General features: G+C 75.1%; 31 protein-coding genes and 1 pseudogene (2 of these 32 running past the window's edge). 14 read left to right on the top strand and 18 right to left on the bottom strand.

The genetic code is table 11. The features are described from left to right. Together AC067J_RS29325 and AC067J_RS29330 are read left to right on the top strand one after the other, a co-directional pair. Positions 1-207 carry the 3' end of a histidine phosphatase family protein gene (locus AC067J_RS29325; RefSeq protein WP_478304205.1) on the top strand. Its footprint begins 396 nt before the window's first position, so 207 of the gene's 603 nt are visible here — the last part of the coding sequence; its start codon lies off the left edge, out of view; its stop codon occupies positions 205-207. Positions 208-484: 277 nt separating this feature from the next. Further along, positions 485-1,591 carry a M20 family metallopeptidase gene (locus AC067J_RS29330; RefSeq protein WP_478304207.1) on the top strand — a complete coding sequence of 369 codons (1,107 nt, stop codon included), beginning with the start codon at positions 485-487 and terminating at the stop codon, positions 1,589-1,591. 167 nt (positions 1,592-1,758) lie between these two features. Here AC067J_RS29330 and AC067J_RS29335 read toward each other — a convergent pair whose 3' ends face one another. The 4 genes from AC067J_RS29335 to AC067J_RS29350 are packed head-to-tail and all read right to left on the bottom strand — an operon-like array spanning position 1,759 to position 5,991. Beyond that, positions 1,759-2,802 (bottom strand): hydroxyacid dehydrogenase, encoded by a 1,044-nt coding sequence (locus tag AC067J_RS29335; RefSeq protein WP_478304209.1) that lies wholly within the window; start codon positions 2,800-2,802, stop codon positions 1,759-1,761. 56 nt (positions 2,803-2,858) lie between these two features. Then, a complete protein-coding gene (locus AC067J_RS29340) occupies positions 2,859-3,707 on the bottom strand; it encodes a carbohydrate ABC transporter permease (RefSeq protein ID WP_478304212.1) in 849 nt (282 codons plus the stop codon). After that, positions 3,704-4,642: a carbohydrate ABC transporter permease gene (locus AC067J_RS29345; RefSeq protein WP_478304338.1), complete on the bottom strand. Its 939-nt coding sequence runs from the start codon at positions 4,640-4,642 to the stop codon at positions 3,704-3,706. The genes AC067J_RS29340 and AC067J_RS29345 overlap by 4 nt, the downstream gene beginning before the upstream one ends. Before the next feature lie 2 nt (positions 4,643-4,644). Next, entirely contained in the window at positions 4,645-5,991 is a 1,347-nt protein-coding gene (locus AC067J_RS29350; protein ID WP_478304213.1) for an ABC transporter substrate-binding protein, read from the bottom strand. 354 nt (positions 5,992-6,345) lie between these two features. Here AC067J_RS29350 and AC067J_RS29355 point away from each other — a divergent pair, with 354 nt between their 5' ends. Beyond that, entirely contained in the window at positions 6,346-8,472 is a 2,127-nt protein-coding gene (locus AC067J_RS29355) for a DUF2264 domain-containing protein (protein ID WP_478304215.1), read from the top strand. A 9-nt stretch (positions 8,473-8,481) separates the two neighbouring features. Then, positions 8,482-9,264 carry a sugar phosphate isomerase/epimerase family protein gene (locus AC067J_RS29360; protein ID WP_478304217.1) on the top strand — a complete coding sequence of 261 codons (783 nt, stop codon included), beginning with the start codon at positions 8,482-8,484 and terminating at the stop codon, positions 9,262-9,264. 102 nt (positions 9,265-9,366) lie between these two features. Here AC067J_RS29360 and AC067J_RS29365 read toward each other — a convergent pair whose 3' ends face one another. Both AC067J_RS29365 and AC067J_RS29370 read right to left on the bottom strand, forming a co-directional pair. After that, a complete protein-coding gene (locus tag AC067J_RS29365) occupies positions 9,367-9,810 on the bottom strand; it encodes a hypothetical protein (RefSeq protein ID WP_478304219.1) in 444 nt (147 codons plus the stop codon). 231 nt (positions 9,811-10,041) lie between these two features. Beyond that, the gene (locus AC067J_RS29370; RefSeq protein ID WP_478304220.1) at positions 10,042-11,121 is read right to left on the bottom strand and encodes a substrate-binding domain-containing protein; all 1,080 of its coding nucleotides are present in this window, start codon (positions 11,119-11,121) and stop codon (positions 10,042-10,044) included. A gap of 271 nt (positions 11,122-11,392) precedes the next feature. Between AC067J_RS29370 and AC067J_RS29375 the strand changes: the two genes are divergently transcribed. The 4 genes from AC067J_RS29375 (at position 11,393) to AC067J_RS29390 (ending at position 18,023) form a co-directional block, all read left to right on the top strand. Beyond that, the gene (locus tag AC067J_RS29375; protein WP_478304222.1) at positions 11,393-13,267 is read left to right on the top strand and encodes a glycoside hydrolase family 35 protein; all 1,875 of its coding nucleotides are present in this window, start codon (positions 11,393-11,395) and stop codon (positions 13,265-13,267) included. Between the two features lie 163 nt (positions 13,268-13,430). Continuing rightward, a complete protein-coding gene (locus tag AC067J_RS29380) occupies positions 13,431-14,498 on the top strand; it encodes a LacI family DNA-binding transcriptional regulator (protein ID WP_478304224.1) in 1,068 nt (355 codons plus the stop codon). A 221-nt stretch (positions 14,499-14,719) separates the two neighbouring features. Beyond that, a complete protein-coding gene (locus tag AC067J_RS29385; protein ID WP_478304226.1) occupies positions 14,720-16,729 on the top strand; it encodes a carbohydrate binding domain-containing protein in 2,010 nt (669 codons plus the stop codon). A gap of 628 nt (positions 16,730-17,357) precedes the next feature. Next, positions 17,358-18,023 carry a GntR family transcriptional regulator gene (locus AC067J_RS29390; protein ID WP_478304227.1) on the top strand — a complete coding sequence of 222 codons (666 nt, stop codon included), beginning with the start codon at positions 17,358-17,360 and terminating at the stop codon, positions 18,021-18,023. A gap of 55 nt (positions 18,024-18,078) precedes the next feature. Here AC067J_RS29390 and AC067J_RS29395 read toward each other — a convergent pair whose 3' ends face one another. From AC067J_RS29395 to AC067J_RS29405, 3 genes and pseudogenes are all read right to left on the bottom strand, one after another. Continuing rightward, on the bottom strand, positions 18,079-18,309 hold the full coding sequence (locus AC067J_RS29395; RefSeq protein WP_478304228.1) for a hypothetical protein: 231 nt from the start codon (positions 18,307-18,309) through the stop codon (positions 18,079-18,081). Between the two features lie 771 nt (positions 18,310-19,080). Next, positions 19,081-19,572: pseudogene (locus AC067J_RS29400) on the bottom strand (sugar-binding domain-containing protein); the annotation flags it as partial. Between the two features lie 467 nt (positions 19,573-20,039). After that, positions 20,040-20,924, bottom strand: coding sequence for a PLL family lectin (locus AC067J_RS29405; RefSeq protein WP_478304229.1), 885 nt, complete (start codon positions 20,922-20,924; stop codon positions 20,040-20,042). A 663-nt stretch (positions 20,925-21,587) separates the two neighbouring features. On the opposite strand from AC067J_RS29405, the gene AC067J_RS29410 reads away from it, so the two are divergent. From AC067J_RS29410 to AC067J_RS29435, 6 genes are all read left to right on the top strand, one after another. Then, positions 21,588-22,688, top strand: a complete 1,101-nt coding sequence (locus tag AC067J_RS29410) for a serine aminopeptidase domain-containing protein (protein ID WP_478304230.1) — start codon at positions 21,588-21,590, stop codon at positions 22,686-22,688. A 176-nt stretch (positions 22,689-22,864) separates the two neighbouring features. Beyond that, positions 22,865-23,083, top strand: a complete 219-nt coding sequence (locus AC067J_RS29415; RefSeq protein WP_478304231.1) for a hypothetical protein — start codon at positions 22,865-22,867, stop codon at positions 23,081-23,083. Positions 23,084-23,327: 244 nt separating this feature from the next. After that, positions 23,328-23,930, top strand: a complete 603-nt coding sequence (locus AC067J_RS29420; RefSeq protein ID WP_478304233.1) for a hypothetical protein — start codon at positions 23,328-23,330, stop codon at positions 23,928-23,930. A 78-nt stretch (positions 23,931-24,008) separates the two neighbouring features. After that, positions 24,009-24,467 carry a hydrolase gene (locus tag AC067J_RS29425; RefSeq protein ID WP_478304235.1) on the top strand — a complete coding sequence of 153 codons (459 nt, stop codon included), beginning with the start codon at positions 24,009-24,011 and terminating at the stop codon, positions 24,465-24,467. Between the two features lie 610 nt (positions 24,468-25,077). Beyond that, positions 25,078-25,896 carry an SCO2400 family protein gene (locus AC067J_RS29430; protein WP_478304237.1) on the top strand — a complete coding sequence of 273 codons (819 nt, stop codon included), beginning with the start codon at positions 25,078-25,080 and terminating at the stop codon, positions 25,894-25,896. Positions 25,897-26,299: 403 nt separating this feature from the next. Further along, on the top strand, positions 26,300-27,226 hold the full coding sequence (locus AC067J_RS29435) for a hypothetical protein (RefSeq protein WP_478304239.1): 927 nt from the start codon (positions 26,300-26,302) through the stop codon (positions 27,224-27,226). 141 nt (positions 27,227-27,367) lie between these two features. Here the strand turns inward: AC067J_RS29435 and AC067J_RS29440 are convergent, their stop codons facing one another. From AC067J_RS29440 to AC067J_RS29480, 9 genes are all read right to left on the bottom strand, one after another. Continuing rightward, positions 27,368-27,637, bottom strand: a complete 270-nt coding sequence (locus AC067J_RS29440) for a type B 50S ribosomal protein L31 (RefSeq protein WP_478304241.1) — start codon at positions 27,635-27,637, stop codon at positions 27,368-27,370. 35 nt (positions 27,638-27,672) lie between these two features. Further along, a complete protein-coding gene (gene rpmG, locus AC067J_RS29445; protein ID WP_478304242.1) occupies positions 27,673-27,837 on the bottom strand; it encodes a 50S ribosomal protein L33 in 165 nt (54 codons plus the stop codon). 161 nt (positions 27,838-27,998) lie between these two features. Further along, a complete protein-coding gene (locus AC067J_RS29450; RefSeq protein WP_478304244.1) occupies positions 27,999-28,187 on the bottom strand; it encodes an MbtH family protein in 189 nt (62 codons plus the stop codon). Between the two features lie 35 nt (positions 28,188-28,222). After that, on the bottom strand, positions 28,223-28,966 hold the full coding sequence (gene fabG / locus AC067J_RS29455) for a 3-oxoacyl-ACP reductase FabG (RefSeq protein WP_478304245.1): 744 nt from the start codon (positions 28,964-28,966) through the stop codon (positions 28,223-28,225). Between the two features lie 152 nt (positions 28,967-29,118). Next, positions 29,119-40,398, bottom strand: coding sequence for a non-ribosomal peptide synthetase (locus AC067J_RS29460; protein ID WP_478304246.1), 11,280 nt, complete (start codon positions 40,396-40,398; stop codon positions 29,119-29,121). After that, positions 40,395-46,559, bottom strand: a complete 6,165-nt coding sequence (locus tag AC067J_RS29465) for a type I polyketide synthase (RefSeq protein ID WP_478304248.1) — start codon at positions 46,557-46,559, stop codon at positions 40,395-40,397. The genes AC067J_RS29460 and AC067J_RS29465 overlap by 4 nt, the downstream gene beginning before the upstream one ends. A 4-nt stretch (positions 46,560-46,563) precedes the next feature. Then, positions 46,564-49,965 (bottom strand): amino acid adenylation domain-containing protein, encoded by a 3,402-nt coding sequence (locus AC067J_RS29470; RefSeq protein ID WP_478304250.1) that lies wholly within the window; start codon positions 49,963-49,965, stop codon positions 46,564-46,566. After that, on the bottom strand, positions 49,958-53,659 hold the full coding sequence (locus AC067J_RS29475; RefSeq protein WP_478304251.1) for a type I polyketide synthase: 3,702 nt from the start codon (positions 53,657-53,659) through the stop codon (positions 49,958-49,960). The genes AC067J_RS29470 and AC067J_RS29475 overlap by 8 nt, the downstream gene beginning before the upstream one ends. Next, on the bottom strand, positions 53,656-57,671 hold the 3' portion of the coding sequence (locus AC067J_RS29480) for a beta-ketoacyl synthase N-terminal-like domain-containing protein (RefSeq protein WP_478304253.1). 1,030 nt of this gene lie beyond the right edge of the window; only the last 4,016 of its 5,046 coding nucleotides appear in the window; its start codon lies off the right edge, out of view; the stop codon is at positions 53,656-53,658. The genes AC067J_RS29475 and AC067J_RS29480 overlap by 4 nt, the downstream gene beginning before the upstream one ends.

Consider the following 57,671-nt stretch of genomic DNA (forward strand, 5'->3'; position numbering starts at 1 on the left):
GAACGCCTGGCCGACGGCTCGGGCCGGGTGGTGGCGGTGGTGGATCCGGCGGTCGTCCGGGCCGCGGTGGTGAGCGCGCTCGCCCTCCCGCCGGAGGTGTTCTGGCGGCTCGACGTCCGGCCGCTGTCGGTGACCGAACTGTCCGGCCGGGCCGGCCGGTGGAACCTCCGGCTCGGAGGGAACTCGCTTCCCCTTCTTGGAGAGTGACGATTCGTCAGTCGGAGGCGGCGGCGGATCGGCGGCGCGCAGATGGTGTGCGGCAGCATCCGGACGGCCAACGCGCGGCTCGCGGTGCTGGACCAGGTGCCGGCCTTCGGCTGACGGCCGGGCGCGCGGCCTCCGGCGGACCCGGTGCGTTCGCGGACCGTCCCCTTCGGTGGCGTGGGCGGTGAAGGGGACGGCAAAAGGCGACGGGAAACGGGACGGCGAAGGCGGGCGACGGGGGCGGTGAGGTCCGCTGCGGGGGGATCGCTACCTTGGCAGCATGATCACAATGATGGACGGGGCCGGCTCCGTGAGTGTCGACGCGATGATCGAGGACCTCAGGACGCTCGTCGAGGTCGAGTCCCCGTCGCGTGACGTCGACGCCCTGACGGCGTCGGCCGAGGCTGTCGCCGGCGTCATCGAGGGGCGCCTCGGAGGGCGGGCCGTCCTCGTGGGGAGCGGAGCCGGGCCGCACGTCCACTGGTCCGGCGGTGGCGACCCCAAGGTACTGATCCTCGGGCACCACGACACGGTGTTCCCGCTCGGCACGCTGGAACGCCGGCCGTTCACGGTCGCGAACGGGCGTGTCACCGGCCCCGGGGTCTTCGACATGCTGGGCGGGCTCGTCCAGGCCGTCCACGGCGTGGCCCTGCTCGGCGACCGGTCGGGCGTCGAGATCCTGGTGACCTCCGACGAGGAGGTCGGCTCCGGTTCCTCGCGGGCCCTCATCGAGGAGCGGGCCCGGGCCTGCGGCGCCGTCCTGGTCTGCGAGGGCGCGGCCGACGACGGGTCGCTCAAGACGGCCCGCAAGGGCTGCGGCACCTTCGAGGTCACCGTCACGGGCCGGGCGTCGCACGCGGGCCTGGAACCCGAGGCCGGGATCAACGCCCTGGTCGAGGCCGCGCACCAGGTGCTGGAGATCGCGGCGCTCGGCCGCCCGGACCTCGGTACGACCGTCACCCCGACCGTCGCCTCGGCGGGCACCCTGGACAACGTCGTGCCCGCCGAGGCGACCGTCGTCGTCGACGTCCGGGTCGAGACGGCCGGGGAGAAGGAGCGCGTCGAGTCCGCGTTCGCGGCCCTGACCCCGCGGCTCGACGGGGCGGTGATATCGGTCCGGGGCTCAGTCGGCCGGCCCCCGATGCCGCAATCGGCCTCCGCGCGGCTCTTCGCGCTGGCGGAGCGGCTGCTCCCCGGCATCGGGGGCCGGGCGGTCGGCGGCGGGAGCGACGGCAACTTCACGGGCGCCCTGGGCGTGCCGACCCTCGACGGCCTGGGCGCGGTGGGCGGCGGTGCCCACGCCGACCACGAGTACGTGCTGATCGACGCCATGGCCGAGCGGGCGACCCTCGTCGCGGGACTGGTGGAGGCGATCCGGGACCTGTAGGGGCCTCCCGCGGACCGCGGAGGAGGGGGCGGAGCGGCTGCTCCCCGGCATCGGGGGCCGGGCCGCGGCGACCGTCGAGCCGGCCCCTCGACCGTCGGCCGGGCGGACCCTCGTCCGGCCGGACGTCAGCCGAGGAGTCCCCGGCGCGCGGCCGGGAGGCGCCGGTGTCACGCGGTGCGGTGGACGTCCTCGGCGAGGACGGGGTGGGCGAACGGCCGCCCGGCGGTGTAGTGGGCCAGTTCGTCGGCGGCGGCCGCGGCCATGCGGTGCAGCTCGCGGCCGAGCGAGCCGGCGACGTGCGGGGTGAGCACCACGTTGGGCAGGTCGTAGAGCGGGGAGTCGGCGGGCAGGACCTCGGGGACGGTGACGTCCAGGACGGCGTCGAGCCGCCCCGCGACGAGCTCGCGGACCAGGGCGTCCTGGTCGACGAGGGAGCCGCGGGAGGTGTTGACGAGGGTGGCGCCGTCGCGCATCAGGGCGAGCCGGCGGGCGTCGATCAGGTGGTGGGTGTCCGGGAGTTCGGGGGCGTGGACGCTGACCACGTCGGAGGCGGCGCACAGCTCGTCGAGGCCGACCGGGCGGGCGCCGAGGCGGGCGGCCTCGGCGGCGTCCACGTACGGGTCGTGGAGCAGCAGGTCGAGGTCGTGCGGGCGCAGCAGTTCGAGGACCCGGCGGCCGATCCGGGAGGCGCCGACGATGCCGACGGTGCGCCGGTAGTTGCCGGCGCCGGAGTAGCTGCTCTGCCAGTCGTGCGGGGCGCGGCGGTCCCGGTAGTCCTCGCGGATCCGCAGCAGCTGCTTGTTGGCGAGCAGGACGGCGGCGACGGTGTACTCGGCGACGGGCAGGGCGTTGGCCCAGGCCGCGGAGGTGACGTGGATGCCGCGCCGCCAGCAGGCGTCGGTGATGTGGTGCTTGACCGAGCCGGCCGCGTGGATGACGGCGCGCAGCCGGGGGGCGGCGGCCAGGGCGGTCTCGTCGAGCGGGGGGCAGCCCCAGCCGGAGACGATGACCTCGGTGTCGGCGAGGGCGGCGACGGCCTCGGGGGTGGTGAAGTCGTCGAGGACCAGCGCGGGGTCGAGGTCGGCGAGTGCGGTGAGCCGGGCCATGGTGCGGTCGTCGAAGAGCCGGGCGGTGAGGTCGCGGTCCATGGCGAGGACGGCGCGGGGGCGCCGGGGCGCGCCCGCCTGGTCCGACGGTCGGGGGTCGGGCATGGGGGTCTCCCTGGCGGTGGCGGGGCGGGTGGTGCTCAGGTGAGGGCGGGTGCTGCTCACTTGACGCTCCCCGCGGTGAGACCGGCCTTCCAGTGCCGCTGGAGCAGGACGAAGGCGAGGACGAGCGGGACGACGGCGAGGAGCGCGCCCGTGACGACCAGCGGGTAGTACTCGGGGAAGGCCTTGGTCTGGGCGTTCCAGCTGAAGAGTCCGAGGCTGACCGGGAAGAGCCGGTTGTCGGAGAGCATCACCAGGGGCAGGAAGAAGTTGTTCCAGATGGCGGTGAACTGGAACAGCACGATGGTGACGAAGCCGGGCATGACCATGCGCAGGCCGATCGACCGGAAGGCGCGCAGTTCGCCGGCCCCGTCCATCCGGGCGGCCTCCAGGACCTCGCCGGGGACGTAGCCGGCGCAGAACACCCGGGCGAGGTAGACGCCGAAGGGGTTGACGAGGGAGGGGAGGAAGACGGCCCAGAAGGTGTTGACGATGCCGAGCTCGGAGGCGAGCAGGTACATCGGCAGGGCGAGGGCGGTGGTGGGCACCAGGACGCCGAGCAGGACCAGGCCGAACAGCTTCTCCTTGCCGGGGAAGGAGTAGACGTGGAAGGCGTAGCCGGCGGCGACGCAGACCAGGGCGCAGAGCACGGAGCCGATCCCGGCGTAGAGCAGGGAGTTGAGGTACCAGCGGAAGTAGATGCCGTCGCCGGTGGTGGCGAGGTCGCTCAGGTTCCGGCCGAGGTTGAAGCTGTCGGCGGTGAGGGCGTTCCCGCCGAGCAGGTCGGCGGTGTTCTTGGCGGCGGCGGTGAGCAGCCAGCCGAGCGGGAGCAGGGTGTAGGCGGTGGCCAGGACGAGGGTGCCGTTGACGGCGGCCTTCGAGAGGGTCCAGGGGCGGCGGGTGTTCACGGGCGGGCCTCCCGGGTGCGCTCGGAGCGGGACCGCGTCACGCGGGTGACGGCGAAGGAGAGTCCGGCGGCGGCGAGGGCGAGCAGGACGGACGAGGCGGCCGCGAGGCCGTAGTCGTTGCGCTCGAAGGCGGCGGTGTAGGCGTACATGTTGGGGGTCCAGGTGGAGGTGACGCCCGGGGCGGTGTTGTGGAGGATCATCGGTTCGGTGAAGAGCTGGAGCGAGCCGATGACGGTGAACAGGCCGACCATGGCGAGGGAGGGCCGGATCAGGGGGATCTTGATGCTCAGGGCGGTGCGCAGGGGGCCGGCGCCGTCGACGACGGCGGCCTCCAGGACCTCGCGCGGGATGGCCTGGAGCGCGGCGTAGAAGATGACCATGTTGTAGCCGCTCCACTGCCACAGGGCCATGTTGACCACGGCGGGCAGCGGGTGGCCGAGCGGGTCGGGCTGGGTGCCGACGGCCTCCAGGACGTCGAGCACGGGGCTGATGCCGGGGGTGTAGAGGTACATCCAGATCAGTGCGGCGATGATGCCGGGCACGGCGTGCGGGATGAACAGGGCGAGCTGGAAGAACCGTTTGGCCCGGGTCAGGGCGGAGTCCAGCAGCAGGGCCAGGCCGAGCGCGAGGCCGGTCATCAGCGGGATGTACAGCAGGCAGTAGCGGGCGATGGTGAGGAAGCCGTCGCGGAACGCCTCGTCCTCCAGGGCCCGGGTGTAGTTGCCGAGTCCGGTGAAGACGGTCTCGGAGCCGCCGAAGCCGAGGCCGGAGCTGCGCTCGCTGAACAGGCTGAGCTTGACGGCGTAGCCGATCGGGACGAGCGTGCAGGCCGTGAAGAGCAGGAGGAACGGGGCGAGCAGGGCGGCCGGGGCCCCGTACCGCCCGCGCCGCCTGGGAGCGGCGGCGCGGGGGACCCCGGTGGGGGTGGTGCGGATCGTCACTGGGCGACCTTCAGTCCGCGGTTCTTGAACTCGGCGAGGGTGGCCTGCTGGGCGGCGGCCAGGGCGTCGTCGATGGTGCCGGTCCTGCCGGCGACCTTGCCGAAGGAGTCCTTGAGCGAGCCGTTGGTGACGCCCATGGCGGGGCCCCAGGTCCAGCCCGGCTTGATCGACTTGGCGGCGTCGGAGAAGACCGCGTAGAGGTCCTGGCCGCCGTAGAAGTCGGTGTTGAAGGCCTGCTTGGCGACGGGCACGAGGTCGGTGGCGGCGGGGTAGGCGGAGGAGGTGCCGGAGGCTATGCGGGCCTTGAAGCCGTCGGGGGTGGTGGTGGCCCAGGTGGCGAACTCGACGGCGGCCTTGGCCTTCTTGCTGTCCTTGGCGACGGCGAAGGTGGTGCCGCCGAGCATGCCGCTGGCGGGGGCGCCGTCCCAGCTGGGCATGGGGGCGACCGCCCACGTGCCGTTGACGTCGGGGGTGGTGCCGAGGTTGGACTTGAGGACTCCGCCGCCCCAGGTGGCGCCGAGGTAGCCGGCGGTCTCGCCCTTCTGGAGGGAGGCGGTCCACTGCTGGCTGAAGGAGGGCTGGACGCGTACGAGGTCCTCGTCGATCAGCTGCTGCCAGTACGCGGAGACCTTCTTGGTCTCGGCGCCGGCCAGGTCGGCCTTCCACGCGTCGTCGGCGGTGGTGAACCAGCGTGCGCCGTTCTGCCAGGCCATGGCCTGGACGGCGGTGGGGTCGTCGGGGAAGAAGGTGGCGATGCGGGCGTCGGGCTGGGCGGCCTTGAGCTTCTGGGCCGCGGTGCGGAACTCGTCCCAGGTCTTCGGCGGGGTGATGCCGGCCTTCGCGAAGAGGTCCTTGCGGTAGTAGAAGGCCTGCGGCGCGGCGTCCAGCGGCAGTGCCCAGGTCCGGCCGCCGAGCGAGGTGAGCTCGGTGGCCTGCGGCAGGTACTTGGCCTTCAGGTCGGCGCCGACGAGCTTGCTGATGTCCTGGACGGCGCCCTGGCTGACGAAGTCGGGGAGCTGGGGGTACTCGACGTTGAACACGTCCGGGGCGTTGCCGGCCTTGACGGCGTTGGAGAGCTTCGCGTAGCCGCCGGCGTTGCCGGCGGGGATCTCCTCGAAGGTGATCTGGATGTTCGGGTGGCTCGCGTTGAAGGCGGCCACGACCTCCTTGGTGCCCTTGGCCCAGCCCCAGAAGGTGAGGGTGACGGGCTTGCCGTCGTCGGCGCCGGTCGTCGCGCCGCCGTCGCTGCCGCAGGCGGCGAGGAGGGTCACGCCGAGCGCGGCGGCGGTGGCGGCGGCGGTGGCACGCAGGGCTCTGCGGCGGGTGGACGCGAGTGAGCGCATGGCACGGCTCCTATGGAGAGGTCACGGTCCCGGGGATGTCGGTCCTGGCACGGACTCGTGAGGGTGGGGGCGACTGCCGTCATCCTGGGCAACGTACGGATCGGAGTCAAGAAACTGGATCGAATGATCTGATCTGATCAGGATCGATGAAGCCTCCCGGGGGCCGATTGATGGGCCTTGAACTGGACGTTTGATGACCGGGAGGGGGATCCGGGGGCAGCATTACGATTTGATCAAGGAGTGCATTTGATCCGAAGGCCTTGACGGATGATCGGTCGATTCCTAGATTCCGCCAGGGACCCGCCCGTTCACGGGCCCCGCGTTCACGGGCCCCCGCCGACGAAGGACACACCCATGCCACTGCCTCCGGAGGACCGACACCTCAGCCCCCGCACCGGCTGGACCAGGGCCCACTGGGAGTCGGTGGCCGACGACCTGCTCACCGCCGTCCGCCCGTACGCGAGCCCCGGCCGGGCACTCATCGACCTCCCCGGCGCCCGCCCCAGCTGGTCGGGCCGCCGCTCCGACGGCCTGGAGGGCTACGCCCGCACCTTCCTGCCCGCCGCCCTGCGCATCGCCGGCGCGGGCGGCGCCGACCCCCACGGCCTGCTGGAGCAGTACGCCGCCGGCCTCGACGCCGGCACCCGCACCCCCACCACCGAACGCGACCTCGCCGACGGCGACCACGAGTCCTGGCCGGCCGTCACCGACCGCGGCCAGGCGATGGTCGAGGCCGCCTCGATCGCCTTCGCGCTGCGCCTCACCAGGCCGTGGCTCTGGGACCGCCTCGACGGCGCCGTCCGCGACCGGGCCGGACGCTGGCTGGCCGACGCCCTGCACCGCACCCCGAACGACAACAACTGGTGGCTGTTCCCGCTCGCCGTCGGAGGCTTCCTCGCCGAGGCCGGCATCGAGGAGAAGGACGCCGGCGCGGCCGTCCGGCGCGGCCTGGAGCGGATCGACCGCTTCTACCTCGGCGACGGCTGGTACACCGACGGCCGCCCCCGGGCCTTCGACCACTACAACGGCTGGGCGCTGCACCTCTACCCCGTCCTGCACGCCCACCTCGCCGACGACCGCCCGCTGCTGGCCGAGTACGGCTCCCGGCTCGCCGCCCACCTCGCCGACCACGCCCGGCTCTTCGGCGCCGACGGCGCCCCCGTCCACCAGGGCCGCTCCCTCACCTACCGGTTCGCCGCCACCGCCCCCCTGTGGGCCGGCGCCCTCACCGGCCACACCCCGCTCGCCCCCGGCACCACCCGCCGCCTCGCCTCCGGCGCCCTGCGCCACTTCCTCGACCGCGGCGCCGTCGACGGACGCGGACTGCTCACCCTCGGCTGGCACGGCCCCGAACCCCGGCTGGTCCAGCCGTACTCCGGCCCCGCCTCCCCCTACTGGGCGGGCAGCGGCTTCCTCGGCCTGCTGCTCCCGCCCGACCACCCGGTCTGGACGGAGCCCGAACAGCCGGCCCCGTGCGAGGTTCGCGACGCCGTGACCGCCCTGCCCCGCCCCGGCTGGCTGGTGCAGTCGACCGCCGCCGACGGCGTGGTCCGGCTGCACAACCACGGCAGCGACGACCAGCCCGCCGACCACGTCGGGCCCGACGACCCGCACTACGCCCGCCTCGCCCACTCCACCGCCACCGGCCCCACCCACGGCGGCCCCGCCGACAACCACCTCGCGCTGGTGGTCGACGGCGAGCCGACCCAGCGCGGCCGGATCCTCCCGCTCGGCACCGGCCCCGACTGGGCCGCCTCCCACTCCCACCCGCACGTCGACGGCCGCCCGCTGCCCGGGGCCGCCGTCACCTCGGTGACCCTGGTGCACGGCTCCGACGAGGTCCGCGTCCACCTGGTCACCGGCGTGGCGGCCGGCACCGCCGTCCGCCACGGTGGCTGGGCGGTCGCGGGCGAGCGCACCGAGTCCGCGGCCGCCGGCGCGGGCGCGGGCGCGGGCGCGGGTTCCGGTTCCGGTCCCGGTCCCGGTCCCGGTTCCGGTTCGGGCTCCGGCCCCGGGGCGGTTGCCCGTGCGGACGGGCGGCTCACCAGCGAACTCCGCTCCCTGTACGGCTTCACCCGGGCGGAGACGCTGACCGTGCCGGGCGGCACGGCGTTCGGCGCCGAGGCGCTGCTGCCCGTCCTGAGCGGCAGCCTCCCGGACGGTCCCGCCCTACTGGCGTGCGCGGCGAGGCTCGCCGGTGTCTCCGGCCTGCCGCCGCTGGACGCCGTGGGCCTGACGGTCGGGCCCCGGGAGACCGGGGAGGCCGGGGAGGCCTGGGACCTCCGGGTGACCTGGCAGGACGGCGGGGTCCGGCACGTGCGCATCGGTGCCGGGGCGGTGTCGGTCGGGCCGGAGCCCGAGGGCCCGGCGGGGGTGGATCCGGGCGGCGAGGGCACGGCGGCCGTGGGCCCGGGCTCAGTGGGCCCGGGTTCCGTGGGCTCGGGGTCCGCCGGTGTGGGCTCCGCCGGTGCGGGCGGCTGAGCGCGAGCCATGCCACTGGCCCTCTCCACCCTCGGACTTCCCGGCGCCCCCCTCGACCGGATGGCCGGTCTCGCCGCCGACCACGGCTGGCACGGTCTGGAACTGCGCTGCGCCTCCGACCAGCCGGTCCGCCTCCAGCTCGGCACCGCCGAACGGCGAGCCGCCGCCCGGCTGTTCACCCGGACCGGGATCGTGCCGCTCACCCTCGCCTCCTACCTCGGCATCGCCGCGCCTGGCCCCGACGGGCCGGTGGTGGCGGACCTGCTCGCCCATCTGCGGCTCACCGCCGACCTCGGCTGCCGGTACCTGAGGGTCTTCCCGCACGGCGGACCCGGTCCCGCCGCGGCGGCCGACGCCAGGGCCGTCCGCCGGCTCGGCGAGGTGGCCGGGCAGGCGGCGCTGCTCGGCGTGCGCGTCCTGGTGGAGACCCACGACTCGCACCGCTCGGCGGGCTCCCTCGCCCGCCTGCTCGGCAGGGCCGGCCACCCGGCGGCCGGGGCGCTGTGGGACCTGCTGCACACCTGGCTGGCGGGGGAGAGCCCCGAGCAGTCGCACCGGGCCCTCGGCCCGTACCTCGGCTACGTGCAGGTCAAGGACGTCGCCTCGGCCGAGGACCTGACCCCGCTGGCCCTCGGCGCGGGCGTCCTGCCGCTGGCCGAATGCCTGCGGCTGCTGCCCCGGGACAGCTGGGTCGCCTGGGAGTACGAGGCCCCGTGGCACCCGCGGGCCGCGCCGCTGGAACCGGGGCTGCGGGCCGGGGCCCGCCGGCTGGCGGCGCTGCGGGCAGGCTGAGGGCGGCCGGTTCCGGGCTCCGCTGTGGCAGGGCCGCCACCCGGGAGCGCCGTGAACGGCGTGAACGCCGTGGCGGCCGCGAACGCCGGGAGGGCCGGGGCGTCACCCGGCGACGGCGCCGACCGTTTCGGGGGAGCCGCCGACGCGCAGCGGCGGCAGGCTCGGGGTGGCGGCGGAGGCGCGGGCGCGCTCGTGGCGGGCCGGCAGTTCGACCACCCGGCAGCCGTGCCGTTCCAGCAGGCCGACCACGGCCCGCACCTCGGCCTCGTCCATGGAGAACACGAAGGGCCCGGGGACCAGCACGGTCCTGATCCAGCCCGCCGCGACGCCCCGCAGCAGCCCTTCCAGCGCCGGGAGCCCGTCGGACCGGCGCAGGCCGTTGTCCAGGAACAGCAGCGGGTCCGGCAGCCCGCGTTCCACGGCCAGGGCCTCCAGGGCCCGGTGGTGGCACTCCATCGCCGTCACGTCGAACGGGTAGCAGCGGAGATAGATCGCCACGTTTGCTGCCACGGGAATGGCCGTGGTGTCGTCGACGGTGCTGTACATGGGGTCACCTGCCGCAGATCGGATGGTGGGGGGATCGGCCTCCGCGCCCACCCTTCGCCGTGCCTCCAGGAGACCCGACCGATCGATGGGTATTCAATACGGGCCCCTACCCATCCTCACCGTCGGTCACCGCGACGGGTCTCCGCGGCACTGTCCGTCACCGACGGTGGTGGCCGCGAGGGTGTGACCGGCCCTCGCCGGTCACCACCGCCCAGGCCGCCGCGCGGCGCCTCAGCCTCCGCAGGACGTGCGGACCCGCAGGACGGGCAGCAGCGCCGTGCGGTGCACCGGCAGGTCGGGGTCGCCGGCGAGGCGCCGCAGCAGCAGGTCGAAGGCGACCCTGCCGACGGCGCGCTTGGGCGGGGCGACGGCGGTCAGCGGGGGAGCGGCCAGGGCGGCGAACACGTCGTCGTAGGCGATCAGGGCCACCTCCTCGGGCACCCGCAGGCCCCGCGCGCGCAGCAGCGGCGGCAGCCGGATCGCGTCCTGGTCGTTGTGGACGAGCACCGCCCGGGTGCCCCCCTCGACGGCCTCGGCGATCCGGCCCGCCAGCACGTCGGGATCGGTCGGCAGGCCCGCGGGCGACAGCGAGTCGAGTACGGGCAGGGCCCGGAGACCGAGCAGCCGGGTGCCCTCCTCGTACCCGGCCCGGACCTCCCGGGCCGTCCAGGAATCTCCCCGCGCGGCCAGCAGGACGCTCGTGTGGCCGAGGCGGGCGAAGTGCCGCAGGGCGCTGAGGACGCCGTGGCGGTGGTCGGAGCCGACGGCGTCGAGCCGCGAGCCGGGGCCGTCGGGGGCGGCGGAGCGGCGTTCGACCAGCACGGCGGGCACCGGCAGGGCGTCGAGCCACGCGCTGCTCCCGGCCTCCTGCCCGGGCAGCAGCCCGGGTGCGAGCAGCAGTCCCTCGGCCCCGGACTCCAGCAGCCGCTCGACCTGGACGCGGTCCTCGTCCGCACCGTACGGCGCGATGCCGAGGACCAGCCGGGCGCCCGCCGCGTCGGCGGCCTCGCGGGCCCCGGCGATCACCTCGTCGAAGTAGGACCCGACGGAGGGCACCAGCAGGCCGACGGGGCAGCCGGCCCCCGCGCTGTCGCCCGGCCCCGGACCGCGGTCGGCGTGCGGGCGGTCCAGCGAGACGAAGCCGTGCGAGCGGCTGAGCCGCCCCGCGTCGGCCAGTGCGGCGACGTCCCGGCGGACGGTGACGGCGGGGATGCCGAGCCGGTCCGCCAGGTCCGTCAGACGCACCTGGCCGCCGAGGTCGCCGACGGCCGTCACGATGAGCCGACGACGTTCCTCTCCCGAGATGGCCATCCTGTGCCCTCCGCTGCTTTCTCTCACTCGACTTGCTCGACTCACTCGACTCGCCCTACGTGGTCGAAGAGTATCGTTCGATCGAATTCTGATCAATCGACGCAGTCTTCATCGAATGATTGACTGTCCGATCGGCGGGCTCCTAGGGTACGAGGCGGTGATCGCCGACAGGCCACATCCGCCCGCCCCGGCGCGACGCCCGGCCCCGGCGCCACGCTCCGGCGGCGCCGGGCGCCCCCACCTCCCCACCCGCTCCCCCGCGGAGGCACCCATGGCCGACCCGGCCGCCCCCCTGCCCCTGACCACCGACGGCGACGCCTTCCTGCGCGAAGGACGCCCGCACCTCGTCGTCTCGGCCGCCGTCCACTACTTCCGCGTCCGCCCCGAACTGTGGGCCGACCGGCTCACCCGGCTCCGCGCCATGGGCGTCAACACCGTCGAGACCTACGTCGCCTGGAACTTCCACCAACCCACCCCCGGCGCCGCCGACTTCACCGGCGACCGCGACCTCGCCGGATTCGTCCGCACGGCCGGGGACCTCGGCCTCGACGTGATCGTCCGCCCCGGCCCGTACATCTGCGCCGAGTGGGAGTTCGGCGGCCTCCCGGCCTGGCTGCTCGCCGACCCGGCCGTCCGGCTGCGCCGCCTCAACGGGCCCTACATCGCCGCCGTCGACGCCTGGTTCGACGAGCTCGTCCCCGTCCTGCTGCCGCTGCTCGCCACCAACGGCGGACCCGTCGTCGCCGTCGCCGTGGAGAACGAGTACGGGAGCTACGGGAACGACACCGCCTACCTGGAGCACCTGCGGGCCGGCCTCGTCCGGCGCGGCGTCGACTGCCTGCTGTTCACCGCCGACGGCGCCGAGGACGGCTTCCAGCTCGGCGGCCGGCTGCCCGGGCTGCTCACCACCGGTACCTTCGGCTCCCGCCCCGAGGAGTCGCTGGCCTGCCTGCGCCGCCACCAGCCCGCGGGGCCCCTGGTCTGCATGGAGTACTGGACCGGCTGGTTCGACCACTGGGGCGCCCCGCACCACCTGCGCGACCCGGAGGAGTCCGCCGACGTCCTCGACCGGATGCTGTCCGCCGGCGCCTCCGTCAACATCTACATGGGCCACGGCGGCACCAACTTCGGCTGGTGGAACGGCGCCAACCACGACGGCACCGGATACCGGCCCGACACGACCAGCTACGACTACGACGCCCCGGTCGGCGAGGCCGGTGAGCTCACCGCGAAGTTCCACGCCTTCCGCCGCGTCATCGAACGCCACCTCGGCCCCAACGCGCACCCGCTGCCGCCCCTGCCCGACCGGCTCGCCCCGCGGAGCGTGCCCGTGGACGGGAGCGCCGGCCTGTTCGCCTCGCTCGACGGCCTCGCCGTCACCCGGCGGAGCCCCGAACCCGAACCGATGGAGGTGTTCGGCCAGAACACCGGCCTCATCCACTACCGGACCCGGCTGCGCGGCCCCCTCGCCCGCGGCGAACTGCGCATCGACGGCCTCGCCGACCGCGCCCAGGTCTTCCTCGACGGCGAGCCGGTCGGCGTCCTCGAACGTGACCGCCCGGACGAGGCCCTGGCGGTCACGGTCCCCCGGGACGGCGCGGTGCTCGACCTGCTCGTCGAGAACATGGGGCGGATCAACTACGGCCCCCTGCTCCACGACCGCAAGGGCATCACGGGCGGGGTCCGCGTCGACAACCAGTACCAGTTCGGCTGGGAGGTCCGGCCGCTGCCGCTCGACGACCTGACGGCCCTGCGGTTCGGCGCACCCGACGCGGCGGACGGCCCGTCCTTCCACCGGGCCCGGATCACGGTCGACGTGCCGGCCGACGGATTCCTGGCCCTGCCCGGCTTCACCAAGGGCATGGTCTGGCTCAACGGCTTCGCCCTCGGCCGCCACTGGGAGCGCGGCCCGCAGCGCACCCTCTACGCCCCCGCGCCGCTGTGGCGGCCCGGCGTCAACGAGGTGGTCGTCCTCGAACTCCACCGTCCGGGTACCCGGATCGAGCTCCGGGACCGCCCCGACCTCGGCCCGACCACCTCTGAGGCGGCGTCGGAACAGGCGCCGGAGCACGCGTCTGAGCACGCGTCGGAGCAGGTCTCCGGGGAGGCGTCAGGAGCGGTGCCGGGGGAGGCGTCGGAGGCGTGAGCCGGCCGTAGGAAGGCCGGGTCCGTGCGGTGCGCCCGGGACGCGCACCGCACGCGGGGGCCGACCGTCCGTTCGCCACCGGATCACATGCCGACCGAATGGTAGATTCCTGCTCCGCCCGGGCGGCCGTCCGCCCGAACCGACCACGGTGCAGGGGAATGACATGTCGATCTCGGCCGACGAACGCCGCGCCCGCATCCTCGAAGCCCTGCAGAGCCTCGGATCGGTCCGCGTGGCGGACCTCGCGGAGCGGCTGGCCATCCCCGCCGTCACCGTGCGCCGGGACGTCGCCGCGCTCGCCGAGGCCGGCCTCGTCCGCCGCTCCCACGGATCGGTGTCGACCGTCGCCGGGCGCCGCGACGGCCCCGCGTCCGGGGCGGCGTCCGGCGGGCCGTCCATCGGCCTGCTGGTGCCCGCCGTCGGCCAGTACTTCGACGAGGTCATCGCGGGGGCGCGGGCGGCCGCGGCCCGCGCCGGTGCCCACCTGATGCTCGGCATCTCCTCCTACGAGGCCAGCGCCGACCAGGTCCAGGCGGAACAACTGCTGAAGTCGGGCGCCGACGGGCTGCTGCTCGCCCCCAACTGGACGCCCGCCGACGGGCCCGGCGGCCGCGCCTGGGCCGAGGACCTCCCGGTGCCCGCCGTCCTGGTGGAGCGCCGCCCGTCCCCGGGGAGCCCGGCCGAGGAGCTCGACTCGGTCGCCTCCGACCACCGCCACGGGGTGCTCCTCGCCCTGCGGCACCTGGCCGGCCTCGGACACGCCACCGTCGCCCTGGTCGCCCGCCGGGACACCTGGACGGCGCACGAGATCCGCCGCGGCTACGCCGAGGGCTGCGCGCTGCTCGGGCTGTCGGAGGGGCCCGTGCTCGACATCGTGAACCCGGTGGCGGACGCCGAAGCGGTGGCCGACAGCCTGGCCGACGCCTGCGCCCGGGGCGTCCGGGCCGTCCTGGTCCACAACGACCAGGACGCGATCCAGCTGCTGTCGCTGCTGCGGGCCCGAGGTGTCCGGGTGCCCGAGCAGCTGGCCGTGGTCAGTTACGACGACGTGTTCGCGGCGCTGGGCGCCCCGTCGCTGACGGCGGTGGCTCCGCCGACGCGTGCGGTGGGCGCCGAAGCGGTGGCGCTCCTCCTGCGCAGGCTCGGCGGCGAGGACCCGATGCCGGTGCACCACGTGCTGCTCCTGCCGAAGCTGACGGTGCGCGAGTCCTGCGGCGCGGCCTCGGGCTGATGCGCCGACGGGCTGACGTGCCGGCGGGCTGGCGGGCTGGCGGGCTGAAGTGCGGGTGGGCCGGAGCGGTGTCCGGGTGGGTGTCCCATGCGACGGTCATGGTCCGATCATTCGATCGGAATGCGCAAATACTGAGCGGGATGGATTGACCTGATCAGACGGTCGTCCTAGGGTGCGGGCGGGCGCCCATCCCCCCTTCCTCCCCCACCTCGGGAGTCCCTGTGCTGAAACCCCCCACCCTCAGACGTGCCGTCCTCGCCGTGGCGAGCGTGACCGCACTCCTCGTCCCGGCGCTGGCCGCGGCCCCGGCCGCCGTCGCCGCCCCCGGCACCGCCCGGTACCTGGACTGCTCCGCCGCCTCGAACGGCGACGGCGGCCAGGACAGCCCCTGGAACACCCTGGCCGAGGCCAACTCCCACGTCTTCGGCCCCGGTGACCGACTGCTCCTCAAGCGCGGTGCCACCTGCACCGGCACCCTCAGGCCGCAGGGTTCCGGAACCGCCGCCGCGCCGATCACCCTCGCCGCCTACGGGACCGGCTCCACCCGCCCGGTCGTGGCCGGCAGCGCCTCCTCCACCGAGAAGGCCGCCGTCCACCTGTACAACGTCGAGCAGTGGGAGATCCGCGACCTGGAGATCACCTTCCGGGACACCGGCTCCGCCAAGCGCGAGCGCAACGGACTGCTCGTCGAGATCGCCGACCTGCCCGACGGCGTCGGCACCCACTACCTCGTCGACGACGTCTACGTCCACGACGTCAACGGCGACGCCACCAAGTGGTCCAACGGCATCCAGTTCCGCGTCTCCGGCACCACCACCCCCACCAACTTCGACGACGCCGTCGTCCAGAACTCCCGGATCAGCAGGGTCGACCGGGAGGGCCTGACCAACCGCTCCACCTGGATGTGCCGGCCCGAGTACGGGAGCAGCGACGGCTGCGGCGGAAAGAACGACTGGCGCGCCAGCACCCGGGTGGTGTTCCGCGGGAACACCGTCAACGACACCGGCGGCGACGGCATCGTCCTGCGCGCCTCGGCGGGCGGCCTCGTCGAGCGCAACCACGTGTACGACGTCGCCATGCGCCCGATGGGTGCCAACGTCGGTGTCTGGGCCATCAATTCGGACGACGCGCTGATCCAGTACAACGAGGTCCACCACGTCCGCCGGCTCCCCGACAACGGCGACGGCCACGCCTTCGACTCGGACTACGGGAACAAGCGGGCGGTGTTCCAGTTCAACCACAGCCACGACAACGAGGGCGGCTTCATGCTCTTCTGTGGCGGCTGCGGCTCGGGATCCCGGAGCAGCGGCACCGTCGTGCGCTACAACCTCAGCCACCACGACAAGGGCCGCTGGCTGACCGCCTCCGGGGAGCAGGGCGCCGACATGTACCAGAACACGGTGTTCCTGCCCGCGGGTTCCACCACCGGCATCGTCGAGGACGGCTACGGCACCACGAAGGTCCGGCTGGCCAACAACGTCTTCCACAACCTCGGCACCGGCGGCTACGGCGCCATGCCGGGCAAGACCTACCGGCCGGCGAACTTCACCTGGACCGGGAACACCTTCTACGGCAACCACCCGGCGAACGAACCGTCCGATCCGGAGAAGCAGACCGCGGACCCCCGGTTCGCCGACGTCGGCGGCGCCGACCCGGCCGACTACCAGCTCGCCCCGACCTCCCCGGTCCGCGGCACCGGGACCGCGATCCCCGGCCCCGGTCCCGGCACCCGGGACTACTTCGGCAACGCCGTCCCGCAGGTCTGCCGCCCGGACCGGGGCTTCCACCAGGCCTCGGCCTTCGACGACGGCACCTGCTCGCCCGTGAACGCGGTGCGCAACCCCGGCTTCGAGGACACCGCCCTCAACCCCTGGACCGGCTACGGCGGCGTCATCCTCGACACCGCCACCAAGCACAGCGGCAACCGGGCCGTGAAGGTCGGTCCCGCGCAGGCCGCCGCCGAGCAGGTCGTCCAGGTCAGACCGGGCACCACCTACACCCTCAGCGGCTGGGGCAAGGTCTCCGACAGCGGTACCGAACTCTCCCTCGGGGTCAAGCAGTTCGACGCGGCAGGCTCCTCCTCCCGCGCCGTGTTCACCGGCACGGCCTTCAGCAGCCGGTCCACGACCTTCACCACCGGACCGGACGCGACCACCGCCAGGATCTACTGCTACGCCCGCAGCGGCACCGGCTACGGCTGGTGCGACGACATCACCGTCCACGCGAGCTGACACCCCCTCGCACCCGGCGCCGGGCCGCCCCCACGACCCGGCGCCGGGCCCCACCCGTCCAGGCGAGGAGCCGGGGCGCTCCCGCGGGCGGCGCGTCTTGTCGACCTTGCTGTCGATGCTCCTCAGCGCCTGGTCCACGGGTGTCCGCCCGTCGACACGGGCCACGACGTCGGACTTCTGGGCCTCCCACCGGGCGGCGAAGCCGTAGCGGTCCTGGAGCAGCAGGTCCGGGGTGTTGCGCTCGAACCGGGTCATGATCGCGGCCCAGCTGGGGTCGGTGTGGTAGAAGGAGTCGACCACGACCTTGGTCTCGCGCGGGACCTTCGCGGTGTCGTACGGGAAGATCCCGTGGAACTCCATGAACTGGGCGCTGACCGCCGGCGACGAGAGCCAGCGCATGAACGCCCCGGCGGCCCCGGGGTCCGGGAGGCCGGAGCGGGCGACCAGGCTGTGGCCGCCGACGGCCGAGCAGCCGCTCTTCGGCCCGACGGGCATCGGGGCGACCGCCCACTTGCCCTTGGTCTTCTCGGTTCCGTGGTTCCGCTCCACCGTGGGACGGCCGGCCCGCGGCTCCGTGCCCCCGCCGGCCACCCTTCGCTTTCGCAGGCATATCGCATACGATGAACGGGTGACACAGGCGAACTGGGCCCGGCTGCCCGTGGTGAAGAGCAAGGCTGACCTCGTCTACGACAGCCTGCGGGCTGCCATTGCCGAGGGCGACCTCAAGCCGGGCGAGCGCATCAACATGGACGAGCTCGCTCGCAACCTCGGGGTCAGCAAGATCCCGATCCGCGAGGCCGTCAAGCGGCTGGAGGCCGACGGCCTGGTGTCGTCCCGGGTCCACTTCGGGGTGACCGTCGCCGAGGTCGACGTGGCCGAGATGCGGGGGGTCTTCCTGGCGCGCGAGGCGATCGAAGGGCTGGTCGCCGGCCTCGCCGCGGAGCGTGTCACCGACGCCCACCTGGCCGAGCTGGAGTCGGTCCAGCAACAGATGCGGGGGAGGCTGGGCACCCGCTCGTTCCAGAAGCTCCCGGAGCTGAACTCCGACTTCCACCGGATCCTGTCCGAGGCCGCCGGCTACCGCGTCCTGACCGAGTTGACGGAGCAGCTGCTCCTCACCGTCCGCCGGCACCGGATCGCGGCGCCGATGGACCCGGACGACTGGGCGGGGGTCATCGCCGAGCACGACGAGATCATCGCCGCCTTGCGGCGCCGCGACCCCGAGGGGGCGGCGCGGGCGGCCAAGGCCCACGTAAGCGCGCAGGCGGACCACGAGGTCGCCGACAAGGAGTGAGCGGGCTCTGCCGCGCGGGCCTTGGTGGAGGTATGCGATATACCGGTTCGGGGTGTCAGTCGGACGCCTCCCGCCCGGAGGGCCCGGCCCGGTCCTCGTCGGCGGGGTGGGCCGGCATGTGACGGCGCAGCCAGTTCTCCGTGGTGGTGACGTGCATCAGGGCGGCGGCCCGGGCGAGCGGCGCCTCCCGGGCCGCCAGGGCCCGGAAGACCGCGGTCGGCGTCACCTTCTTCGGCTTCGCGGTGCCCAGGAGCGCCGGACACGCCGCCGAAGCCCAGCAGTTCATCGCCTACTTCATGAACAAGGAGCACCTCTCCGGCCTCGCCACCCAGGCCCTGAACATCACCCCGCGCACCGACATACCGGCGCCCGCGGAACTCGCCGACGCCGCGAAGGCGATCGACGGCAACGAGGCCTACCCCGACCAGGCCCGGCTGTTCGTGGACTACGCCGCCTGGGCCACCAAGGCGTACACCCCGAACGTGGTCCGCTTCGTCCAAGGTGTGACGACGGCGGACGAGTTCATCGCGCAGACCAGGCAGGACTCTGGCTCGGCCGCCGCCTCACCGAGGGCCTCACCATGGGCGCCGGCAAGTGACCGGCGGACGAGTGGACTCCGATCGCTCCGCCGCCCGGCACGGCTCACTGCTCCGCGCGCTCGGGCAGCGCCACCCGATCCGCGTGACGACGCGTCCCACCCGGGCACCACTCCCGCGAGGCCGGCGTCGACACGTCGACACGCCACTGCCCTGATCATCCGTCACCTCCCTTGCAGAAAGCAGGGATCCGATTCGATGAAAGGCCTTCAGTCCCGACTCCTACCCGTGCCGGCCTCCGCCGTGTCCGCGGCCATCGGCATCGCCGGTCTCACGGCCCCCGCCGCCCGTACGGCGGACACGGCGCAGACCTGGACCGTCGGGCAACCCGGCTCCGCCGGCGGCCCGAAGCTCACCGCGCACGTCGCGCTCGACGACCGGGGCGCACTGACCCTCGGGGTGGAGCGCGGCGGGACCACCGTGCTGGTGTCCGCGCCGCTCGGCCTCGTGACCGACCGGGCCGAGGGCCGGTGCAGGAGCGTCACCTCGCGGAAGATGCCGGGGAGCCACCACTGGTCCTGGTCCTCCAGGTAGCTTCCGGACGACCACTGGTGGACGCGGACGGCCAGCACGTTCCCGGTCGGGCGCAGCAGGCCGCCCACCGGGAGCTCGTGCGGCAGTCGGCTGCCCTTGAACTCCCCGAGCTCGCGCCCGTTGAGCCAGACCCGGGCACAGGACTCGATCCCCTCGAAGCGCAGCACCGCCGTGCCGTCGGCCGGCCAGTCGGCGGGCAGGTCGAAGGACCGCAGGTGGTCGCCGGTCGGGTTCTCGGTCGGCACCCGGGGCGGGTCGACCGGGAACGGGTAGAGCGTGTTGGTGTACGCCGGGGCGCCGTGACCCTGCAGCACCCAGTGGCCCGGCACGGTGATTTCGTCCCAGCCGGAGGCGTCGTGGCCGGGCTGCGCGAAGGACTCGTCGTGGGTGTCGGCCGTGGGGGAGAGGCGGAAGCGCCACCTCCGAGTGGGGTGTACGGACGGCCCCGGCTGCCGACGACAGCATCGTGGAGCGGGGCGGTCCTGGGTAGCCCGGGGATCGAATCAGGGCGCGATTGACCGAACGATCGCGGCCGGGGCGCTGAGGCCGCGTCCGGCCGCCGGTCCGCCCGGCCGCCCTGACTGCCCGGCTGCCCCGGACGGGTGTCGGGGCAGCCGGGCGGCCGGAGGGCTGGAGGGCTGGAGAGCTGGAGGGCCGGAGAGCGGGAGAGCAGGGGCGGAGCCGGGTCAGGAGACGGGCTTGATGACCGCCTCTGCCGCGGCCTTGCCCGCCGCGGACACGATCGCCTTCACGTGATCGCCGAGCGCTCCCGTGACGCCGGCCGCGAGGGCGTGCTGAACGAGAGGAAGCCGTCCTGCCGCATCACGACGTGCGCCGGGCCGCAGATGGCGATGTCGGTGGTGACGTCCTGGTCGAGGTTCTTGCTCTACGTGTCGTACCAGTAGTGGTCCCGGACGGAGCCGTCGGTGCCGGTGAACCAGAGTTCCATGCTGCCGGGGATGCGGGAGACGGCGGCGATGCCGCCGGTGGTGGAGGCGCTTCCGGGGGGTGCGAGTTCGAAGGCTTGCCAGGTGCTGCCCTCGTACCAGTAGCGGTCCTGGACGGTGCCGTTGGCGCCGGTGAACCAGAGTTCCATGCTGCCGGGGATGCGGGAGACGGCGGCGATGCCGCCGTTGGTGGAGGCGCTGCCGGGGGGCGCCAGCTCGTAGCGGTTCCACGGCGACCCGTCGTACCAGTACGCCCCCTGGACGGTGCCGTCGGTGCCGGTGAACCAGAGTTCCATGCTGCCGGGGATGCGGGAGACGGCGGCGATGCCACCGTTCGTGGAGGCGCTGCCGGGCGGTGCGAGTTCGAAGGCCTGCCAGGTGCTGCCCTCGTACCAGTAGCGGTCCTGGACGGAGCCGTTGGCGCCGGTGAACCAGAGTTCCATGCTGCCGGGGATGCGGGAGACGGCCGCGATGCCGCCGTTGGTGGAGGCGCTGCCGGGGGGCGCCAGCTCGTAGCGGTTCCACGGCGACCCGTCGTACCAGTACGCCCCCTGGACGGAGCCGTTGGCGCCGGTGAACCAGAGTTCCATGCTGCCGGGGATGCGGGAGACGGCCGCGATGCCGCCGTTCGTGGAGGCGCTGCCGGGCGGTGCGAGCTCGTAGCGGTTCCACGGCGACCCGTCGTACCAGTACGCCCCCTGGACCGACCCGTTCGAGGCGACCCACCAGACCTCCATGCTGCCGTCGATCCGCGAGACCGCCGCGAGGCTGCTCGACTTCGAGGCACTGCCGGCCGACGAGAGCGTGAATTGGTTCCAACTCATCTGGGACCCTCCAGTGGTGCGCTGTTCCGACAGGCGGGCCGAAGATCCCGGCCCGGGCCGCGTGAGACGCCGTTCGGTCTCCCGGACCACGTGCTCAACGCGTGCTCCCACGTTAGGAATTCGCCGGGACGGTCGCATGAGGCCGTGGTCCCGGATGCGTCCCGGGACCAGTGCACCAACGGGAGCGCTCCGCCGTGGGACCGTGGACGGGCCGGCGGGCCGGGTAGGCCGGTGACCCTGGAGGGCCGGTGGTGTCCGCGAGCCGGTGAAGCCCACCCTGACGGAGCCACTGCTCGGCGACCCCGTTGCGCGGCCGGGACCGGGTCCTGTCGATGCCGCAAACTGCAGGCCAACGATGCTTTCCCGTACGGGTGTTGGATTGACCGGTGCTCGCCGCCGGTGCGCGCCGAATTTGAGAACGTCCGTTCTTGACGGATCGTTCTTGAACCTCGTACGGTTGCCCCACGGGCCGCCCCGGAGGTTCGCCAGGGTCGTCGCCGTTCGGCGGACGCTCGGCCGCGAACTCGCACGCCCCTCCACGCGCGGCCCCCCTTCCATCTGACCTGAGCAAGCGTCACATCACTTTTCCGCACGCCTCATTCGGAACCGGTCGGTTCCCGTCCCAGACCTGCCCTTTTCCCCTCGAACCCGCAGGAGAAGACCATGAACCGGCGCATTCGCGCGCTCTCCACGCTGGCCGCCCTGACGGCCGTCGCCGCCATCGGCACCAGCACCGGCATCTCCACCGCCGCCGACGCCACCGCCCACACCCTGGGCGGCCACCGCCTCGTCCCGGCAGTCGACCGGCAGATGCGCTTCGACGCGGACGGCACCACCACGTACGGCACCGTCCACGTACCCGCTCACCGCGAGGGCCGCCGGATGGCCGCAGCCCTGCTGCTGCCCGGCAGCGGTGCCACCGACCGCAACGGGGACCAGCCGCCCGTGGCCACCCCGTCGACCCTCGCCCTGGTCGCGGACACCCTCGACGGCGACGGCGTGATGACCCTGCGCTTCGACAAGTACGGCACCGGCGAGACCGGCCGGGGGCGGTACGGCGACGACCCGGGCCGCATCGACACGGCCGCGTTCACCCGCCAGGCAGCCGCCGCCTACGACGCCCTCCGCCGGCAACCGGAGGCCGACCCGCACTCCCTGCTCATCGTGGGACACAGCGAAGGCGCCCTCCGTGCCCTCCTCGTCGCGCCGACCGTCCGCCCCGAACCGGCCGGCCTCGCCCTCGTCGCCCCGCAGACCCAGCGCATCCTCGACACCCTCGCGTACCAGCTCGCCGCCCGGATCGACCGGGCCGTCGCAGCGGGCGGCCTCACCCCGGCAGAGGGCCGGAGCAACAAGGACGGCATCGAACGTGCCATCGGGGACTTCCGAGCAGGACGCCCCGTCGACACCAGCGGGATCGTCCCGGAGATCGCCACCCCCCTCGACAGGATCTTCGGCCCACTGAACGCCCGCTACACCCGCACCCACGACGCCGTCAGCCCGCCGGCCGCCGCCCGCCGCCTCGCCCCCGGCACCCGGGTGATGATCACCTGCGGCACCGAGGACGCCAACGTCCCCTGCTCCACGACACCCCCGCTGCTCACCGCCCTGGCCGCGGCCCACTCCACCGGCCCCGGCCTGCGGGTCCTGCCCGGCGTGGACCACTTCCCCCACCCCGCGGGCACTCCCGTCGACGACAAGATCCTCGCCCCCGCCGCCACCCGAGCCCTCCACGACTTCGCCCGCCCCTGGCGCAGCCGCTGACAACACCTGTGCCGCCCGCCCCCGTTCGCCGGCCGAGCGTCGGCGGGGCGTCGGCGGGGCCCTCCGGCGTGCCGAGGGCCTCGCCGGTCCCCCCGCCGTCGGCAACCCGCCGGGGCGATCGGCTGCTCGGGCCGGAATGGGCCCGGCGGCGGGCTGGGACTGACAGACTGGTGATCATGACCACCGACCGGCGCCCGCCGTGGCAGCCTTTCTCCGATCCCACCGTCCACTTCGCCCAGACCGAGGAACGTCGTGAGCAGGTGCCGGTGGAACGCTCGCCGTTCCTGCAGCCTGCCGGGGAGCTGGTCCCCGAGCAGCGGCCCGCGAACGGGGGGCGCCGGGCGGTCGGCCCGGTCGCCGGGCTCACCTTCGTCCCGCCCGCCTCCCAGGACTGAGCTGCGCCGCGCCGCCGGGGACCGGTTCCCCACGCCCCCGGGCGGGCGGTGTCCGTGACCCGCCGTAGGGTGCGGGCAGGACGGAGGTGCCGTGCACGACGCCGTTCCACCGCGGTGCCGTGCACACACCCGGGTGCGCCGTTCGGCTGTCCGCCGACTCGCCGACTCGCCGACTCGGCGTTCGGCGGTTCGTCGGTGAGGACCGTGGCGCGCCCGACGCAGGAGTTCACCCCGGGAGGACGGAATGGCGCAGTACGTCACGGTGTCGGCGGCGTTGGCGATCGCGGGGCCACGCCTGGCGGCCTGGCTGCGGGCACCGGTCGTGCCCGCCTCCAGTTGGGCGGCGGAGGACGGCTGGAGCGGCCTCTGCGAGGCCTGGAGTGACGCCGGTACGCGGTGCGGGTACCGGGCGGAGCTGGCCGGTGCCGTCGAGGAGTGCGACCGCTGGATCGACGGCGACCACGCCGGCCTGCTGCGCGGCCTCGACGACGAGGACGGCGGACTGGCCCTCGGGTACGACGAGGGCACCGGCTCGCTCACCGTCGACTTCGAGGCCCGGGTCGACTTCCGGCTGCCCACGATGATCTGGGCGTTCACGGCGCTCCGGGGCATGGCCGGGTTCATGGCCGCCGACGACGGCGGACTCGTGACGCTCACCGTCGACTGGGACGACGACGCCGTCCTGATGCGCCTCTCCCCGAACCGCTCGGCGTTCCTCGACGGGCGCCGGGACGCCGCGGTGCTGGCGAAGGCCAGGGACGCCGAGTTCGACGTGCGGTGCGCCGCGGCGGAGGCCGACGCGGAGGAGTCCGCGGCGGAGGTGATCGAGCGCCTGCTGGAGGCCTGACGCCCGCCCTGGCCGGCGCCTCGACCGGCAGACGGAGCCCCGCCCCGCCCCGCGACGCGGCGGCTAGGCTGGTGCGCCATGTCCTCCGCCTCGCCGCCGCCCCTGGCGTTCACCCTCCCCGACTCCCTGTGGGACGTCCCGTACGTCGGAGCCCGCTACCCCGGCTCACCGGCCGTCGCCGAGCGGCCCGGTCTCGCGGCAGGGGCGAACTGCCAGGTCTACGCCTACGCGGTGCTCGCGCACTTCGGCTGCGCCGTCCCCCCGTTGCGCTCCAGCGACCTGTGGGAGGACCGGGACGCCACCCTGCGGGTGACCACCCCGCGCCCGCTGGACCTGCTCCTCTTCAACGCCACCGACGACGCCTACGGGGCGCACGTCGGCGTGTGCGCGGGCGGGGACGCCGTCCTGCACCTGTGCAAGGAGGTGGGCCGCCCGGCCGTGTGGCACCGGTCCGAGTTCGCGGCGCGTGAGCGCTACGGGGTGCTGGTGGGCGTCAAACGGCTGCGGGGGCTGGATCCTGACGCCGTGCGGGGCTGAGCGCTTCACCGCCGGGCCGAGGGGCCCCGGTCGGCGGCGGGCACCCCCTTTCATCGACGGAGGTGTAGTTGCCCCTCGCACCGACGAGTTTGACGACCTCGGTCCGTGTGTACGTGTGCGGCCAGCCCTCGCGTCTCGCCGTCTTGCCCGTGAACGTGCCGCGCGCCGCTTCCGCGTCGGACATGAACTTGTGCGTCCGCTGCAGCTCGTTCAACCTGTCGAGGTTGTCGCGGAGATCGCGCGCGCCGTCCCAGACGCCGCGGAGACCGTTCACCCGGTCGCCACCGGACGGCACGCCGGGGCGCTCCGGCGCACGGATCGTCGTCCCGACAACGCCGTCGTCGTCGACCGTCGCCGTGGTGCCCTGCCGCGTGATGTCGCCACCGTACGGCTGGCGGTACCAGCGGCCGGCCCTGGTTGTGGACCAGGACCGGGGTTCCGCCCGCCGGCACGTAGGCCGGCACGGCATCTTTTCAGAAGCCTCACAGTGCGGTGTGGAACCCCCACAGCCGGGCTGCCTAGGCTCCGCATGCGCACGACGAAGTGCGCGGGCCGGCGGCGAGGGACGACGACCGGCGTGAGCCGGCCCCCGGCAGCACGGGAAGATCACATGGACTACTGCGCACCCTGCCGACGCCACCTGAACGGTGCCCTGGCCTGCCCCGGCTGCGGGGCGCCCGCGACCGCTCCGGACCCGGCGGCCCAACCGTCGGCGCACCCGGAGACGCACCCGGAGGCGCACCCGTCGGCGGCGGCCACGGAGGTGCTGCGCCCGCAGCCCGGGTCGCCGGCGTCCGCGCCGACCGTCCGCGCCGACGGCCGGAGCGGAGGCCGGAGCGGCGGCCGCACGACCTCGCGCCGGGCGAAGCGGCGGCCGGGTCTGCTCGTGGTGTCCGTGGTCGGGCTGGCCGTCGTCGGGCTCGGCGCGGCGGGGCTGGTGGCGAACGGCTCGGAGGGCGCGCCGCCCGAACCGGGGGCGGACCAGCCGGTCGCGGCCGGGCCGCAGGACGCCTCCGCGGCGCGGCCGACGGCGTCCACCGCGGCGCCCGCCACGACCAGGGCCCCGGAACAGTCCGCGACGCAGCGCCCCGGCACCCGTACGGCCTCCGCGTCCGCCTCGGCTTCCCCCGCCGCGTCCGCCTCGGTCCCGGCCACCCAGGGCGGTGCGACGACCGCACCGGTGACCACCCGCGCGCCGGACCCGGCGGCCCCGAACCCGACGCCGTCGGAGCCGGCGGCCCCTTCGGCCCCGCCGGCTCCGAGTGCGACCACGGCGGCCACCGCGCCGCCTCCCGCGACGAGCCTGCCGCCCACGGCCACGCCGTCGCCCGCGACGACCCCGCCGCCGTCGGTCACCGCGCCGCCCACGGCCACACCCAGCCCGCAGCCGACGCGCACGTGCACCCCGTTCCTGTTCTGGTGCACCTGAGGAGGCTCCGCGAAGGGAAGCCGCCCGGCACGGTCGGCGGCAGGAGGCGGCCGTCCCCGACGGGTGAACCGACAACCGGACGCGAACTTTCGGTTATCGCGGCGGCCGCCGACGGTCTCCTGTTCCGTGGGGCCGTGTTCCGGCGGCCCGCACCGGACCGGGCCACCGGACGCCGCCACGCGCCGTCGGCCCACGAGGAGCAGGGAGACCGGCCATGGGACGTCACGCCGTCGGCGCCGCACCGGACGCAGTGATCACGACCGGTGGCGGGGGAGGCCCGCGGGGGCCACGAGCGGGATCTTCGGGGACCTGACGGGGCCCCGACCGTGATCGATCCCGGCCGCGTCCGTCCCTGCCCGTCCCCGCGCCGCACCCGGCGTGCCCGTAGCCGAAAGACCTGCTGATGTCCGATTCCCGTTCCCACCGGTCGTTCTCCCGTGGCTGGGCCCTGGCGTCGTGCGTGCCCGCGCTGCTGTTCCTCGGACTCGTCGCGTGCGGCCTGCCGTCGCACTCCGAGCACGCGGACATGCCGGGGACGGGGGTGGGGGCGGACCACGGGGCGATGGCCGGGATGGCCGGGATGGCGGGGATGCCGGGCACGGCGGACGCGCCCGCGACCGGCCGGGGCCTCACCGCCGAACGGGACGGCTACCGCCTCGACGCCAGGACCGCCGAGCTGCCCGCGGGCCGGGCCGTGGCCTACCTGTTCACCGTCACCGGCCCGGACGGCCGACCGGTCACCGACTTCGCCGTGCACCAGACCGAGAGGATGCACTTCTACGCGATCCGCTCCGACCTGACCGGATTCCAGCACCTGCACCCGGTGATGGCCGGTGACGGCACCTGGACCGCCGACCTGGCCGGCCTCGCCCCGGGCGACTGGCGGCTGTACGCCTCGTTCCTGCCGAACACCGGCCCCCGCAAGGGCAGCGAGCTGGTGCTCAGCCGCACCGTGACGGTGCCCGGCGAGGTCGTGGCCGTGCCGCTGCCCGCCGCGGCCGACAGCACCACGGTCGACGGCTACACCGTCACCCTCCGGAGCGAGCCGATGGCGGGTGCCCACCGGCTCACCGCCACGGTCGGCAAGGACGGCGTGCCGGTCACCTCCCTCCAGCCGTACCTGGACAGCTACGCCCACCTCACGGCGTTCCACGAGGGCGACCGGGCGCTGGCCCACCTCCACCCGGCGGACAAGGTGGACGGTGACAACGGCGGGCCGACGCTGACCTTCCAGGCCATGCTGGCCGAGCCCGGGAACTGGCGGGTGTTCCTGCAGTTCCGGACGGACGGGCGGCTGCGCACCGCGCAGTTCACGCTGAACGTCGCCTGAGCCGCTGCCTCCGGCCGCGGGCCGGGCAGCACGGCACGGCACGGCACAGCACAGCAGAGGGCAGGGCGGGGCAGGGCGGTTCCGACCGGCCGGCCGCTCCGGTGACCGGAGCGGCCGGCCGGCTCCGGCGGACCGCGCCGGTCAGTTGCCGGGCTCGGGGGCAGGATCCGCGATGCCGTACCGGCGCCGGAAGCGCTCGACGCGGCCCGCGGTGTCCATGACCCGCGCGTTGCCGGTGTAGAAGGGGTGGCTGGCCGAGGAGACCTCGACGTCGACGACGGGGTAGGTGTTGCCGTCCTCCCACTCGACGGTCCGCATGGCGGTCCTGGTCGAGCGGGTGAGGAAGGCGAGGCCGCCCGCCTTGTCGCGGAAGACGACGGGCCGGTAGTCGGGGTGGATGCCGGGCTTCATGGTGGTGCTCTCCGAAGGGTGGGGAGGGGTGGGGGTCAGCGCTCCTCGCGGAACGGGACGTGGGTGCGGGCGACCGGGTCGTACTTGCGCAGCGCGAGCCGGTCGGGGTCGTTGCGCCGGTTCTTGCGGGTGACGTACGTGTAGCCGGTGCCCGCGGTCGAGCGGAGCTTGACGACCGGGCGCAGTTCGTTGCGTGCCACTGATGTCCTCCTGGGCTGGTGGGTCCTGGGGCTTTCGCCTCACCATAGCGCAATGATTGTCATTTTCATTCCGCGTTTGGTCGACCCATCGCCCGCCGCCGCCAACCCCCGTCCGCTCACCGACCTCCGCCCGCCGCCCGCCGCCCACCGGAGGGCATGCCCTACCGGCGCAGGCTCAGCGGGCGGAGGTCGGTCCAGTGCTCGTCGGCGTACGCCTCGCAGGCGTCCTCCGTGCCGGTGAAGCCGGTCGGGTGCCAGCCCGCGGGGACGGGCAGGGCGGCCGGGAAGAGTCCGTGCTGCTGTTCGTCGTTGACCAGGACGGTCCAGGCGGCGGCGGGGTGGTCGGGCACGAGCGCTCCAAGGGGGGGAGGGGATGGGCTGGCCGTCAGCGGAAGCCTCCGTCGATCCGGAAGACCTCCCCGGTGATGTAGCCCGCCCGGTCGGACAGGAGGAAGGCGATGAGCTCGGCCACCTCCTCGGGGCGGCCGATCCGGCGCAGCGACACCTGTTCGAGGGACCGCTCGACGGCCTCCTCCGGCAGCTGCGCCACCAGGTCGGTGTCGATGTAGCCGGGGGCCACCACGTTGGCCCGGATGCCGTACCGGCCGACCTCCTGGGAGAGGGACTTGGTGAACCCGATGATTCCGGCCTTGGTCGCCGAGTAGTTGCTCTGGCCGGGGTTGCCGCAGATGCCGGCGACCGAGGAGAGGTTGACGACGGCGCCGTGCCTGCGCAGCACCATGCCGTCGACCACCGCGCGGCAGGCGTGGTAGACGCCGCTGAGGTTGACCTGCAGGACGTCCTGCCAGTCCTGGTCCTCCATCAGCATCAGCGGTGTGTCACGGAGGATCGCCGCCGAGGTGACCAGGGCGGTCACCGGGCCCAGCGCGTCCTCGACGCCGTCGACCAGTGCCCGGACCGCGTCGGCGTCCGACACGTCGGCCCGCCGGACGTAGGTGTTGCGGCCCAGGTCCAGCAGCTGCTTCTCCAGGGACCGGGCGGAATCGGCGTCGGTCCCGTAGCACAGGGCGATGTCGAAGCCGTCCTCTGCCAGCCGCAGCGCGGTGGCGCGGCCGATCCCGCGTGACCCGCCGGTGATCAACGCCACCGGGTTGGCCGTCCTGTTCATCGGGTTCCCCATTCGCGAGTGGTGGTTCTTCGGGTGGCGTGCGGTGGTTCGGCTCCCCGGGTTCCGGACCGGGCCGGGACCCGGTCAGGACGGGGCCGGGACCTGGTCCGGACGGGGCCCGGGCCGCTGTTCCGGCCCGGGCCCGCGGGGACCTACGACGAGGGGCGCTGCCGTACCAGGCGCCGCAGTTCGGCGAGCGGGAGCTCGGGGTGCCGCGCCACCAGCTCCAGCAGGTAGGGCCACCGGCGCATCATCACCGCCATCGCCCGCGGCTCGATCCGCTCCGGCGAGTACAGCCACAGGCCGCGCAGGCCGCTGCCGGACTCGTGCATCATCAGGTACAGGTCGGCGTTGTGCGGCCGCATCTCGGTGATCAGCTCCGGGATCACCTCGTCGTCGCCGACGTTCAGGTTCAGCGGCGCCGCCTTCAGGCCGTGCAGGTCCAGCGGCTCGCCGGCGACGTTGAGCAGGTTGAACAGCAGCCGCAGCGGGTTGCGGTCCTCGCCGACGTCCTTGCGGAGCTGCCGCAGCGGCACCTCCTGGTGCAGGTGGGCGTCCAGGACGCCCGCGCGGACCGCGGCGATCAGGTCCCGGACGGTCGCGTCCCGGGCGGGCCGGGGGCGTACCGCCACGGGGCTGATGAAGAAGCCGATCATCCGCTCGGTCTCCGGGTGCTCCCGGCCGGCCAGCGGGAAGCCGACCGCGAGGTCGCCGTCCGCCCGCTCGCCGTCCGCGTAGCTGAGCAGCAGCAGGTGGAACGCCGACAGCAGCACCATGAACAGGGTCACGCCCTCGCGGTGCGCGGCCTCCTTCAGCGCCCCGGTGACCGCCGGGTCCAGGACGAAGCCGCTGGTGTAGCCCTCCACGGCCCCGGCCTTCTGGTCCTCGGGCGCGTCGAACCGGGGCAGCGGCGGAAGGTCCGCCAGCAGCCGCTCCCAGTAGGCGACGTGCTCGTCCAGCGCGCCGTCGGCCAGCCGCCGCCGCTGCCACGCCGCCCAGTCCGGGTACTGGACCGCCGGCTCGGGCAGCGCGGCCTCCCGGCCCAGGACCCGGGCGGCGTACAGCTCGCGCAGTTCGTGCCCCAGCAGGGCGTAGGACCACAGGTCGACCACGATGTGGTGCAGCACCAGCACCAGCACCCACTCGTCCGGGGCGGTGGCCACCAGGGTGCCCCGCACCAGCGGGCCCTCGGCCAGGCCGAACGGGCGGCCGACCTCGGCCTCGACCAGTCGCCGGAGCTCCTCGGGCCGCTCCTGTGCGACCCCGCCCCGCAGGTCCACGGTGGTCAGCGGCCAGCCGCCGTCCGGGTCGACCAGCTGCCGCCACTCCCCGGCGGGGTCGTCGACGATCCGGGTCCGCAGTGCCTCGTGGCGCTGCACGATCCGGTCCAGGCTGTGGCGCAGCGCCTCCTGGTCGAGCTCCCCGCTCAGGACCGTCGCGGTGATGACGTTGTGGTGCGCCTCGTTCGGGTCCACCGGCTGGTACATGATGTCCAGCTGGGCGAAGGAGAGCGGGACGCCCCCGCTCCGGTCGGCCGCCGGGACGGCGCTGCCCGGCCGGCCGGCCCGGCCCGCCCGGTCCCCGGCCCGGCCCGAGGGTGTCCGCCGGGCGACCGGCGGACCGCCGGCCCCGGGCAGGGCGGCGCAGGTACCGACCGCCCGGAGGGCGGCGAACCACGCCTCGGCGAGCTCACGCACCTCCTGCTCGTCCAGCGGCCCCTCCGCCCACGTCCAGCCGGCCGCCAGCCGCGGGCCGTCGGGGCCGTCGTAGGTGACGGCGTCGAGTGCCAGCGGATGGGTGAGCAGGGCGGGCGCCTCGTCCTCGCCGCCCAGGGCGAGCGCCGCGTCGGGCGCGACCGGTGCCCAGGGCGCGTCCTGCCCGGCGCCGGGGAAGCGTCCGAGGTAGTTGAAGGCGATCTCGGGGGCGGGCAGTCCGGCCAGTGCGGGGGCGGTGTCCGGGTTGAGGTGGCGCAGCAGCCCGTACCCCAGGCCGTCCCCGGGCAGGTCGGCGAGCTGTTCCCGGATCCGGACCACGGCGGCGGCCAGTTCGGTGCCGGACTCCTCCACCTGGGGCCAGCTCAGCGGGCCGGACGCGAGCCGGACCGGTTGGACGCTGGTGAACCAGCCCACGGTGCGGGACAGGTCGACGCCGGCCGCCAGGTCCTCGTGCCGGCCGTGGCTCTCCACGTCGACCAGGACCCCGCCGCCGGGAGTGCCGGTGCCCGGTCGGCCGCGGCGGCGCCGCCACTCCTCCAGGGCGATGCCGAAGGCGGCCAGCAGCACGTCCTGGACGCCGGTGTGGAACGCCGCGGGGGCCAGGCCCAGCAGCGGCGCGGTGTCCTCGGGAGGGAGGGTGAGGACCAGCCGTCCGGCGGCGGTTTGCTTTCCGGTGCCGGTGCCGGTGGCGGTGGCGGTGGCGATGGCGGTGCCGCTGTCCGTGGACGGGCCCGGCCGGCCGGCCAGCAGCGGCGGGGTGCCGCTCAGCAGCCGCTCCCACTCGGGGAGTTCGGCGACGCGGTGCGGGGCGAGCGCCTCGTCGGCCAGCAGCCCGGCCCAGCGGCGCACCGAGGTGCCCACCGGGGCCAGCGCCACCGGTCGGCCCGCCAGCACCGCCTCTCCGGCGGCCCGCAGGTCCGGCAGCAGGATCCGCCAGGACACCCCGTCGACCACCAGGTGGTGGACCACCAGCAGCAGGCGCCCCGGCTCCCGCGGCCCGGCGTCGAACCAGACCGCCTGGAGCATCACACCGGCGGACGGGGCCAGCCGGCGGCGGGCCGCGGCGGCCTGTCCGGCCACCACCGCCCGCAGCGCGGCCCAATCCGGCCGGGCGGCGTCCGGCTCGCTTCCGTCCGGCCCGGTGGCGTCCACCCGGAGCAGGTGGTCCTCCACCCGCACCGAGCCGGGCGGCCCGGCCCGGAGCGACCAGCCGCCGTCCGGCCGGACGGTCAGCCGGGAGCGCAGCGCGTCATGGTGGTCGACCAGCGCCCGCAGGACGGCGGCCAGTTGCTCCGCGTCCGCGCCCGGGGGGACCGTGACCAGCGCCTCCTGGCTGAACCCGTCGATCGGCGCGTCCAGTCCGCGCAGCCATTCGGTGATCGGGAGGGGCGGGATCTCGCCGGTCCCGACGTCCTCGGGCCCGGCCGTGACCCCGGCGCGGGCGGCCACGGTGGCCAGGCCGGCGACCGACTGGTGGGCGAACACGTCCCGGGCGCTGACCGTCAGCCCGGCGGCCCGGGCCTGGGAGACCACCTGGATCGCCTGGATGCTGTCACCGCCCAGGTCGAAGAACCGGTCCTCGGTCCCGACCTCGGGCAGCCCCAGGACCTCGGCGTAGATCCCGCACAGGGTCTCCTCGACCGGGGTGCGGGGACGGCCGGAGCCGGCGGCGGTGGCCGGGTGGTCGGGGGCGGGGAGCCGTTCCCGGTCCACCTTGCCGTTGGCGGTCAGCGGCAGCGCGTCCAGCACCACCACCGCGGCCGGGACCAGGTACGACGGCAGCTGTCCGGCGAGCGCGGCCCGGACCGCCGCGGGAGCCGGCTCCGCCGCCGGGCGGGGGACGACGTAGCCGACCAGCGCCCGGCTGCCCGGCCGGTCCTCACGGACCGTCACCACGGCCTGGGCGATGTCCGGAAGGGCGGCCAGCGCGGCCTCGACCTCGCCCGGCTCGATCCGGAAGCCCCGGAGCTTCACCTGGTGGTCGGTCCGGCCGAGGTAGTCCAGCTGCCCGTCGGCCCGCCAGCGCACCAGGTCCCCGGTGCGGTACATCCGCTCGCCGGGCGGGCCGTAGGGGTCGGGCAGGAAGCGCCGCGCGGTCAGTCCGCCCCGGCCCAGGTAGCCCCGCGCCAGGCCGGGGCCCGCGACGTACAGCTCGCCCGGGACCCCGACGGGCACCGGTCGCAGCCCCTCGTCCAGGACGCGCACCCGGGCGTTGGCGATCGGCCGCCCGACGGGCGGGGTTCCGCCGCCCGACAGCGGACCGCTCATGGTGGCGCACACCGTGGTCTCGGTCGGGCCGTAGGCGTTGACCATCCGCCGCCCGGCCGACCAGCGTGCGGCCAGCCCGGGCGGGCAGGCCTCGCCGGCGACCACCAGGGACAGCCCGGCGGGCAGGCCGCCCTCCGGCACGGCCGCCAGCACGCTGGGCGGCAGCGTCACGTCGGTCACGCCGTACTCGGCGCAGGTGCGGGCCAGCGGCTCGCCCGGGAGGAGCTCCTCCTTCGGGACCACGACCAGTGCGGCGCCGGTCAGCAGCGCGTCGCAGCGCTCCGCCACCGAGGCGTCGAAGCTCGGCGAGGCGAACTGCAGCAGCCGGCTGTGCTCGTCCAGCCCGAAGCCCTCGGCCTGTGCCGCGACCAGGCCGGGGATCCCGGTGTGGGTGACCACCACGCCCTTGGGCGTGCCGGTGGAGCCGGAGGTGTAGATGACGTACGCGGCGTGCGCCGGGGTCAGCGGCTCCAGGCGGTCGCCGTCCCCTGGCGCGGTGGCGGGGAGGGCGTCCAGCGCGCGGAGCACCTCCGGCCGGTCCAGCAGCAGGGTCGGGATACCGGGGTCCGGCAGCGCCCGGGCCGGTGCTGTGCCCGCCTGGGCGGGGACCTCGGCCGGTGCCCCGGCCGGTGCCGTGCCCGCCTGAGCGGGGACCTCGGCCAGTGCCCGGGTCAGCACCCCGGACAGGGCCTCGGTGGTGAGCAGCAGGACCGGCCGGGCGTCCCGGAGCACGAGGCCGATCCGCTGCGGCGGGTACTCCGGGTCGACGGGCAGGTAGGCGGAGCCCGCCTTGACCACGGCCAGCATCGCCGCCACCGACAGCGCCGTCCTGGGCAGGGCCACCGCCACGGGGCGGTCCGGGCCGGCGCCGCGGGCGATCAGCAGCCGGGCCAAGCGGTTGGCCTCCGCCTCCAGCCCGCGGTACGTCAGTTCCCGTTCGCCGTCGACGACCGCGAGGTTGTCCGGCGTGCGGGCGGCCTGGGCCTCGAACAGCTGCGGCAGGGTGGCCGCCGGAAGGTCGCGCGCGGTGTCGTTCCACTCGGTCAGCAGCCGGTGCCGCTCACCGGGGGTGAGCAGGTCCACGGCGTCGATCGGCACGTCCGGATCGGCGCAGACCGCCAGCAGCATCCGGCGCAGCCGGTCGGCCAGCAGCTCGACGGTGCCCGGGTCGAAGACGTCGGCGTTGTACTCGACCACGCCGTCGATCCCGGCCGGTGCGGAGCCCCCGGGGGTGCGCCGCCCGGTCAGCGCGAACACCAGGTCCATCCGTGCGGTGCCGGTGCTCACCGGCAGGACCTCCTCGGCCAGGCCGGGCAGGCCCAGTTCGGCGTCGGGGACGTTCTGCCAGGCGAGCATCACCTGGAACAGCGGGTGGTGCGCGGTGGACCGGGCGGGCCGCAGCGCGTCCACCAGGAACTCGAAGGGGACCTCCTGGTGGGCGAACGCGTCCAGGCTGCGTTCCCGGACCCGGGCGAGCAGCTCTCGGAAGGTGGGACGGCCGGCGGGGGCGTCCCCGGCGGGGCCCGGGGAGGTGTCCACCCGCAGCACCAGGGTGTTGACGAAGAATCCGACGAGGTCCTCGGTGGCGGCGTCGGTGCGCCCGGCGACGGTCGCGCCGACCGGGATGTCGTCCCCGGCGCCGAGGCGGTGCAGCAGTGCGGCCAGGCACGTGTGGACGACCATGAACTCGCTGGCGTCGTGGCGGCGCGCGAGGGCGGCGACGGCGCCGTGCAGCGCGGCGTCCCAGTGGAGGGCGACCGTGCCGCCCCGGTGGGTCGGCTCGGCGGGATGCGGCCGGTCGGTGGGCAGGGCGATCCGCTCCGGCAGGCCGTCCAGCGCCTGCCGCCAGTAGGCGAGCTGCCGGGTCCACGCGCTGTCCGGGTCGTCCTGGTCGCCGAGGAGCCGGCGCTGCCACAGGGTGTAGTCGGCGTACTGGACGGGCAGCGGTGCCCAGCGCGGCGGCCGGCCGGCGAGGCGGGCGGTGTAGGCGGTGACCAGGTCGCGCCCGAGCAGGGCGACGGACCAGCCGTCGGCGGCGATGTGGTGCACCACCAGGACCAGGGTGTGCGACTCGGGTCCGTGGATGAGCAGTTCGGCGTGGAGCGGGGGCTCGCCGGACAGGTCGAAGTGGTGGCGGGCGGCGGCTGCCACGGCGGCGTCCACGGCGGCGTCGGTGGCCCCGTCGGTGGTGCCGGCCGTGCCGGAGCCCGGTACCTCGGCCACGGTCAGGGCGGGGCGGCCCGCGCCGGCGTCGAGGACGTGCTGGCGCGGCACGCCCCCGGTGTCGGGGAAGGTGGTGCGCAGCACCTCGTGCCGGTCCGCGAGGTCCGCCAGCGCGGCCCGCAGTGCGTCGCGGTCCAGCGCTCCGGTCAGGCGCACCGCCATCGGGATGTTGTAGGTGGCGGAGGGCCCCTGCATGCGGTCCAGGAACCACAGCCGCCGCTGGGCGAAGGAGAGCGGCAGCTCGGCGGGCCGGGGCTCGGGCCGCAGTTCGGGCCGCAGTTCGGGCCGCGCCGCCGGGGCGGCGCCGTCCGGGGCAGTTCCGTCGGGGCCGGCTCCCTCGGGGCCGGTGCCGAGGCGGCGGGCCAGGCCGGCCACCGACGGCGTCTCGAACAGGGCGCGGACCTGCACCTCCAGGCCCAGGGCCGCGCGGATCTGGGAGACCAGCCGGGTGGCGAGCAGGGAGTGGCCGCCCAGGTCGAAGAAGCTGTCGTGGACGCCGACCGCCGGCACCCCGAGCACCTTGGCGAAGAGTTCGCACAGCGCCTCCTCCCGCGCGTCGCGCGGTGCGACGTAGGCGGGGCCGAGGTCGCGGCGGTCGCCGTCCGGTGCGGGCAGGGCCTTCCGGTCGGTCTTGCCGTTGGGCGTCAGCGGGAGGGCGTCGAGGAGGACGAACACGGACGGGACCATGTAGGCGGGCAGCCGCTCGGCCAGGGCGGCCCGCAGCACCGGGGTGAGCCGGCGGGCGAGCCGTCGGCGGGCGCCGTTGACGTGGCGCGCCCAGTCCGGTTCGCCGTGCGGCGGCTCGGGCGCGTGCGGCGCGCCCACCGCGTACGGCGCTTCGGGTGCGTCCACCGGGTCCACCGGGTCCACCGGGTCCACCGCGTCCGTCACGTCCACCGTGTGCGGTGGTTCGGGCGCCTGCGGGAGTCCGTGCTCGGGCTCGCCGTCGGCGCCGAGCCGGCGGGCCACCAGGGCCAGCGCGCCGTCCGGGCCGTGCCCGGACCAGTCCAGGTCGATCCGGTAGCCGGTCCCCTCGGCGAGGGACCACAGCTCCTCCGGGTCCACGGCCCCCGCGGCCTCGTCGGCCCCCACGGTCCCGGCGTCCAGGCGGTCCGCCAGGTCGGAGGCGGTCGCGGCGCCGAGCCGTGCGGCGGCGAGGGCGTCGGCGAGCGCGCGGACGCGGGCGTTGGGAACCCCGCGGACGGCGAGCAGCGCGGGCCGCTCGGTCGCCAGCCGGTCGCGCAGCGATCCGACGGTCAGCCGTTCGGCCGTCCAGTCCAGCCAGGTGCAGTCGGCCGTCGGCGCTCCGGCGCCCGGTCCGCCCGGCGCGCCGTCGGCCCGCGCGGCGGTCAGGACCACGTCGTAGCGGAAGCGGGTGAGTTCGTTGGCGGAGCCGGCCCGCTTGGGCAGCACGCGGACCTCGCCGATGCCGGGGAACCGCCGGGGCAGGGCGGTGAACAGCCGCGGGTCGATGACCAGTTCCCCGTCCTCGTCCGCGTGGCGGCGGACCCGGGCGAGCAACTGTCCGGCGGGCAGGCCGGCTTCGGCGCGGGGCAGCTGCACCGAGAGGTGGAACGGCTCCAGCAGCGGCAGGCTGCGGATGTCGCCGAGGAACACCGAGCCGCCCGGGGCGAGCCGGGCCAGGGCCGCTTCGACCACCCGCAGCAGGTACCGCTCGTCCGGGAAGTACTGCACCACCGAGTTGAGCACGACCACGTCGAAGAGCCGGTCGGGCAGGCCGTCGAGCCGGTCGGCCGCGCAGGGGTGGAGTTCGACCCGGCCGAACGGGTGACCGGCGGCGCCGACGGCCTTCCGCAGCCCCGTGAGCGCGACCTCGGAGATGTCGGTGCCCCAGTACCGCTCGCAGTGCGGCGCCACCCGCTGGAGGATCAGCCCGGTGCCGCAGCCGATCTCCAGCACCGACCGGGGTCGCAGGCCGAGGATCCGCTCGGCGGTCCGGTCGGCCCACTCGCGCATCTCCTCGGCGGGGATCGGCTCCCCGGTGTAGCTGCTGTTCCACCCGCGCAGGTCCTCGGCCGGGATCGGCGCCTCGGCGGGGCCGGGTACCGGGGGCCGGGTCGTGACGGGGGAGGTGCCCGGGGAGCCGTCGCGCCTGGTGCCGTCGTCCGCAGAGCCGTCGTCCGCAGAGCCGCCGTCCGGGGAGCCGTCCTCCTCGTCGTAGGCGGTGTCCCAGATCCGGCGCCACTCGTCGACCTGGTCGGGCCACTCCTCCGCCGGGCCCGGTCCTCCGCCGTCCGCGGCGGGCACCAGGTACGCCACCAGCCGCTGGTCGCCGGGGACGTCCTCACGGACCGTCACCACCGCGGCCCCGACCTCCGGCCGGCGGGCCAGCTCGCTCTCGATCTCGCCGAGCTCGATCCGGAACCCCCGCAGCTTCACCTGGTGGTCCAGCCGGCCCAGGAACTCCAGGCCGCCGTCGCGCCGCCGGCGCACGAGGTCCCCCGTGCGGTATAGCCGGTCCTCCGGTCCGGCCCCGAACGGGTGCGGGACGAACCGCTCGGCCGTCAGCCCGGGTCGGCCCAGGTAGCCCAGAGCCAGTCCGGCACCGCCGATGTGCAGCTCGCCGGGGACCCCGGGCGGTGCCAGCCGGCCCTGGTCGTCGAGCACGTGCAGTTCGGTGTTGGCGATCGGCGCTCCGATCGAGACCGGGCCGTCGCCCACCTCGGCCACCGCCGACCAGATCGTCGTCTCGGTGGGGCCGTACATGTTCCACAGCGTCACGCCGCCGGCCAGCAGCCGCCGGGCCAGGTCGGCGGGCAGCGCCTCGCCCCCGGCCAGCACCCGCAGGCCCGGTGCGCCCCGCCAGCCCGCGTCCAGCAGCATCCGCCAGGTGGACGGCGTGGCCTGCATGACGGTGGCCCCGGAGCCGGCCAGCAGCCGGGACAGCCGCTCGCCGTCGGAGGCCGTCCCGCGCTCGGCGAGGACCACCCGGGCGCCCTCGGCGAGGGGCAGCAGCAGCTCCAGCAGCGAGATGTCGAAGGAGTGCGTGGTGACCGCGAGCAGGGTGTCCTCCGGCTCGATGCCCGGCCGCTCCTTCATCGCGTACAGGAAGTTGCCCAGCGCCCGGTGCGGGATCCGGACCCCCTTCGGCTGCCCGGTCGAGCCCGAGGTGTAGATCACGTAGGCGAGGTCCTGCCCGGCCACCGGCTCGTCGAGACCCTGCGCGGGCTCGGTGACGAGCTCGTCCTGGAGCTCGTCCAGGCACAGAACCTCGGCGCCCACCCCGGACAGCCGCTCCGCCACCGGCCGCTGGGTGAGCAGGACCGGCAGCCCGGAGTCGGCCAGCATGAAGGCGATCCGCTCCGGCGGGAAGTCCGGATCCAGCGGGACGAAGGCGCCGCCCGCCTTCAGGACCGCCAGCAGGGCCACCACCAGGTCGACCGAGCGCTCCGTGCAGATGCCGACCAGGACGTCCCGGCCGACGCCGTGCCGCTTCAGCCGGTGGGCCAGCCGGTTGGCGCGCACGTCCAGTTCGGCGTAGCTCAGCGCGTCCCGGCCGCAACGGACGGCCTCGGCCGCCGGCGTGCGGGCGGCCTGCTGCTCGAAGCGGCGGTGGGCGAACCCCGGCCCGGGCCAGTCCCGGCGGGTGTCGTTCCACCGCTCGCGCAGCCGCTGCTCCTCGTCCGCCGCGAGCATCGGCACCTGTCCGACCGGGCGGTCCGGGTCGGCGAGCAGGTTCTCGACCAGCAGCCGGAGGTGGCCGGACAGCTGGTCGACGGTGGCCGCGTCGAACAGGTCGCTGTTGTACTCGAACCTGCCGCTCAGGCCCTCCGGACGGTCGAAGACCTGGAGCTCCAGGTCGAAACGGGCGGTGGTGCTGTCCACCTCCATGGGCTCCAGGCGCAGCCCCGCCACGTCGAAGGCGGGCATCGCGATGTTCTGGAAGACGAAGGAGACCTGGAAGACCGGGGAGCGGGAGAGGTCCCGCTGCGGGTGCAGCTCCTCCACGAGCCGCTCGAACGGCAGTTCCTGGTGGGCGAAGGCACCCAGGCACACCGGCCGGACCCGTCCCAGCAGCTCCCGGAAGGACGGCGCGCCCGACAGGTCGGTCCGCAGCGCCAGCGTGTTGGCGAAGTAGCCGATCAGCCGCTCCACCTCGGGACGGCCCCGGTTGGCGACCGGCACCCCGACGACGACGTCCTCCTCGCGGGTGTAGCGGTGCAGCAGGACCTGGAAGGCCGCCAGCAGCGTCATGAACGGCGTGACGCCCTCGCTCCGGCTGAACGCCCGCACCCGGTCCATCAGTTGCTCGGAGAGCCCGAACGGGCGCGACCCTCCCCGGGTGGTCCGGACGGCGGGCCGGGGGCGGTCGGTGGGCAGGTCCAGCGCGGCCGGCGCCCCGGCGAGCGCCTGCGTCCAGTACTCCAGGTCGGCCGCCGCCCCGCCGCCGTCGAGCCGCTTGCGCTGCCACACCGCGTAGTCGGCGTACTGGACCGGCAGTTCGGGCAGCTCGGCCCCGGTGCCGGCCGCGTACGCCCCGTAGAGCGTGACCAGTTCGTCGAGGAAGACCGAGGTGGACCAGAGGTCGCCGGCGATGTGGTGGATGGTGAGCAGCAGGACGTGCTCGTCCGGGGCGAGGCGCAGGAACCGCATCCGCATCAGCGGGCCGGTCTCCAGGTCGAACGGGCGGGAGAACTCCTCCTGGGCCAGGGCGCGGACGCGCTCCTCCTCGTCCGGTCCGCGCAGGTGCTCGCAGGGCACCACGGTGAACTCGGGCTCGGTGCCCTCGGTGACCACCTGTACCGGCTCCCCGTCCACCTCGCGGAAGGTGGTGCGCAGTGCCTCGTGACGCCGGGCGATCTCCCGGACGGCGCGCTGCCAGAGCTCCAGGTCCAGCGGGCCGCGCACCCGGGTCGCGCCGGGGACGTTGTACGCGGTGTCGCCGGGCGTCAGCTGGTCGAGGAACCACATGCGCTGCTGGGGGAACGAGGCGGCGAACCGGTGCTGCCGCTTCCTCGCGGCTCTGTTCCCGGCCTTGCCGTCGGCGCTGCTCCCGGCCTTGCCGTCGGCGCTGCTCCCGGCCTTGTCGTCGGCCCGGCTCCCGCTCGGCTTCCGGTCGGCCGGCTGCTGCCCGGCCTTCTTCCGGCGCAGGTGTTCGGCGAGCAGGGCCCGCTTCTCGGCGGGTGAGAGGTTCGCGGGGTCGGGGGTGGTCATCGCGCGTCCGTCCTCGTGTGTGTCGCGGCCGGCCGGCCCTCGCTCGCTCATGCCTGCTCCCCCTGGTCCGCCTGCTCCCCCTGGTCCGCCCGGTCATCCTGGTGGTCCTGGTGGTCCTGGTCGTCCGGCTCCTCGGCGAGCAGCGCCCGCAGCTGCGCCTCCACCTCGTCGTCGGAGAGATCTGACAGAGCGTCAATACCCAGTCCAGTATCGAGATTTGACGGATCATCGAGGCTATCGAGGTCGTCGTCCGGGGTGTCGCGGCTCAGTACCTCGATCGCGTCCCCGTCGCGCGCGCTCCCCGCATCGCCCCCGCCGGCCGAGGCCAGCAGGCCGACGGTGTGCGCGACGGTGGGGGAGTGGAAGAAGTCCCGCAGGTCGAGTTCGGTCCCGAACCGGCTCCGGATCCTGGTGTTGATCTGCACCGCGGCCAGCGAGTGGCCGCCCAGGGCGAAGAAGTCGTCGTCGACGCCGACCTCCTCGACGCCCAGGACCTCCCGCCAGACCGCCGCGACCGCGTTCTCCTGCTCGGTGGCCGGGGCCACGAACGGGGTGGGGAGGTCGGGGCGCGGGTGGGTGCCGCCGAGCGGCGCCAGTCGGTCGATCTCCTGGGCCAGCAGGGCGGGGGTGATGGACCGGGCCAGCCGGCGGAGCGCGGCGAAGTCCTTGGGCGAGACCACCAGGTGGGCCGGGAGTTCGGGCTCCGAGAGGATCCGGGCGAAGGCCGCCCGGCCGCCCTGCTCGTCGAGGCCCTCGGCGAGTGCCCGCAGCGCCCCGGTCCCGGCTTCGCCCGCCGCGCGCTCCGCCCCCGCCGCCCCGTCTGCCGCCGCCCCGTCTGCCGTCGCCGCGCCGTGTGCCGTGCCCTCCTCCGCTGCCTCAGCCTCTGCTTCCGCCTCCGCGACGGTCTGCCGGAGCTGCTCCAGCAGGGCGTCGACGTCGTTGATCCGCTTGACCGTGAAGTCGGTCACCCGGACCAGCAACCGGCCGTCGGGGTCGAGGAGTTCGAGGTCGCAGGTGAGGGTCTCGCCGGTCGATCCCTCGGGCTGCCTGATCTCCACGGCGACCAGCACGGTGCCGGTCAGCGGGTGCAGGACCCGCAGGCTGCGGTAGGTGAGCGGCAGGTAGTAGGGATCCTCGGCGTGCAGCCGGAAGACCCCGCCCGCCATGTCGAGCAGGGCGGGGTGCAGCGGGTAGGCGTCCAGGTCGGCGAGGAAGGCGTCGTCCAGCCGGAGGGTGGCGAGCATCCGCCGGCCGTCGGTCCGGATGGTCTTCAACACCTGCCAGCGGGGTCCGAACCAGAACTGCAGCGGACCGCCGCCCTCCTCGAAGCGCTCCACCCCGAGCCGGCCGCGGATCTCGTCCTCGGTCGTCAGGACCTCGGTGGGTTCGAACCGGAGCGGTGCCTCGGAGAGGTCGCGGACGGTGTCCGGGCCGCGGTCGTGGAACGACGCCGACCCGACGGCGTGCTCGCGCCACGGTCCGCCCTCGCCGGAGCGGCTGCGGACCGTGAAGTACGGCCGGCCGTCCCGCTCCTCGATCGTGGTGTGGAGCGTCCTGGTGCGCCCGTCGGGGACGATCACCGGCGTCATGAACAGCACGTCGTGGAGCTCGGTCTCGCGGTCCCCGGCCTGCTCGGCCAGCGCGGCGCGGACCAGCTCCAGGTAGGCCGTGCCCGGGACCAGGCCGTGGCCCATCAGGCGGTGGTCGTCCACGATCCAGTGGTCTGCGGTGCTCAGGACCGTGGCGTAGGTGCGGGTGGTCCCCTCGGACCTGACCAGGCGGAGCAGCGGGTGCCCGGTCTCCTGGCCGTCCGGGTCGGCCGCGCCCGGCCGGGCGAGGAGTCCGGCCGCCATGCCGACGCCCTCCCAGGTGCCCCACGCGACGGAGGTCACCGGCCTGCCCTGCTGCCGCCGCCACTGGGCGAAGGCGTCCAGGAAGGCGTTGGCCGCGCAGTAGTCGCTCTGGCCGGGCCCGCCCAGGACGGCGGTGACCGAGGAGCAGAGCAGGAAGAAGTCCAGCGGGTCGTCCTCGCACAGCCGGTCCAGCAGCAGGGTGCCGCGGGTCTTCGCCGCGAGCACCCGGTCGGCGTCCTCCCGGGTCTTGCGCGCGATCATCCCGCCGGACGGCGTGCCGGCCGCGTGCACGACGCCGTTCAACGCGCCGAACCGGTCGCGGAGTTCGGCGATCCGGGCGGCCGTCTGCGCCGGGTCGGTCACGTCGGCCCGCAGGACCGCGATCCGGGCGCCGAGCTCCTGCAGCAGGGCCAGCCGGCGGATCCGGGTGCTGGTGGGGTCCTGTTCCGGATGGGTGTCCAGCCACTCGGCCCACGTGTCCTCGGCGGGGAAGTCCGATCGGCCGAGCAGCCCCAGCACGGGGGCCTTGACGCTGTGCGCCAGCTGCTCGGCGAGGGCCAGGCCCACGCCGCCGAGCCCGCCGGTGATCAGGTAGACGCCGCCGTCGCGCAGCGGTGCCGCGTCCTCCGGGCGGTCGGGCGCCCCGGGGGCGGCGGGGCCGTCGGTGGCTTCGGGGCCGCCCGCGCCGGGCCGGAACGGGTCGAAGTCGCGGACCCACCAGTGGCGGCCGCGCAGGGCGAGTTCACGCTCCTCGGTGTCGCGGACGAGCAGGTCGTGCACGGCGCGCACCGAGGTGTCCGGCGGGGCGGCCGGGTCGGTGCCGGTGATGTCGAGGAGGCGGCAGGCGACGTCCGGAAGCTCCTGCGGGATGACCGTGCAGGGGCCGGCGAGGGTGGCGTTCTCGGGCTGCAGCGGCTCGTCCCCGGTCACGGCGTGCAGGCCCCGGCACAGGACGTCGATGGTGACCGGGACCGACGGGCGGACGTCCTCGATCGCCTGGGCCAGGGCGAGCAGGCTGTCGAAGCCGAGCCGCCGGGCCTCGTCCAGCCGGCCCTCGTCCAGGCGGGCCGTGTCCGGGCGGTCTCCGCCCAGGCGGTCTTCGCCCGAGGGGGCGCCGTCCGGACGGGTTTCCTCCGGCGGGGCGCCGTCCAGGCTGAACAGGTGCACGAGCCGGAGCGAGCCCGCGCCGCGCAGCTCCGGCGAGCCGAGGAGCCCGGCGAAGTGCTCCCGGTCGGCCGGGTCCACCGACCACGACCGCTCGCCGCGGGCGCGGAACCCGTCGTCGGCACCGACCCGGACGACGGACGCTCCCTGTTCCTCCAGCCGCCGGGCCAGGGCGCGGCCGAGGCCGAGGGTGTCGCCCAGCAGCACCCACAGCGGCTCCGGGCCGTCCTCGGTCCGCCCGGCGGAGGCGGCCTGCGGTGCGAGGCGCTTCCAGCCGGGGGTGCGGAACCAGTCGTCGAGCGGTGCGGTGGCCTCGGCCGACGGACCGTCCGTGAGGGTTCGGCCGGTCGAGGGGTCCGGGTCGACCCAGTACCGCTGCCGCTGGAAGGCGTAGCCGGGCAGGCGCAGCACCCGTCGGCCCGCGGCCGGGTGGACGGCCGCCCAGTCGACCGGGACGCCGGCGCTCCACAGCGCCCCCAGTGAGTCCAGCAGTCGGACCCGGTCGTCCTCCCGCTCGTGCGGGTGCCGCAGCGAGTCGGCGACGGTGCGGCCGTCGCGCCAGGCGTGGTGCTCGCGCACGAAGTTGCCGAGGGTGTGGCCGGGGCCCACCTCGACCAGCACCCAGGACGGGTCGGCCAGCAGCAGTCCGGTGGACTCGGCGAAGCGCACCGGCTCCCGCAGGTGGCGGCCCCAGTACTCGGGACTGGTCGCCTGCTCGTCGGTGATCCAGGTGCCCGTCACGTTGGAGCAGAAGGGGATGGCCGGCGGGTTGAGCCGGACGGCGCGGACCTCCTCGACCAGTGGCCGGACGGCGCCGTCCATGGCGGCGGAGTGGAAGGCGTGCGAGGTGTGCAGCCGTCGGCAGGGGATGCCGGCGGCTCCGAGGCGCCGCTCCAGCGCGTCCACCGCGCCGGTCGGGCCGGAGACCACGCTCAGTGCGCTGGAGTTGGCCGCGGCCAGGGCGAGGCCGTCGCCGCCGTCGCTGCCGACGCGGTCGCGATTGCTGTCGGGGTCGCTGTCGCCGACGCCGGCCAGCCACGGGGCCAGCTCGTCCTCGGACAGGAACACGGTGAGCATCGACCCGGCGGGCATCGCCTGGACGAGGCGGCCCCGGGCCGCCACCAGGTGGACGGCGTCCTCCAGGGAGAACACGCCCGCGAGGCAGGCGGCGACGTACTCGCCGACGCTGTGGCCGACCATCGCGCGCGGCTGCACGCCCCAGGCGGCCCACTGCCGGGCGAGGGCGTACTCGACCAGGAACAGCGCCGGCTGGGCGAGTTCGGTCCGGTTCAGCCGGGCCTCGGCTTCGGCTTCGGCCTCGGCTTCGGCCTCGGCTTCGGCTTCGGCCTCGGCTTCGGCCTCGGCTTCGGCTTCGGCTTCGGCTTCGGCCGCCCGGTCGGGGCCGGGGTCGAGGTCGGGGAACAGCGTGTCGCGCAGGTCCTCGCCCAGCTCCGCGGCGAACAGCTCGGCGCAGCGGTCGAGTTCGGCGGTGAACACCGGCTCGTGGCGGTACAGGTCGCGGGCCATGCCCACGTACTGGGTGCCCTGGCCGGGGAACAGGAAGGCGACCGGGGCCTCGTCGGCGGCCTCGGCGGTGCCGGCGGCGGTGACGGCGCGCAGGGCGGCGACGGCCTCCGCCCGGTCCCGGCCCACCACCGCCCGGCGCCGCCCGAACGCGTGCCGGCGGTGGGCCAGGGTGTGGGCGACGTCGTCCAGCGGCGCGTCGGGGTGGTCGTCCAGGTGGTCGGCGAGCCGGTGCGCGCCCTGCGCCAGCGCCTCCGCGGTCTTCCCCGACAGCGGCAGCAGGACCGGTGCGGCGGTGGCACCGGACCGGTGGGCGGGGGAGTCCCGGTCGGGGGCGGGCTCCGGGGCGGGGCCCCCGGCGGGTGCTTCCTCCAGGACCAGGTGCACATTGGTGCCGCCGATGCCGAAGGAGCTGACCCCGGCCCGGCGCGGCCGCGCCCCCCGGGGCCACGGCCGCAGTCGGTCGTTGACGAAGAACGGACCGCTCTCCAGGTCGAGTTCGGGATTCGGCCTGGTGAAGTGCAGGGACGGCGGAATCGCCTCGTGCCGGAGCGCGAGCACGGTCTTGATCAGCGCGGCGACCCCGGCGGCGGCGTCCAGGTGGCCGATGTTGCCCTTCACCGACCCGATCGCGCAGTAGCCGGTGGCCTCGGTGTCCTCCCGGAAGGCGCGGGTCAGCGCGGCGATCTCGATCGGGTCGCCGAGCGGGGTGCCCGTGCCGTGGGTCTCCACGTAGTCGACGGTGCCGGCGCCCACCCCGGCCATCGCCAGCGCCTCGGCGACCACCGCGGCCTGCCCGTCGACGCTGGGCGCGGTGTAACCCGCCTTCAGCGAACCGTCGTTGTTGACGGCGGAGCCCAGGATGACGGCGTCCACGGTGTCGCCGTCGCGGCGGGCGTCGCCCAGCCGGCGCAGGACCACGACGCCGGTGCCGTTGCCGGGCACGGTGCCGCCCGCCTCGGCGTCGAAGGGACGGCAGTGGCCGTCCGCCGAGAGGATGCCGCCGGGCTCGTACAGGTGGCCCTGGCGCAGCGGGGAGCCGACCGCGACGCCCCCGGCCAGCGCGAGGTCGCACTCGCCGTTCAGCAGGCTCTGGCAGGCCAGGTGGACCGCCGTGAGCGAGGTGGAGCAGGCGGTCTGCACGCTCAGCGCCGGGCCCGTGAGGCCGAACTTGTACGCGACCCGGGTGGCGAGGAAGTCCTTGTCGCCGGCCAGCAGCGCCTGGTACGGCCCCGCGGCGTCGAAGACCCGGCGGTTGGCCGTCACGTTGTGGAGCAGGTAGCTGTTCATGCCGGCCCCGGCGAAGACCCCGATCCGGCCCTGGAAGTCCTCCGGGACGCAGCCGGCCGATTCCAGGGCCTCCCACGCGCACTCCAGGAACACCCGGTGCTGCGGGTCCATGATCTCGGCCTCGCGCGGGCTGTAGCCGAAGAAGGCGGCGTCGAAGCGGTCGGCCCCGTCCAGGGTGCCCTTGGCCCGGACGTAGCCGTCCTGGCCCAGCAGGGCCGGGCTCACCCCTTCGTCCAGGAGTTCCTGCTCCGAGAAGGCGGTGACGGACTCGCGGCCCTGTTCCAGGTTCCTCCAGAAGGTGTGGACGTCGGGGGCCCCGGGGAAGCGGCCGGCCATACCGACGATGGCTATCTGGTCGAGTTCTTCGGACAACTCCGGCATCGGGTCACCTATCGCTCTCGGGACGGGCGCGGCGTCCGGCCGCCTGGCGCCGCCGGGCGCCGGCCAGGCGGCGGTTCTCCGCGCGTTGGCGCGCTTCGGGCCCGGGGGTCGGGGTCGGACCCTCCGGCCGGCTCAGGTACTCGGCCAGCGACGCGACCGTGGGGTGCTGGAACAGCTCGACCATCGACACCCGGTGCCCGGTGTCCGCGGCGAGCAGCGACCTCAGCTCGGCCATCAGCAGCGAGTGCCCGCCGAGGTCGAAGAAGTTGTCGTGGGCGCCGACCCGGTCGACCCCCAGCGCCTTGCGCCACAGCCCGGCCAGGGTGTGCTCCAGGCCGGCCGCGGGCGCCGTGAACCGGGCGCCCGGTTCCGGCCGGACGCCGCTCGGCTCGGGCAGGGCGGCGCGGTCCACCTTCCCGCTGGGGGTGAGCGGGAAGGCCACCAGGACTTCGAAGGCGGCGGGCACCATGTACGCGGGGAGTTGCCGGCGCAGGTGGCCGGCCAGCTCCGCGGGGTCGGGCGCCGGGGCACCCTCCGCCGTCAGGTGGGCCACCAGCCGGACGTCCCCGGCCCGGTTCGGCCGGGCCGTCACCACCGCCTCGCGCACCCCGGGGTGCGCGGCCAGCACGGCCTCGATCTCGCCGAGCTCGATCCGGAAGCCGCGCAGCTTCACCTGGTGGTCCAGCCGGCCCAGGAACTCCAGCACGCCGTCCTCGCGGAAGCGGGCGAGGTCCCCGGTCCGGTACAGCCGTGCCCCCGGAGCCGGGTCGAAGGGGTTCCGGACGAACCGTTCGGCGGTCAGCCCGGGCCGGTTCAGGTAGCCGCGGGCCAGGCCCCGGCCGCCGATGTGGAGCTCGCCGGGCACGCCGACCGGCACCGGGCGCAGCGACCCGTCCAGCACGTACACCCGGGTGTTGGCGATCGGCCTGCCGATCGGCACCGGCCGCCGGCCGTCCTCCTCGCGGCAGGTCCAGTGGGTGACGTCGACGGCCGCCTCGGTCGGGCCGTACAGGTTGTACAGCCGGGCCCGGGAGCGGGCCAGGAAGCGGTCCTGGAGGTCGCGCGGCAGCGCCTCGCCGCTGCACACCACCCGGCGCAGGCTGGTGCACTCCTCCACCGGCTCCCGGAGGAAGGCCTGGAGCATGGACGGCACGAAGTGCACCGTCGTCACCCGCTCCGCCCGGATGGTCCGCGCCAGGTAGTCGCCGTCCCGGTGGCCCTCCGGGCGGGCGAGGACGAGCGTGGCGCCGGTCGTCAGCGGCCAGAAGAACTCCCACACCGACACGTCGAAGGAGAACGGGGTCTTCTGCAGCACCCGGTCGGTGGCGTCCAGGCGGTAGGCGTCCTGCATCCACAACAGCCGGTTGCGGATCCCGGCGTGCACGTTCATGACGCCCTTGGGGGTGCCGGTGGAGCCGGAGGTGTAGATCACGTACGCGAGGTCCTCGCCGTCCACCGCGACCTGCGGGTCGTCGTCCGGCTCGTCGCCGGGCGCGGCCTCGAACTCCTCGACGCACAGCACCTCGGCCCCGGTCGCGGGCAGCCGCCCGAGCACCCCGCGCGAGGTGAGCAGCACCGGGACCCGGGCGTCCCGGACCATGTGCTCCAGGCGGGCGTGCGGGAGGTCCGGGTCCAGCGGCAGGTAGGCGCCGCCCGCCTTGAGCACCGCGAGCAGCGCCACCACCAGCTCCGGCGACCGCTCCAGGCCGACACCCACCACGACGTCCCGGCCGACGCCGAGCCGCAGCAGCCGGTGGGCGAGCCGGTTGGCGCGCCGGTTCAGCTCCCGGTAGCTCACGCCGCGCCCCTCGAAGCGCAGGGCCTGCGCCTCGGGGCGCCGCCGCGCCTCCTCCTCGAAGCACTGGTGGATCCAGCCCGTCTCCCCGGGCCAGTCCTGCGCGGTGGCGTTGAACTCCTCCAGGATCCGGTGGCGTTCGCCGTCCTCCAGCAGATCCAGCCGGTCGACCGGCCGCTCCGGGTCCGCCACCGCCTGTTCCGCCAGGCGGCGGAAGTGGACCGCCATCCGGGCGACGGTGGACTCGTCGAACAGGTCGCGGTCGTACTCGAACCAGCCGCTGAGCCCGCCGTCCCGGTCGAACGCCTGAAGCTCCAGGTCGAAGCGGGCCCCCTCGCTCCGGACCGGCATCCGGTCCAGCTCCGCGCCGCCCAGAGTGAGGTGCGGCACCGCCTCCCGGCCGTAGGCGAAGCTCGCCTGGTACACCGGCGGCCTGCTGAGGTCGCGCGCCGTGTTCAGCTCCCCGACCACCAGCTCGAACGGCACCTCCTGGTGCTCGTAGGCGCCGAGGCAGCCCCTCCGGACCCGGTCGAGCACCTCGGTGAAGGAGGGATCCCCGCCCAGGTCGGTCCTGATCGCCAGGGTGTTGACGAAGTAGCCGATCAGCGGCTCCAGTTCGGGCCGGTCGCGGACGGCCATCGGCACGCCCACCACGACGTCGTGCCGGCGGCTGTACCGGGACAGCAGGACGGTGAAGACGGCCAGCAGCGCCATGTAGGTGGTCGCGCCGTGCCGGTGGGCCAGCCGGCCCAGCTCCTGCATCAGCGGCTCGGGGAGTTCGACCGGCAGCGTGCCGCCGTTGAAGCCCTGGACCGCGGGGCGGGGCCGGTCCGTCGGCAGCTCCAGCGCCGCCGGTGCCCCGGCCAGGTGCTCCCGCCAGTACGCCAACTGCCCGGCCCACCGGCCCTCGTCCTGCCGCTCGCGCTGCCACAGTGCGAAGTCCCCGTACTGGATGGGGAGTTCCGGCAGCGGCGAGGGCCGGCCGGCGGCGAACGCCGAGTACAGGGCGGCGAGTTCGGACAGCAGGACCCAGACCGACCAGCGGTCCGAGACCAGGTGGTGCAGCGCCAGCACCAGCACCGACTCGTCGTCCGCGGTCCGCAGCAGCGTCATCCGGACCAGCGGACCGGCCTCCAGGTCGAACGGCTCGCCGACCGCCGCCCCGGCGATCCGCTCCTCCAGGGCGGCCCCGGTGAGCCCTTCCCGCCGCAGGTCGACCTCGGGCAGCTCCAGCGTCAGCCGGGGCCGCACCACCTGGGCCGGCCGGCCGTCGCGCAGCCGGAAGGTGGTGCGGAGGGTTTCGTGCCGCCGGACCACCTCGTTCAGCGCGTCCCGCAGCACCCGGGCGTCCACGGCCCCGCGGACGCGCACCGCGCCCGGGACCACGTACGCCGGGTTCTCCGGCCGGACCTGCTCCAGGAACCACATGCCCTGCTGGAACACCGAGAGCGGGAAGACGTCCTCGGCCGTTCCGTCGTCCGCGATCGGCGGGTCGGTGAGTTGCGGGTCGGTGAGTTGCCGGTCGGTGAGTCCGCGGTCCGCGAGCAGTTCGTCCAGCCGCGCCCGCTGCTCCGGGGAGAGGTCCGCCAGGCGCCGTTCGAGCTCAGTCATCGACCCGCTCCGCCCGCGCTGCCTGCTCCGCCTGCGGTGTGTGCTGCGCCTGCGGTGCGTGCTCGGCCTGGTCCGCTTCCGCCGGGGTTCGCGCCGGTTCCCCGGTCACCTGGTCCAGGAGCGCCAGCAGCTCCGCCGTCCGGTCCCCGGCCCGGGCCGCCCGCCGGATCGCCGGCCCCTCGTCGGCGTCCGCCCGCCCCTGCCCGGCCGGCGCGTCCTCCAGCTCGCCGGCCACCTGTTCGGCGAGGCTGCGGACGGTCGCGCCCTTGAGGAAGTCGGCCACGGTCACCTTGATCCGCAGCCGGCTCTGGATCTCGTTCCTGAGCTCCACGGCCATCAGCGAGTCCAGTCCGAGCCCGGACAGCGGCACATCGGGGTCGACGGTGGCGGCCCGCGATCCGAGGGCCGTCCGGACGCTGGACGTCAGCCGGGTGACGAGCGTGCCGACGCGGTCCCCGGCGGGCACCCGCAGCAGCTCCTCGGCCGTCGGGAGCCCGCTCGCCGCGGCCCGGCCGCCCGGTGCGCCGGGTACCCGGCGGGGCGCGGGCTGCCCGGCCGGGCGGGTGCCTGACCGGTCGGACGGTTCGGCGCGCGACGGTTCGGTCCGTGCCGGGGTCCGCGCCGAGCCGGGACGGGCCGGCTCGACCCGGCTCGGCGTCCGCCGCCCGGCGGGCGCGGTGCCTCCGCCGCCCGGCTCGTGCCAGCAGCGGGTGGCGGCGAACGGGTAGTGCGGCAGCGGCGTCCGCGAGCGGGCGTAGTCGCGGTCGAACCCGGCCCAGTCGACCTCGGCGCCGTCCGCGTACAGCCGGCCCAGGCTGCCGAGCAGGATCTCCCAGTCGTCGTACTTCGGGCGCAGACTGGGCAGCATCAGCACGTCGTCGCCGGTCAGGACCTCACGGACCAGGCCCAGCAGCGTCGGTGCCGGACCGACCTCCAGGAAGGTGCGGTACCCCAGGTCGTACAGGGCCCGGACCCCGTCGGCGAACAGCACCGGCTGCCGCGCGTGACGGAGCCAGTAGTCGGTGCCCAGCGGTTCGTCCCACGGCCACAGCCGGCCGGTCAGGTTGGACAGCAGCGGGATCCGGGGCGGGCCGAACGAGACCTCGTCCAGGGCCTTGCGCAGCGGCTCCAGGACCGGCTCGACCAGCGGTGAGTGCGAGGACGTGGAGATGCGCAGCCGCTTGACCTCCGCGCCGCGCGCGGCGAAGGACGCGCAGACCGCGTCGACGACCTCCCGCACACCGGAGACGGTGGTGTTGGCCGGGCCGTTCACGGCGGCGACCGAGATCAACGAGGCGTCGTACCGGGCGAGTTCCGCGGCGACCTCCTCCGCCGGGGCGGAGACGGCCGCCATGGCACCGGCCTCGGCGAGCTGTTGGAGCAGCCGGCCGCGTTCGGCGACCAGCCGCAGGCCGTCCTCCAGGGACATCGCCCCCGCGAAGCAGGCGGCGGTGTACTCGCCGAGGCTGTGGCCGATGACGGCGGCCGGCTCCACGCCCCACGAGCGCCAGAGCTCGGCCAGGGCGTACTCCACGGCGAAGAGGGCGGGTTGGGCGTACTCCATGCTGTTGATCAGCTCGGTGTCGCCGGGGGAGCCCGGTCCGCCGCCGGGCTGGAGGCCGTCGGGTTGGGGGCCGCCGGTGTGGAGGCTGCCCGGCCGCAGGCCGCCGGGTCGCAGGCCGTCTGGGTGGAGGACCGAGAGCAACGGCAGCGGCAGGACGTCCCGGAGGATCTCGTCGCAGCGGTCGACGGTCCGCCGGAAGGATGGCTGCGTCTCGTACAACCGCCGCGCCATGCCCGCCCGTTGGGGGCCCTGCCCGGTGAACAGGAAGACCGGTTCACCGGCCGCCCCGCCGGAGCCGTCGGCCGGGCCCGGCAGCAGCCCTTCCGCGGGGTCGTCGCGCACGAAGTCCGCCAGCCGGTCGGCGAGTTCCCTGGCGGACGCCCCCACCGCCGCGAGCCGGTGGGGGAAGTGCGAGCGGCCGGTGTTGGCGGAGAAGCACAGGTCGGCCGCCGCCCCGGGCTCCGCCGTCGCCAGCCGGTCCTGGTACCGCCGGGCGAGCTTCAGCAGGGCGGTGCCGTTCTTCGCCGACAGGGCCAGCACCGAGAGCGGGCGCCGTCCGTCCGGTTCGGCCGCCGGACGCTCCGGCGCCTGCTCCAGGATCAGGTGCGCGTTGGTCCCGCTGAACCCGAAGCTGCTCACGCCCGCCAGCCGCGGCGCCCCGTCGGACGCGCCGTCCGGCCACGGCGTGAGGCCGGTCGGCACGGCGAAAGGCGTCCCGTCGAAGGAGATGTGCGGGTTGAGCTCGCCGAAGTGCAGGTTGGGCGGGATCAGCCCGCGGTCGACGCAGAGCGCCGCCTTGATCAGCCCGGCGATCCCGGCCGCCGCCTCCAGGTGCCCGAGGTTGGTCTTCACCGCGCCCAGGTACAGCGGCGCTCCCTCCGCACGGCCGTAGACCTCGGCCAGCGCCGACACCTCGATCGGGTCGCCCAGCTTGGTACCGGCACCGTGCGTCTCGATGTAGCCGAGCCGTCCCGGCTCCGCCCCGGCGGCCGCCAGGGCGCGGCGGAACAGGTCGCGCTGGGCCGCTCCGTTCGGCGCGGTCAGGCCCGAGCTGCGCCCGTCCTGGTTGACCGCGGAGCCGCGGATCACCGCGAGCACCCGGTCGCCGTCCCGCTGCGCGTCCGACAGCCGCTTGAGCACCACCACGCCGCAGCCCTCGCTGCGGACGAAGCCGTTCGCCGCCGCGTCGAAGGTCTTGCAGCGGCCGTCGTCGGCCAGCATCTCCGGGAACTGCGAGAAGGAGATGGCGGCCTCGGGCGACAGCACCGCGTTCACCCCGCCGCTGACGGCCAGGTCGCACTCGCCGAGCCGCAGGTTCTGGCACGCCTGGTGCACGGCGACCAGGGACGAGGAGCAGGCGGTGTCCACCGAGACGCTCGGTCCGCGCAGGTCGAGCAGGTACGACAGGCGGCCGCTCGCGATGCTGTGCGCGATCCCGGTGCTCGCGTGGGCCGTGATGTCCTCCGGCTCGCGGAACAGCAGACCCGCGTAGTCGTTGCTGCAGATCCCCAGGAACACCCCGGTCCTGCTGCCGGCCAGCGCGTGCGGCGCCTGCCCGGCGTCCTCCAGGGCCTCCCAGGCGACCTCCAGTACCAGCCGTTGCTGCGGGTCCATGGACACCGCCTCGCGCCGGGAGATGCCGAAGAAGTCGTGGTCGAAGCGGTCGATGTGGTCCAGGAAGCCGCCCCAGCGGGTGCTGCTCTTCCCCGGCCGGCGCGGCTCGGGGTCGTAGAACGCCTCCACGTCCCAGCGGCCGGGCGGGACCTCGCCGATCGCGTCGGTGCCGCCGGCCAGCAGCTCCCAGTACGAGTCGGGGCCGGTCACCCCGCCGGGGAGCCGGCACCCCACGCCCACGATGGCGATCGGCTCGGACCGGGCCTGCTCGTAGGCGTCGATCCGGCGCTGCATTCGCTCCATCGTCAGGTAGGCGCGCTTCATCGCCGTCATCGACGCGGACCCGTCACCCCGCGCGCCGTCGTTCGGTGCGCCGCCGTTCGGTGCGCCGCCGTTCGGTGCGGCGCCGTTCGGTGCGGCGTGGTTCGGTGGGGTGCCGTTGTTCGGTGCGGCGGCGGGCGGCGTGCTGCCGTCCCGTGTGGTGTCGTCCCGTGTGGTCTGGTCCCGCGTGGTCATCGTCCCTGCCCCCGGTCGGTCGGATCGGCACTGGCGTCGAACTGCTCGGTCTTGGCGAGGAGGAGGGCTTCGAGTTCGCGCTCCGAGAGCTCGTCGAGATCGACCTCCGGCGCGGCGGCCGGCGACTCCCGGGGCTCCCGGACCGGCGGCGGGACGGCCGCCTCGGATGCCTTGGCGGCCTCGGTGGCCACGGCGGCCTCCAGCGGGATCCCCATCCGCTCGGCGAGGTAGGGCGCCAGCGCGTCCAGGGTGGGGTACTGCCACCCGAGCGTCGACGGCAGGCGCAGTCCGAGCGAGAGCTCCAGCCGCGAGCGCAGCTCCAGGGTGCGCATGGAGTCGAAGCCGAGGCCGGCGAGCGGCGCCGCGCTGTCGATCCCGGTGCTGTCGATCGCGGCGCCGTCCGGCGTGGACCCCTGCCCCCCGAGCACCCGGGCGGCCAGCTCCCGGCAGTGCCCGACCAGCAGGGCCCGGCGGCGCCGGCCCGGTTCGACCTCCAGCAGACGGCGGCGGATCGCCTCGCCGCCGTCCGCGTCCGGCGCGTCGCCGCCGGTCGTCACCCGGGCCACCACGGCCGGGCTGACCAGCAGCCGGCCGAGGGCGGCGACGCCCTCGCGGTTGACGCTCAGGGCGGGCAGCCCGAGCGCCCGGCGGTGCGCGGCCAGCGCGTCCAGGAAGGCGCCGCCCGGGGCCTCCCGGCCCGGCGGGGCGGCCGGGGCGCACAGCAGGAAGAAGTCCAACTCCCGTTCGGAAAGGGCCAGATGGAGTTGCCAGACGCCGGCGGCCAGGGCCGTGGTGGCGCGCACGAGGTCGTCGTCGGGTACCGGCACCGTGCCGTCGGGCACGGACCCGGCCGGGCCTTCCCCGGTGTGCACCACGCCGGCGAGGGGACGCGCCGGGGTGTCGAGCCCGGCCAGGAGGGCGGCGACGTCCTCGGGGCGGGTGAGGTCCGCGACGGGCAGTGCGACCTCGACGCCCCGGGAGCGCAGCTCGGCCACCGCGTCGGTGACCGCGTGGGCGTGGGCCATTGCTTCGGCCCCGGTGGCGGTCTCGGCCCCGGCCCCGGCCCTGGCCCCGGCCTCGGTCCCGGTGTCGGCGCCGGGCGAGGGGGCGCGGACCAGCACGATCCGGCGGGCGCCCAGCTCGGCCAGCTGCCGGGCCGCCTCCAGGGCCGCGGGCGTCGCCCCGCCGGTGACCAGGTAGGACGCTTCCGCCCGGACGTCCGGACGGGCCGGCGGCACCGCGATCTCCGGCACCGCGGCATCCGGCGACCCGTCAGGCCGGAGCACCAGCTTCCCGGTGTGCCGGCCCTGGGCCATCCGGGCGAAGACCTCCGCCGCCTCGGCGAACGGGCGGACCGTGACCGGCAGCGGGTCGAACTGCCCGTCGTCGAAGCCCCGCACCACCTCGTCGAACAGCTCGGCGAGCAGCGCCGGCTGCTCCCGGAAGGTGTGGTCCAGGTCGACGGCGAACAGCGAGCGGTTCTGCTTGAGGAAGCCGAGGCCGACCGGGCTGTCGTCGTGGATGTCGCGCTTGCCGAGCTCCACGAACCTGCCGCCCGGCGCCAGCAGGGCCAGGCTGCGCCGCAGCGCCTCGCCGGTCAGCGAGTTGAGCACCACGTCGACGCCGCGGCCGCCGGTGAGGCCGGCGATCTCGTCGGCGAAGGCCACCGACCGGGAGTCCATCACCCGCTCCACGCCCAGTTCGCGCAGGAGTTGCCGCTTCTCCTCCGTCCCGGCCGTCGCGAAGACCTCCGCGCCGCACCGCCGGGCCACCGCCAGCGCGGCCAGACCCACGCCGCCGGTCGCCGAGTGGATCAGCAGCTTCTCGCCCGCCCGCAGCCGGGCCAGGTGGCGCAGCCCGTACACGGCGGTGAGGAAGGCGACCGGGGTGGCCGCCGCCTGCTCGTCGTCCAGCGCGGCCGGGCGAGGTGCCACCAGGTGCGCCTCGGTGGTGGTGTAGGCCGCGAGCGCGGACGGCACCACCGCCATCACGCGGTCCCCGACCCGGAAGCGGTCGACGCCCTCGCCGACCGCGCTGATCCGGCCCGCGCACTCGACACCCAGCGGGACCGTGCCGGAGGCCCCCGGATAGGCGCCCATCGCCTTGAGCACGTCGCTGAAGTTGAGCCCGGCCGCCGCGACCTCGATCTCGACCTGGCCCGGTCCGGGCGGGGGCCGTTCCCACCGGGTCGGCGTCAGGCTCTCCAGGATGCCGGGCCGGACCGCCAGGATCCGGTGGTTGGCGTCCCGCCGCGGGTCGAACGGCCGCCGCTGCCAAGGTGGCTCGGTCCCGTCCGGGGAGTCCTGCGGAGTGTGGACGGGGGTGTACCGGACGGGGCCGCGCAGTGCGGTGCGCAGTGCGGTGCGCGGCTCGTCACCGGGGTGCGACAGGACGTCGAGGAGCACGTCGAGCAGCCGGCCGGCGTCGTCCCGGGCGGTGTCCGGGTCGAGGTCGACGAGGACGGGGCGGAGCCCGTGGTGCCCGGCCTCGGCCGCCTCGACCGGCCCCGTCAGCAGGGCCTGGGCGAGGGCGGGAGCCGGGTCCTGCTCGGTGACCCGGTGCGCGCCCCGGGTCAGCAGCGCGACCCGCGGCCCGCCGGGCAGCCCGTCGTGGGCGAACTCCCGGAGGAGCCGGAGGGCGGGGAGGACGAGGGCCTCCTGCCGCTCCGGTGCCGGGATCGGCCCGGGGCCTTGCGGGAACGGGCCGTCCGGGAGCGGGCCGTCGGCGGCGGTGGCGTCCAGGCCCCAGCCGTAGACCACCCCGGCGAAGGGCTCGTCCCCGGCGGTGCGCAGTTCCTTGAGCAGGGCGGTGAGGTCCTCCGGCCGCAGCGGGTCGATCTCGTGGCGGAGCAGGTCCGGGCGCTGGTGGCCCCGGCCCGGGGTGACGGTCACGCAACTGCCGTGGCGGGCGGTGATCTCGGCGCACAACGCCTCGCCCGCACCCGAGCGGTCGGCGAACAGCAGCCACCGGCCGGGCGCGCCGGCGGGCGGGCCGCCGGTGCCGTCCCCGCTCACCGTCCACTCCAGTGCGTGGAGGGCGTGGGCGGCCGGGCGGTCGGCGGGGGTGCCGGCCGGGGCTCCGGCGGTCCGGGACGCAGGCCCGGGCGTCGCCGTGGTGGCTGCGGTGACGGTGGTGGTTGCGGTGACCGTGCCGGCGGCGTCGGCCGTGGCGCCGGCGGGCGCGGGCGGACCGTCCGCCGGCTCGGGTGCGTGACGCCGGCGCTGCCAGGGGTAGTTCGGGAGGTCGACGACGGCCCGGGGCAGGACCCCGAACCCGCCGTCGGCGCCGTCCCACCCGCGGTCGCGGTCGGTGAGCACCACCCCGTCCGGGGTGCCGCCCCCGGCGAGTCCGTGGAGCGCCCGCAGTGCGGAGGCCCGGTCGGGGGCGGTGATTCGGGCCTGCCTGCGGTGCCGCGTGCGGCCGGAGCCCGCCGTGTACGCGAACGCCGGGTAGCTGTCGTCCGGCAGCTCCGCCAGGCGCCGGTGGAACCCGGCGGCGAGGGCACGGAGCGCCTCCGGCGTCCGCGCCGAGAGTTCGAAGCCGTCCACGGCGACCACGGCACCGGCCGCGCCCGTGCCTGTGCCGGTTCCCGCGCTCGCGCCCCGGGCCGGTCCCGCGCCCGCAACCGCACCCGCGCCTTCGCCCGCACCCGCGCCTTCGCCCTCGCCGTCCGCAGGGCCGAGGATGACGTGGGCGTTGGTCCCGCCCATCCCGAAGGCGCTGACCGCGGCATGACGGCCGCTCCGCTCCGGCCACGGCCGCAGCGCCGTCGGCAGCGTGATGCCGGTACCGTCCAGGTCGATCAGCGGGTTCAGGGTGGAGAAGTGCACCAGCGGCGGCACCGCGCGCCGCTGCAGGCACAGCACCGCCTTGACCAGCGCGACCACCCCGGCCGCGGACTCCGGATGGCCCAGGTTCGCCTTGACCGAGCCGACGGCCAGCGCGGCCCCGCCGTTACGGCGGCCCAGCGCGGTGGCGATCGCCTCCATCTCGATGGTGTCCCCGAGCGGGG

It is taken from the genome of Kitasatospora sp. NPDC042419 (assembly GCF_056437345.1).

What these genes read in the sequence shown, in the direction of transcription:
- AC067J_RS29330 (WP_478304207.1), top strand. Translation starts at nt 485, where the DNA reads ATGATCACAATGATGGACGGGGCCGGCTCCGTGAGTGTCGACGCGATG.
- AC067J_RS29335 (WP_478304209.1), bottom strand. Translation starts at nt 2,802, where the DNA reads ATGCCCGACCCCCGACCGTCGGACCAGGCGGGCGCGCCCCGGCGCCCC.
- AC067J_RS29350 (WP_478304213.1), bottom strand. Translation starts at nt 5,991, where the DNA reads ATGCGCTCACTCGCGTCCACCCGCCGCAGAGCCCTGCGTGCCACCGCC.
- AC067J_RS29355 (WP_478304215.1), top strand. Translation starts at nt 6,346, where the DNA reads ATGCCACTGCCTCCGGAGGACCGACACCTCAGCCCCCGCACCGGCTGG.
- AC067J_RS29360 (WP_478304217.1), top strand. Translation starts at nt 8,482, where the DNA reads ATGCCACTGGCCCTCTCCACCCTCGGACTTCCCGGCGCCCCCCTCGAC.
- AC067J_RS29365 (WP_478304219.1), bottom strand. Translation starts at nt 9,810, where the DNA reads ATGTACAGCACCGTCGACGACACCACGGCCATTCCCGTGGCAGCAAAC.
- AC067J_RS29370 (WP_478304220.1), bottom strand. Translation starts at nt 11,121, where the DNA reads ATGGCCATCTCGGGAGAGGAACGTCGTCGGCTCATCGTGACGGCCGTC.
- AC067J_RS29375 (WP_478304222.1), top strand. Translation starts at nt 11,393, where the DNA reads ATGGCCGACCCGGCCGCCCCCCTGCCCCTGACCACCGACGGCGACGCC.
- AC067J_RS29380 (WP_478304224.1), top strand. Translation starts at nt 13,431, where the DNA reads ATGTCGATCTCGGCCGACGAACGCCGCGCCCGCATCCTCGAAGCCCTG.
- AC067J_RS29395 (WP_478304228.1), bottom strand. Translation starts at nt 18,309, where the DNA reads ATGAACTGCTGGGCTTCGGCGGCGTGTCCGGCGCTCCTGGGCACCGCG.
- AC067J_RS29405 (WP_478304229.1), bottom strand. Translation starts at nt 20,924, where the DNA reads ATGAGTTGGAACCAATTCACGCTCTCGTCGGCCGGCAGTGCCTCGAAG.
- AC067J_RS29410 (WP_478304230.1), top strand. Translation starts at nt 21,588, where the DNA reads ATGAACCGGCGCATTCGCGCGCTCTCCACGCTGGCCGCCCTGACGGCC.
- AC067J_RS29415 (WP_478304231.1), top strand. Translation starts at nt 22,865, where the DNA reads ATGACCACCGACCGGCGCCCGCCGTGGCAGCCTTTCTCCGATCCCACC.
- AC067J_RS29420 (WP_478304233.1), top strand. Translation starts at nt 23,328, where the DNA reads ATGGCGCAGTACGTCACGGTGTCGGCGGCGTTGGCGATCGCGGGGCCA.
- AC067J_RS29425 (WP_478304235.1), top strand. Translation starts at nt 24,009, where the DNA reads ATGTCCTCCGCCTCGCCGCCGCCCCTGGCGTTCACCCTCCCCGACTCC.
- AC067J_RS29430 (WP_478304237.1), top strand. Translation starts at nt 25,078, where the DNA reads ATGGACTACTGCGCACCCTGCCGACGCCACCTGAACGGTGCCCTGGCC.
- AC067J_RS29435 (WP_478304239.1), top strand. Translation starts at nt 26,300, where the DNA reads ATGTCCGATTCCCGTTCCCACCGGTCGTTCTCCCGTGGCTGGGCCCTG.
- AC067J_RS29440 (WP_478304241.1), bottom strand. Translation starts at nt 27,637, where the DNA reads ATGAAGCCCGGCATCCACCCCGACTACCGGCCCGTCGTCTTCCGCGAC.
- fabG (WP_478304245.1), bottom strand. Translation starts at nt 28,966, where the DNA reads ATGAACAGGACGGCCAACCCGGTGGCGTTGATCACCGGCGGGTCACGC.
- AC067J_RS29460 (WP_478304246.1), bottom strand. Translation starts at nt 40,398, where the DNA reads ATGAGCGAGCGAGGGCCGGCCGGCCGCGACACACACGAGGACGGACGC.
- AC067J_RS29465 (WP_478304248.1), bottom strand. Translation starts at nt 46,559, where the DNA reads ATGCCGGAGTTGTCCGAAGAACTCGACCAGATAGCCATCGTCGGTATG.
- AC067J_RS29470 (WP_478304250.1), bottom strand. Translation starts at nt 49,965, where the DNA reads ATGACTGAGCTCGAACGGCGCCTGGCGGACCTCTCCCCGGAGCAGCGG.
- AC067J_RS29475 (WP_478304251.1), bottom strand. Translation starts at nt 53,659, where the DNA reads ATGACCACGCGGGACCAGACCACACGGGACGACACCACACGGGACGGC.